General features: G+C 57.8%; 48 protein-coding genes and 1 pseudogene (2 of these 49 only partly in view). 31 read left to right on the top strand and 18 right to left on the bottom strand.

Going from position 1 to position 57,671, the window contains the following annotated elements:
* The 4 genes in view from HQN82_RS25490 to HQN82_RS25305 are tightly spaced (at most 58 nt apart) and all read left to right on the top strand, a layout consistent with a single transcriptional unit that may run on beyond the window.
* A protein-coding gene (locus HQN82_RS25490) for a BapA/Bap/LapF family large adhesin (protein ID WP_210259570.1) crosses the window boundary here: on the top strand, positions 1 to 1,595 show its 3' portion. The gene continues 1,711 nt to the left of window position 1, outside the view; the window shows 1,595 of its 3,306 coding nt (coding positions 1,712-3,306); the start codon falls outside the window, past its left edge; the stop codon is at positions 1,593 to 1,595.
* A gap of 58 nt (positions 1,596 to 1,653) precedes the next feature.
* Entirely contained in the window at positions 1,654 to 3,906 is a 2,253-nt protein-coding gene (locus tag HQN82_RS25315) for a type I secretion system permease/ATPase (protein ID WP_173616361.1), read from the top strand.
* The gene (locus HQN82_RS25310) at positions 3,907 to 5,109 is read left to right on the top strand and encodes a beta-barrel domain-containing protein (protein ID WP_173616360.1); all 1,203 of its coding nucleotides are present in this window, start codon (positions 3,907 to 3,909) and stop codon (positions 5,107 to 5,109) included.
* Positions 5,099 to 8,266, top strand: coding sequence for a Mur ligase family protein (locus HQN82_RS25305; protein WP_234904941.1), 3,168 nt, complete (start codon positions 5,099 to 5,101; stop codon positions 8,264 to 8,266). The genes HQN82_RS25310 and HQN82_RS25305 overlap by 11 nt, the downstream gene beginning before the upstream one ends.
* A gap of 23 nt (positions 8,267 to 8,289) precedes the next feature.
* Here the strand turns inward: HQN82_RS25305 and HQN82_RS25300 are convergent, their stop codons facing one another.
* The 3 genes from HQN82_RS25300 to HQN82_RS25290 form a co-directional block, all read right to left on the bottom strand.
* On the bottom strand, positions 8,290 to 9,336 hold the full coding sequence (locus HQN82_RS25300) for an alpha/beta hydrolase family protein (protein WP_173616359.1): 1,047 nt from the start codon (positions 9,334 to 9,336) through the stop codon (positions 8,290 to 8,292).
* A gap of 484 nt (positions 9,337 to 9,820) precedes the next feature.
* On the bottom strand, positions 9,821 to 10,189 hold the full coding sequence (locus HQN82_RS25295) for a hypothetical protein (protein WP_234904940.1): 369 nt from the start codon (positions 10,187 to 10,189) through the stop codon (positions 9,821 to 9,823).
* Between the two features lie 21 nt (positions 10,190 to 10,210).
* Positions 10,211 to 10,720: a ferritin-like domain-containing protein gene (locus HQN82_RS25290; protein ID WP_173616358.1), complete on the bottom strand. Its 510-nt coding sequence runs from the start codon at positions 10,718 to 10,720 to the stop codon at positions 10,211 to 10,213.
* A gap of 166 nt (positions 10,721 to 10,886) precedes the next feature.
* On the opposite strand from HQN82_RS25290, the gene HQN82_RS25285 reads away from it, so the two are divergent.
* Together HQN82_RS25285 and HQN82_RS25280 are read left to right on the top strand one after the other, a co-directional pair.
* On the top strand, positions 10,887 to 11,711 hold the full coding sequence (locus tag HQN82_RS25285) for a manganese catalase family protein (protein ID WP_173616357.1): 825 nt from the start codon (positions 10,887 to 10,889) through the stop codon (positions 11,709 to 11,711).
* Positions 11,708 to 11,992, top strand: a complete 285-nt coding sequence (locus HQN82_RS25280; protein ID WP_234904939.1) for a hypothetical protein — start codon at positions 11,708 to 11,710, stop codon at positions 11,990 to 11,992. The genes HQN82_RS25285 and HQN82_RS25280 overlap by 4 nt, the downstream gene beginning before the upstream one ends.
* Before the next feature lie 566 nt (positions 11,993 to 12,558).
* Here the strand turns inward: HQN82_RS25280 and HQN82_RS25275 are convergent.
* From HQN82_RS25275 to HQN82_RS25255, 5 genes are all read right to left on the bottom strand, one after another.
* The gene (locus tag HQN82_RS25275; protein WP_173616356.1) at positions 12,559 to 12,825 is read right to left on the bottom strand and encodes a SemiSWEET family sugar transporter; all 267 of its coding nucleotides are present in this window, start codon (positions 12,823 to 12,825) and stop codon (positions 12,559 to 12,561) included.
* A gap of 56 nt (positions 12,826 to 12,881) precedes the next feature.
* Positions 12,882 to 13,856, bottom strand: coding sequence for a TIGR03885 family FMN-dependent LLM class oxidoreductase (locus HQN82_RS25270; RefSeq protein ID WP_173616355.1), 975 nt, complete (start codon positions 13,854 to 13,856; stop codon positions 12,882 to 12,884).
* 17 nt (positions 13,857 to 13,873) lie between these two features.
* Positions 13,874 to 14,170: a hypothetical protein gene (locus HQN82_RS25265; RefSeq protein WP_173616354.1), complete on the bottom strand. Its 297-nt coding sequence runs from the start codon at positions 14,168 to 14,170 to the stop codon at positions 13,874 to 13,876.
* A gap of 190 nt (positions 14,171 to 14,360) precedes the next feature.
* Positions 14,361 to 14,723 (bottom strand): response regulator, encoded by a 363-nt coding sequence (locus HQN82_RS25260; RefSeq protein WP_173616353.1) that lies wholly within the window; start codon positions 14,721 to 14,723, stop codon positions 14,361 to 14,363.
* Entirely contained in the window at positions 14,723 to 17,281 is a 2,559-nt protein-coding gene (locus tag HQN82_RS25255; protein WP_173616352.1) for a PAS domain S-box protein, read from the bottom strand. Before HQN82_RS25255 ends, HQN82_RS25260 begins: the two co-directional genes overlap by 1 nt.
* 362 nt (positions 17,282 to 17,643) lie before the next feature.
* Here HQN82_RS25255 and HQN82_RS25250 point away from each other — a divergent pair, with 362 nt between their 5' ends.
* The 3 genes from HQN82_RS25250 to HQN82_RS25240 all read left to right on the top strand — a co-directional run bounded on the left by HQN82_RS25250 (position 17,644) and on the right by HQN82_RS25240 (position 25,016).
* A complete protein-coding gene (locus HQN82_RS25250; RefSeq protein ID WP_173616351.1) occupies positions 17,644 to 18,687 on the top strand; it encodes an AraC-like ligand-binding domain-containing protein in 1,044 nt (347 codons plus the stop codon).
* Between the two features lie 202 nt (positions 18,688 to 18,889).
* Positions 18,890 to 19,519, top strand: a complete 630-nt coding sequence (locus HQN82_RS25245; protein ID WP_173616350.1) for an outer membrane protein — start codon at positions 18,890 to 18,892, stop codon at positions 19,517 to 19,519.
* A 19-nt stretch (positions 19,520 to 19,538) separates the two neighbouring features.
* A complete protein-coding gene (locus tag HQN82_RS25240; RefSeq protein ID WP_173616349.1) occupies positions 19,539 to 25,016 on the top strand; it encodes an autotransporter domain-containing protein in 5,478 nt (1,825 codons plus the stop codon).
* Here the strand turns inward: HQN82_RS25240 and HQN82_RS25235 are convergent.
* A complete protein-coding gene (locus HQN82_RS25235) occupies positions 25,006 to 25,257 on the bottom strand; it encodes a hypothetical protein (RefSeq protein ID WP_173616348.1) in 252 nt (83 codons plus the stop codon). The genes HQN82_RS25240 and HQN82_RS25235 overlap by 11 nt on opposite strands.
* A 55-nt stretch (positions 25,258 to 25,312) precedes the next feature.
* Between HQN82_RS25235 and HQN82_RS25230 the strand changes: the two genes are divergently transcribed.
* Both HQN82_RS25230 and HQN82_RS25225 read left to right on the top strand, forming a co-directional pair.
* On the top strand, positions 25,313 to 25,618 hold the full coding sequence (locus tag HQN82_RS25230; protein WP_234904938.1) for a hypothetical protein: 306 nt from the start codon (positions 25,313 to 25,315) through the stop codon (positions 25,616 to 25,618).
* A gap of 514 nt (positions 25,619 to 26,132) precedes the next feature.
* The gene (locus HQN82_RS25225) at positions 26,133 to 26,504 is read left to right on the top strand and encodes an SDR family NAD(P)-dependent oxidoreductase (RefSeq protein ID WP_234904937.1); all 372 of its coding nucleotides are present in this window, start codon (positions 26,133 to 26,135) and stop codon (positions 26,502 to 26,504) included.
* Positions 26,505 to 26,948: 444 nt separating this feature from the next.
* Here the strand turns inward: HQN82_RS25225 and HQN82_RS25220 are convergent, their stop codons facing one another.
* The 5 genes and pseudogenes from HQN82_RS25220 to HQN82_RS25200 all read right to left on the bottom strand — a co-directional run bounded on the left by HQN82_RS25220 (position 26,949) and on the right by HQN82_RS25200 (position 32,856).
* Positions 26,949 to 27,734, bottom strand: coding sequence for an NADPH-dependent F420 reductase (locus HQN82_RS25220; RefSeq protein ID WP_173616347.1), 786 nt, complete (start codon positions 27,732 to 27,734; stop codon positions 26,949 to 26,951).
* Positions 27,735 to 27,849: 115 nt separating this feature from the next.
* Positions 27,850 to 29,381 (bottom strand): annotated as a pseudogene (locus HQN82_RS25215) (tannase/feruloyl esterase family alpha/beta hydrolase).
* Between the two features lie 337 nt (positions 29,382 to 29,718).
* Positions 29,719 to 30,468 carry an SDR family NAD(P)-dependent oxidoreductase gene (locus tag HQN82_RS25210; protein WP_173616346.1) on the bottom strand — a complete coding sequence of 250 codons (750 nt, stop codon included), beginning with the start codon at positions 30,466 to 30,468 and terminating at the stop codon, positions 29,719 to 29,721.
* 278 nt (positions 30,469 to 30,746) lie between these two features.
* The gene (locus HQN82_RS25205; RefSeq protein WP_173616345.1) at positions 30,747 to 31,607 is read right to left on the bottom strand and encodes an NADPH-dependent F420 reductase; all 861 of its coding nucleotides are present in this window, start codon (positions 31,605 to 31,607) and stop codon (positions 30,747 to 30,749) included.
* Entirely contained in the window at positions 31,534 to 32,856 is a 1,323-nt protein-coding gene (locus tag HQN82_RS25200; RefSeq protein WP_173616344.1) for an NtaA/DmoA family FMN-dependent monooxygenase, read from the bottom strand. The genes HQN82_RS25205 and HQN82_RS25200 overlap by 74 nt, the downstream gene beginning before the upstream one ends.
* A 234-nt stretch (positions 32,857 to 33,090) precedes the next feature.
* On the opposite strand from HQN82_RS25200, the gene HQN82_RS25195 reads away from it, so the two are divergent.
* Positions 33,091 to 33,558 carry a TetR/AcrR family transcriptional regulator gene (locus tag HQN82_RS25195; protein WP_245304910.1) on the top strand — a complete coding sequence of 156 codons (468 nt, stop codon included), beginning with the start codon at positions 33,091 to 33,093 and terminating at the stop codon, positions 33,556 to 33,558.
* 281 nt (positions 33,559 to 33,839) lie between these two features.
* Here the strand turns inward: HQN82_RS25195 and HQN82_RS25190 are convergent, their stop codons facing one another.
* The gene (locus HQN82_RS25190; protein ID WP_173616343.1) at positions 33,840 to 34,832 is read right to left on the bottom strand and encodes an amidohydrolase family protein; all 993 of its coding nucleotides are present in this window, start codon (positions 34,830 to 34,832) and stop codon (positions 33,840 to 33,842) included.
* A gap of 92 nt (positions 34,833 to 34,924) precedes the next feature.
* Here HQN82_RS25190 and HQN82_RS25185 point away from each other — a divergent pair, with 92 nt between their 5' ends.
* A complete protein-coding gene (locus tag HQN82_RS25185; RefSeq protein WP_234904935.1) occupies positions 34,925 to 35,761 on the top strand; it encodes an AraC family transcriptional regulator in 837 nt (278 codons plus the stop codon).
* A 218-nt stretch (positions 35,762 to 35,979) separates the two neighbouring features.
* Here the strand turns inward: HQN82_RS25185 and HQN82_RS25180 are convergent, their stop codons facing one another.
* Entirely contained in the window at positions 35,980 to 36,972 is a 993-nt protein-coding gene (locus HQN82_RS25180) for an alpha/beta hydrolase (RefSeq protein WP_234904973.1), read from the bottom strand.
* Positions 36,973 to 37,137: 165 nt separating this feature from the next.
* Positions 37,138 to 38,055 carry a LysR substrate-binding domain-containing protein gene (locus tag HQN82_RS25175; RefSeq protein WP_173616342.1) on the bottom strand — a complete coding sequence of 306 codons (918 nt, stop codon included), beginning with the start codon at positions 38,053 to 38,055 and terminating at the stop codon, positions 37,138 to 37,140.
* A 121-nt stretch (positions 38,056 to 38,176) separates the two neighbouring features.
* On the opposite strand from HQN82_RS25175, the gene HQN82_RS25170 reads away from it, so the two are divergent.
* The 8 genes from HQN82_RS25170 to HQN82_RS25135 all read left to right on the top strand — a co-directional run bounded on the left by HQN82_RS25170 (position 38,177) and on the right by HQN82_RS25135 (position 45,893).
* Positions 38,177 to 39,142, top strand: coding sequence for a tripartite tricarboxylate transporter substrate-binding protein (locus tag HQN82_RS25170; RefSeq protein WP_173616341.1), 966 nt, complete (start codon positions 38,177 to 38,179; stop codon positions 39,140 to 39,142).
* 51 nt (positions 39,143 to 39,193) lie between these two features.
* Complete coding sequence (locus tag HQN82_RS25165) at positions 39,194 to 39,646, top strand: tripartite tricarboxylate transporter TctB family protein (protein WP_173616340.1); 453 nt, start codon at positions 39,194 to 39,196, stop codon at positions 39,644 to 39,646.
* Positions 39,647 to 39,652: 6 nt separating this feature from the next.
* On the top strand, positions 39,653 to 41,158 hold the full coding sequence (locus HQN82_RS25160) for a tripartite tricarboxylate transporter permease (RefSeq protein WP_173616417.1): 1,506 nt from the start codon (positions 39,653 to 39,655) through the stop codon (positions 41,156 to 41,158).
* Positions 41,159 to 41,175: 17 nt separating this feature from the next.
* Entirely contained in the window at positions 41,176 to 42,258 is a 1,083-nt protein-coding gene (locus tag HQN82_RS25155) for a tartrate dehydrogenase (RefSeq protein ID WP_173616339.1), read from the top strand.
* A gap of 284 nt (positions 42,259 to 42,542) precedes the next feature.
* Positions 42,543 to 43,856, top strand: coding sequence for a C4-dicarboxylate transporter DctA (dctA, locus tag HQN82_RS25150; RefSeq protein WP_173616338.1), 1,314 nt, complete (start codon positions 42,543 to 42,545; stop codon positions 43,854 to 43,856).
* A gap of 40 nt (positions 43,857 to 43,896) precedes the next feature.
* A complete protein-coding gene (locus tag HQN82_RS25145) occupies positions 43,897 to 45,060 on the top strand; it encodes a mandelate racemase/muconate lactonizing enzyme family protein (protein WP_173616337.1) in 1,164 nt (387 codons plus the stop codon).
* Positions 45,061 to 45,117: 57 nt separating this feature from the next.
* On the top strand, positions 45,118 to 45,345 hold the full coding sequence (locus HQN82_RS25140) for a hypothetical protein (protein WP_173616336.1): 228 nt from the start codon (positions 45,118 to 45,120) through the stop codon (positions 45,343 to 45,345).
* 257 nt (positions 45,346 to 45,602) lie between these two features.
* On the top strand, positions 45,603 to 45,893 hold the full coding sequence (locus HQN82_RS25135; RefSeq protein ID WP_173616335.1) for a hypothetical protein: 291 nt from the start codon (positions 45,603 to 45,605) through the stop codon (positions 45,891 to 45,893).
* Here HQN82_RS25135 and HQN82_RS25130 read toward each other — a convergent pair.
* Positions 45,890 to 46,330 (bottom strand): RbsD/FucU family protein, encoded by a 441-nt coding sequence (locus HQN82_RS25130; protein ID WP_111820919.1) that lies wholly within the window; start codon positions 46,328 to 46,330, stop codon positions 45,890 to 45,892. The genes HQN82_RS25135 and HQN82_RS25130 overlap by 4 nt on opposite strands.
* Before the next feature lie 364 nt (positions 46,331 to 46,694).
* Here HQN82_RS25130 and HQN82_RS25125 point away from each other — a divergent pair, with 364 nt between their 5' ends.
* The 10 genes from HQN82_RS25125 to HQN82_RS25080 form a co-directional block, all read left to right on the top strand.
* Positions 46,695 to 47,756 (top strand): ABC transporter ATP-binding protein, encoded by a 1,062-nt coding sequence (locus tag HQN82_RS25125; protein WP_173616334.1) that lies wholly within the window; start codon positions 46,695 to 46,697, stop codon positions 47,754 to 47,756.
* 61 nt (positions 47,757 to 47,817) lie between these two features.
* Positions 47,818 to 49,479: an ABC transporter substrate-binding protein gene (locus tag HQN82_RS25120; protein ID WP_173616333.1), complete on the top strand. Its 1,662-nt coding sequence runs from the start codon at positions 47,818 to 47,820 to the stop codon at positions 49,477 to 49,479.
* A 102-nt stretch (positions 49,480 to 49,581) separates the two neighbouring features.
* The gene (locus HQN82_RS25115; protein ID WP_173616332.1) at positions 49,582 to 50,691 is read left to right on the top strand and encodes a carbohydrate ABC transporter permease; all 1,110 of its coding nucleotides are present in this window, start codon (positions 49,582 to 49,584) and stop codon (positions 50,689 to 50,691) included.
* A gap of 11 nt (positions 50,692 to 50,702) precedes the next feature.
* Positions 50,703 to 51,626: a carbohydrate ABC transporter permease gene (locus tag HQN82_RS25110; RefSeq protein WP_173616331.1), complete on the top strand. Its 924-nt coding sequence runs from the start codon at positions 50,703 to 50,705 to the stop codon at positions 51,624 to 51,626.
* A gap of 8 nt (positions 51,627 to 51,634) precedes the next feature.
* Positions 51,635 to 52,555: a ribokinase gene (rbsK, locus tag HQN82_RS25105; RefSeq protein WP_173616330.1), complete on the top strand. Its 921-nt coding sequence runs from the start codon at positions 51,635 to 51,637 to the stop codon at positions 52,553 to 52,555.
* A 230-nt stretch (positions 52,556 to 52,785) separates the two neighbouring features.
* Positions 52,786 to 53,757 (top strand): sugar phosphate isomerase/epimerase family protein, encoded by a 972-nt coding sequence (locus HQN82_RS25100; RefSeq protein ID WP_173616416.1) that lies wholly within the window; start codon positions 52,786 to 52,788, stop codon positions 53,755 to 53,757.
* An 89-nt stretch (positions 53,758 to 53,846) separates the two neighbouring features.
* Positions 53,847 to 54,911, top strand: coding sequence for a sugar ABC transporter substrate-binding protein (locus HQN82_RS25095; protein ID WP_173616329.1), 1,065 nt, complete (start codon positions 53,847 to 53,849; stop codon positions 54,909 to 54,911).
* A gap of 61 nt (positions 54,912 to 54,972) precedes the next feature.
* Positions 54,973 to 56,499: a sugar ABC transporter ATP-binding protein gene (locus HQN82_RS25090; protein WP_173616328.1), complete on the top strand. Its 1,527-nt coding sequence runs from the start codon at positions 54,973 to 54,975 to the stop codon at positions 56,497 to 56,499.
* Between the two features lie 16 nt (positions 56,500 to 56,515).
* The gene (locus HQN82_RS25085; RefSeq protein WP_173616327.1) at positions 56,516 to 57,493 is read left to right on the top strand and encodes an ABC transporter permease; all 978 of its coding nucleotides are present in this window, start codon (positions 56,516 to 56,518) and stop codon (positions 57,491 to 57,493) included.
* On the top strand, positions 57,490 to 57,671 hold the beginning of the coding sequence (locus tag HQN82_RS25080; RefSeq protein WP_173616326.1) for a MurR/RpiR family transcriptional regulator. The gene runs 694 nt beyond the window's last position; 182 of the gene's 876 nt are visible here — the first part of the coding sequence; it begins with the start codon at positions 57,490 to 57,492; the stop codon falls past the right edge of the window. Before HQN82_RS25085 ends, HQN82_RS25080 begins: the two co-directional genes overlap by 4 nt.

Genomic DNA, 57,671 nt, shown 5'->3' with positions numbered 1-57,671 from the left:
GGACGAGCATCGAGGGAGGAGGACCGGCCACAATCCTGTCCCTGTCACTCTTTGGCGGAACCAGTGGTACGGTGCCGGGCCTGGAGCCTGGAGAATACCGCGCATTCATGGGATTCAACGGGCTCATCGGTGTGGGGGTGGGCGGCACCCTGACCCTTGAAGGCACTGACTACAACTTTACCGAAATCGGCGGCTATGAACCTGTCGAGGCAAGCGGCAACGTCCTCGGAAATGACGATGTGCCGAGCGGCACCACGGTTCAGAGTGTCGACGGACAGACTGTGGAGCCGGATGGGACTGTCATCCAGGGCGATTTTGGTGAGCTCCTGATTCGCCCTGATGGTTCCTACACATATACGCCTTTTGCGAACGGAGCAGGGATCGGTAAGGTAGACCAGTTCGAATACGTCGTAGCAGACGCCAACGGCAATACCGGGACTGCAACCCTCTACGTCCAGATCGGCAGCGACAATGTGACGATGACCTGGAGCGACACGGATCCCGGTCTTCCTGCAGCACTCGAGTTCGCCGCGACGGGCGACAGCGCAGACGCTTCTGTCGTCTGGACCAATATATCGGATGATGACTTCTTCACAGCCAGCGGCTCCACAGTGCTTTCAGGTGGCCTGGGGCAGACGAGCACCTATACCAGTGGCAGCTTCGTCATCACCGACAATATGGATGTTTCCGGCAGCATCAGTGTATCGGTCTTGCTGGCGGCTTTGTCAAACGGCGTCGTTTATCTCGAAAGGGAAACAACACCCGGCAGCTGGCAGCAAGTGGCGAGCGATTCCTTCAATATCATCGTTGGCGGCCTCGGCACGGTAGCGTCGATCGACCTTGCCGGTCTCGATCTCGCTGCAGGCACATATCGGGTTCGGTCGACATTGAGCGGCACGCTGGTAAACGTGTCTGCGACGATAACCAGTGATATCGATGTTACCTACACGGACCAATATGAGATTGGCACCCTGACGGGGGACAGCGGAAAACTGCTTGCCAACGATGATCTAGGCTCTACGTTTACATCGTTCCAGATTTTTGACGGAACAACATTCTTGGATGTAACCGAAACCAGAACGATTGAGGGCGAATACGGTACGCTGACCATCAATCCCGACGGCAGTTACAGCTACACACCAAATTCGGATCTGACTCATTTTACCGAGCCACAGACCGATATGTTCGAATATCAGCTTACCCATCCAGGCGGGGCGGTGGAGCAGTCATCCCTCGTTGTCACCGTTGATCCGTCGGGTGCGGGCGTTCCGGATCAGGCTTCGATATTCGTTGCCGAGGACATTTCGGGTCTGGACGGAATCGATGTTGCGATGAGTGATGATCCGCTGGTCTCGGATCACGATAGCGACGCTGACCTGGCGGGGCTGCTTGAAGAGGACGTCGAGGAACTGACAGTGCCTCTGGACGGCCTGGCAGCGCTTGACGAGCCCGATGAGGGGGATGCCGATCTGTCTCCCACAGAGGAAGGTATCGAGGTGGTCGAATCGCCGGAACCGGTGGAACTACCTGTAGACCCCTTCGGGCATCTGGTGACGGAGGATGAACTGAACTCCACACCTTCGGCTGTAATCTGAATGACCCAAAGACGGCATGGCGGACTCAATTCCCCCGTGTCGTCACAGAGGAAAATCAATGCCCATTTCCGACATGACGACGGAACAATGGCCTGATCCTGATGCGGACGGCGAGAAATTTGATAGATGGAGCGAGGCCTTCCAGTATGTGGCACGTAATTATGGTGTGCCAATCTCACCGGGCGGGGTACGACAACTCGTACAGGCACTGAAGGCAATCGAGACCGACGATTGCCTTGGCCGGCTTGCCAACAAATTGGGGCTGCAGATAAAGCGTGCAGCTCCCGCACCAGGCCTACTCACCAGTTGGCGGTTACCGGCGATCGTGAGGCTCTCGGACGGTTCCGTTGGTGTGGTGACGGGGCTTTCAGCCAAAAACGACGCGTCCGTAGTCTTAAGCGGTGAAGGCGGCGTGGCTACGATCCTGCCGCTCGACGCGCTGCTGGTACAAACTGATTTTATCGTCTTGGCGCGCCCCCAACGTGCAACAGTTGACGAGCGCGTCGACAGCTATATTGCGCCATATCGGGAACATTGGTTCCGGGCAATCGCGTTTCGCGACATCGGGGCTTATGGCCACGTCATGCTCGCGTCCCTGGTCGCAAACCTCCTGGCGCTAGCGGGCGTGATGTTCTCGATGCAGGTTTATGACAGGGTGGTGCCGGCGAAATCGTTCAACACCCTCTATGTTTTGTTCATTGGTGTCGTCCTGGCGCTGGTCTTCGACTTTATCATGCGCCGCTTGCGTACCCGCATTATCGATATCGTGGGCAAACGCACCGACATGCGCATCTCCGACCTCGTTTTCGGACATGCACTGCGCGTAAAAAATCAGGAGCGCCCGACATCCACCGGCACGTTTATTGCCCAGTTGCGAGACCTGGAACAAGTGCGCGAGCTTTTGACCTCTACCACTGTGGCTGCCGTTGCTGACCTTCCCTTCTTCATTCTGTTCCTCGTCATCTTCTGGCTTGTCGGAGGGTCACTCGTGCTGATACCGGTTGCGGCGCTCCTGCTTCTGGTCCTGCCGGGTATTGTCGTACAGCGCAGCCTGAGGGCTGCCGCGAGTGAGGCAATGCGTGAAGCGTCATTGCGTAACGCAATGCTCGTGGAAGCCGTTCAGGGAATAGAAGATATCAAGACGCTTCAGGCCGAGGACCACTTCCAGCAGCGTTGGAACCATTACAACGCCGTTTCGGCGGACGGACAGCTTCGACTTCGTGCCATTACCAATGGTCTTGCGGCTTGGAGTCACACCGTGCAAACCGGAACCTTCGCGGTGGTCGTCTTCATTGGGGCACCGATCGTGATGGAAGGCGACATGACGACGGGCTCTCTTGTCGCCTGCTCCATCCTGGGCTCTCGCATGATGGCGCCAATGGCACAGTTGACGCAAATTCTCGGCCGGTTTCAACAGGCCAAGGTCGGGCTTAAAAGTATCGATGCCATTTTGCGCATGCCCTCCGATCACCCGGATGACGAGACGCGTGTCAGCGTTCCCACACTTCGCGGCGCGTACAAAATCAGGGGAGCAGCCTTTCACTATGGCGAAGGAGCAGGCAGGCCTGCGCTGGCGGTTGGCGAACTGTCCATTGCTGCAGGAGAAAAGATCGCAGTTCTGGGGAAGAACGGCGCTGGAAAGTCGACCCTTCTGCTCGCCATGGCAGGCATGGTCGAGCCGGTCGCCGGGGAACTTCTAATTGATGACCTTGCGCTATCACAGGTCGATCCAGCCGACCTGCGACGCAACGTTGGCCTGCTGACACAGGACTCACGACTCTTTCACGGCACAATCCGCGAAAACGTCACTCTGGGCGCGTTACACGCCCCTGAGCCATTACTGCTCGAAGCGCTCTCGATGACAGGAGCAGACGATTTCGTGCGCAAGCTTCCCCGCGGTCTCGATCACCCGATTCTCGAAGGCGGACGCGGTCTTTCAGGGGGGCAAAAGCAGGCTCTACTTTTGGCGCGCCTTCTTGTTCGTGACCCGGCTGTCGTCCTCCTTGATGAACCTACTGCGGCGATGGACGAGGCAACCGAACGTCAGTTTATCACGCGTTTCAAGTCCTGGGGCAAGGAGAGGACAATTGTCGTCGCAACACATCGCATGCGCGTCCTTGAATTGGTTGAGCGCATCATTGTTGTCGAGAGCGGGCAGATTGTTCTCGATGGTAGCAAGGAGGAGGTCCTCAACACCCTGCGTGGGGTGAAGAAGATCGTTCCGCCAAACGGGGTCCGTCGGAAACTGTCAGAAAAGAAAACCGTGGCGACAGTCGCGGGCTTTCCGTTCAAGACGACGCAGGAGGTATAAATGGCTGCATTCAGCGAACGTGATTTCTCCAGGCGTGGTGGCTGGGCCTTCGGCGATGATGACAGCCGAAACCTGACACGGTCTGCACGCGTTATACAACTGTTCGTCGCTCTTTTGCTTGCTGTGCTAGTCTGGTCATATTTTGCGACCCTTGATGAAGTCTCGACCGGTGACGGTCGTGTAATCCCAATCAGCCGAGAGCAGGTCATCCAGTCGCTCGAAGGCGGAATCGTGGCGACGCTTCACGTGCGCGAAGACCAGGTCGTAGAGCCGGGTCAGATTCTCGCGCAGCTTGACCCGACCAAAAGCGAATCCGACGTCGAGGAAAGCGCCGCTAAATACCGCGCGGCGTTGGCCGCAGCTGCGCGACTTGAAGCGGAAGTCAATGGTACACCCCTGACTTTTCCCGCGACCCTCGACACTTATCCGGTTCTCGTTGCATCGGAGACGGAGCTTTATACGGCGCGAAGGCGGGCGCTAGAAGAATCGCTGCGCTGGATCCAGGAATCACTCTCTCTCGTCAACAGCGAACTGAAACTCAATGAGGAACTGAGGTCGGTGGGAGCGGCGAGTAATGTCGAGGTCATCCGCCTTCGCAGGCAAATAGTGGAGCTCGAGCTCAAAAAGGTGGAAATCAAATCGGAATATGTTGTGAAGGCGCGCGAGGAACTGACCAAGGCGAATGCGGAGGTAAACTCTCTTTCGCCTGTCGTGACCGGACGAGCCGATAGTCTCGCCCGCCTCACTCACCGCTCCCCGGTCCGCGGTATCGTCAAAAACATCGAGGTGTCGACGATTGGCGGTGTGGTCCCGCCCAATGGCAAGCTCATGGACATCATCCCGCTCGGTGACGAGCTTCTGATAGAGGCGCGCATTTCACCCCGGGACATCGCCTATATCCACCCTGGTCAGCGCGCGAGCGTGAAGATCAGCGCCTATGATTACGCTGTCTATGGCAGTCTTGAAGGTAAAGTCACGACAATATCGCCTGACACCATTCAGGATGAGGTTGATCGGGAGATCTATTACTATCGGGTATTTATCAAGACCGACAAGGACGCGCTGGTCAATGCTGCCGGACGGGAGTTCCCGATCGTTCCCGGCATGGTCGCGAACGTCGATATCCATACAGGCGAGAAGACGGTGCTTGAATATCTCGTCAAGCCTTTCAACAAAGCACGGGAGGCACTGCGTGAACGTTGAGGCAAAAGTTGCACTGGCGAGCGAACTCCCGGGCATCAAAAAGCGGCTTTCGGATATACGTATCTTTTTGCGGGGCCGGGTCTGCCGTCTGACGGAGCCACTGCCGGAAGTCGTCCTTTTTTTTTCCGTTTCCGACGGTGACAGGCGCGCGCATGTCATCAATGCGACAGGTTCATCGCTCGAGTCGGCCTGGCAGAAGGGTGTAAGCAGGCTCCTCGCGGTCATGGCTGCGGAGCGTATCGAAGGACGCTGGATCCGCGTCGACTGGGTTGAGATCGCCGAGCAGACGACATGGGCGCGATTGCGCCTTTTGCTTGGCAAGGTCAAGCGGAATTATTTCCGGTTCGGCATCGCGCTCGATTCCACCTTCCGCCATGCCTTCACAGAGCAGGAGCTCAATGCGAATGCGATGCTTTACGGCGGCAATAGTCTTCCAAACTCGGTGCTCAATGAGAAAAATTTCAACCTCTATGCCCGCACACGCTACGACGACCTGCCGACTATCGATTTTTCCCATAATGAAGCGATCTTTCTGTTCTCGACAAAAGGCGTTTTCTGCGATGAGACTGGAGCACTTCACGTGCTTGGAGGTACGGGCCTCGACACCGGGCGCCGCACGATCGACAGGCTGGATGGCGGTGTGGCGTTGGCACTGGTACGCGCCGCGTCAGAGCATCTTGCCCGGCAGGTCAACGTCGACGGTTCGTTTGTCTACGGCTATCATGCCTGTTTCGACCGGCGTATAGAAACCTACAACACACTGCGGCACGCCAGCACAGTCTATGCTATGATCGAGGCATGGGAGGTCACCCGCGACAGGCAACTAAGACAGGCGATTGAACGCGCGCTCCTCTGTCTCGAGACCCAGTTGATCAAGCCCGTCGTCCTTCCTGATGGTCAGCAAGCCGCCTTCCTCGTTGAGGCGGACGGAGAAATCAAGCTTGGGGGGAACGCTGTCGCGATCCTGGCTTTGACAAAATATATGGGCGTCACCGGCACGACCGACCGGACAGGACTTGCGGAGCGGCTCGCTGCTGGGATTCGCCATATGCAGGATCCTCAGAGCGGAGCTTTCGTCCATGTTCTCCGGTTTCCTGATCTTTCGGTCAAGCAGAGATACCGCACCATATATTACGAGGGCGAGGCAGCCTTCGGGCTCATGCGCCTCTACGATCTTACCCGCGACGAGAGATGGCTAGAAACCGTGGAGAAGGCATTCGGCCATTTCATCAGGAAGGAATACTGGAAACACCACGACCACTGGCTAGGATATTGTGTCAACGAACTGACACGCCACAGACCGGAAGAACGGTACTTCCGTTTTGCCATCCGAAATGTCGCCGACTATCTCGATTTCGTCGAGAACCGGATCACCACTTTTCCGACATTGCTCGAACTAATGATGGCCGCCAGACAGACGATCTCGCGCATTGCTGCCGCGCCGACAATGCGCGCGCTTCTAGATAACATCGATCTGGCCCGTTTCGAGAGGGCGCTCGAGAAACGTGCCCACCATCTGCTCAACGGCTACTTTTGGCCAGAGATGGCGATGTATTATCGCAACCCCGACCGCATCGCTGGTTCATTTTTCATTCGCCACCATGCTTTTCGTGTACGGATCGACGACGTCGAACACTATCTGTCCGGTTTTGTTGCCTATCGCAACTATCTCAGGGAGCGTGCATCGTTTCGTGAACTCGTCCGACAACATACGGCATCTCTCACGTGCCGTAGCGGACCCAAGCCGGCGGTTTGTCCCGATGGCAAGGAATGGAATGCAACCCATATCGAAGCCGCCACTGGCGGCACCTGGCTTCGCCAGCCGCCGGATGGCTGGACCGCTCGAGGGCTTTGCACCTACGCCCCGGCGATGCAGCCCGGAGACATGGTCGTCCTACGCGGAAAGGGGGACCCAACCGGGGTGCCGGCCGATACCGTTTTAGATCATCAAAAAACGGCAGGCTTCGTGACCACTGATCCCGCACTGGTCGGTGCCCTCGATAAGCCGGTCCTGCAGGTGGCTGATGCCGTGCGGGCTGTTCTGGCAATGGGAGATTATGCGCGATCCCGGATGACGGGAAACGTCCTGGCTGTGACAGGGAGTGCGGGCAAGACGACGGTCGTTTCCATGCTCGCGCATGCACTGTCGCCGTGGGGAGATGTCGCCAAAAGCCGACATAATGCGAACCTCCCGGCGGGCGTGGCCTGGAACCTCGCCTCTATTCCCTGGGAGACGCCGCATGTGGTGCTGGAGCTGGCTGTCGGCAAAATGGCAGTCAGTGCGCGCATGGCTCGTCCGAAAGTCGCGGTGTTTACCAATGTATTGCCAGCCCACCTTGGCGAGAAGAGCACGGTGGCCGACATCGCGCGGACCAAAAGCGCGATATTCCTGGGCATGGCGCCTGGTTCCAAAGCTGTTCTCAACCGCGACATGCTGGAGTGGGATACGGTGCATGAGGCGGCTCAAAGGCAGAAACTTGACGTCATCAGCTACGGCACCTCGAAGGAATGCATATGTCAGCTCCTGCACTACGACCCCGCAAGCCGGCAGGCTCACGCGCGGATTGGTGAGCGAGAGATCAGCTTCCGGATCGGTGCGGCGGGGTGTCATATGGCGTTGAACGGGGTCGCGGTCCTTGCCGCCGTTACTGCGCTAGGCCACTCTCTTGAACCGGCGATCGCGCGACTGGAAAGTTTCGCAGCGCTACCGGGGCGCGGCGAGGAAATACATCTTGCACTCGGCGGACGGCAACTGACCGTGATCGATGATGCCTATAATGCCAATCCCGGTTCGATGCGGGCGGCGTTGCTCCGGCTGGGTGATCATCAAGGCGGGAAGCGGCGGATCGCAGTCCTCGGCGAAATGGCGGAGCTAGGCCCGGATGCGGCTGCTTATCACAACGAACTAGCCGGGGTGATCGGAGGCATTCCGATTGATAAAGTCTACGTTGCAGGAGAGCTTTATGCTGGCTTCTGGGCGTCGATTTCGCCGTCCTTGCACGGCCGCCACGTCGCGTCGCGGCAGGCGTTGAAGGAAATTCTCCGCGAAGATCTGTCGGACGGGGACGTCGTTCTTTTCAAAGGTTCGCACAGCACCGGCATGCACGAGCTGGTAACGTGGCTGAAGGAAAACGCAGACACAAGCGCGCCGGTGTGAGGTCCGTTGCGCATCGGAAACGTTTATCTGAACTGGTCGAGTTCCATTTCCCGGACCGCGCGACGGATTTCGACCGGCGACTGACCCTGAGCGATAAGTGCAGCAGCAAGCCGCCCGTGGTAAGCAAGAAGATGACGTTGGCGGTCGGCCGCCTGAACGTAGATATGGTGCGGCTCGAACCCGGCTGCACGCAGCCGCCTGACATAAAACAGCTGACTGAAAAACGGGACGGTGCGATCCTCCGGATCAGACAAGACGTAAATTTCCGGTCGGTGATCGGTGGAAATCCGGTCAATCTCGTCGATTGGATCGTAAAACTGCGCCGAGTTGTAGAGCAGCTTGCCGGGAAGCCGGCGACGCCGCTCCCAGAACGCCGACACCTGCTTTACCGAAACGAGACCGGACGTAATGACAGCCGCCGAAATGTCTCTTCGCCGGTTCATGAGACCGGCGACGATTTGCCCCCCTGCCGAATGACCGGTCAAGATAAAGGACGACACGTTGTGCTTGTCCTTGATCAGATCGAGCGTATGGTTCATTAGCTCGATCTCGCGGGGAAACCGACGTCGGTTGTGATCGCCGGAGGAGCCATAAATGCCGGGGCGCGCCATGAAAATCACGGGATGGCCCGCTTGCCGTGCCCAGGCGGCCATTTCTGAGGAGATTGTCGCGGGGGACTGACGGACGTAGGATTCAGTTATGAAACGGACACCTTTGGAGTTTCGCAGCATCACATCGCCGCCGAAATAAACCAGCACCGTTCGGTTCTCGCCATTGGTGAGCCCCTCGGGATAATAACGAATACAGTCGCCCTTGCCGTCGACCTCGACCCACAACGCGTAAGGAATTGTGGCGCAGGATGCCTTTGATGTGTAGGATCCGTTCAGCGCCTCATAGGGGCTGAACGTGTGATCACCGTCGAAGACGGTCAGCTCGCGGGGTTGCGGCAGTTCGAAAGGACCGAGCCGCGGTGCATCGGCAAGTGCCGATTGCGACGCACCGGGAATGGCAAGAGCAAGCAAAACCCACCGCGCGATCCACCAGGCGAGCCGCGGCTCCTCCTTGTTCATGGTGTCACTCCATTCGTAATCTAACCCTTTGACGAGGAACGCGAGCCAACTAACTTCCCCACCTGTCGTGGCTTATTGTGCCAAATACGAAAGGGTACGTCACCCATTAGTCTCGCCATCATCTTCCGTCATCTTGATTTTCCCGCTAGGTGCAAGGCGACCGAGACGCCCGTTTCTGCTCGCGCTGGTGGTATGCCCGATCAGCGAAATTGGCCCCGTCTGGAGTCGACACTGGACACTTAGCTCGTCGGCAGGACACGTTTCTTCAAGACGGAAGAGAACGCGGGTATAACGTCGAGAAAGTCGCCAACTGTCCAGCCACCGACTGCCAGGGACGGCGCCGGCAAGTTTTCAGAATTGCGCCCGAGGAAGCTTGCTATTTGTTGTTCAGATCGGCTGGCGGCCGCCCATGTGTCTCTCCGCGAGAAGGGTCGTAAGGCGAGCACGCCAACATCGCCGCTTTATCAACACGTGTTACTCGAGGTTACCCAGATCTTACATCCATCAGGAGAACCATGGCTTCGATTTGCTGCGTGGCCTCGCGCAGGAGCTCATCCATGTCGGCTTCCGACCTGTCGACTGAGCCCGGCGAGGTGCGGAACTTGCGCACTGCTTGCCGTTGCCTGACGGCGAGGCCCCCTTGCTGTCTGAAGGCCGGTTCGAGCAGATCAAGATAAGCCACCGCTTTTTCGGCAAGCCGGCGTTTTGTTTCGATCCGCCCGGAATGATGAGCCACACGGCGTACCTCCTCTACAAAAGGAAGAAAAACACAGCACAAGATGTCGCCTTTGTCGAAGTTGTCAGAATGCAACGTGCCCCTCCGCCGGATATCATGAAATTCCGCGTGACTCATCGATTGGTCCGAAGCGAAAGGTCAGACCTTGGCGGTCTGTCCCTGTTCACTGAGTGCCACAAATTCCAGGGTCACTTTTTCCAGATTGTCTTCCAGCCACCGCGCCATGTTCTCCTCCTCTTCGAGGTTGCTTCGGAGTGCAGAATAAGCTGCCTGATAGCCTCCATGGTCGCTGAGGGTCAGCAGAGACTTGTAGGCAGCAATTTCGTAATTTTCGAAGGCAAAATTCGCGAGGCTGTTCTTTATGATCTCATCTCCGGCAACTGTATGCCCGAGGCTTGCGAGAGAGCCTGTAATGGAAAGCGCCGTGTCCTTTATTGTCGAGGCCGATTCCGACAGTCCATTGAGGATTTCCTCAAGGCGGGCGATCTGTCCCTCCGTCTCTCGATAGTGAAGTTCCAGTCGGGCCTTCACCTCCGGATAATTCTCGATCCTTGAAATCTGCGGCTTCATGATCGACAGAGCCTGGTTTTCCATGGCGTGGGCATTACGCAGTCCGGTCACAAAAATTTCGCGCACGTCGGTTGTCATTCTTAATCCTCCTTGATGAGCGCCCCCAACCGTTGTTCGCCACGGAAGTTCCCGCCGATATCCGGGCACGCGCTGGCACGTTGCGTGTTGTGCTCGTTCTGCGTGATGGGCCGGAACAATCCCCGCGGCGCCCGGTTGGGCGGTCGATGAAACGAGGAGACATCAGATGTTTTATACCGACAACAAGCTGCAGTACCCAGTGAGAGTGGAGACACCAGACCCGCTGTTTGCAAGAGCGCTTCAGCAGGCAATTGGCGGCGTGGAAGGAGAAATCCGGGTCGCCATGCAATATTTTTTCCAGGCGTGCGGCGCGCGCGGGAATCCGAAATTTCGTGACCTTCTCATGAACACGGCCACGGAAGAACTCGGTCATATCGAAATGCTCGCCACCGCCGTTGCCCTCAATCTTGAAGGTGCGCCCCTTAAGCTGCGGGAGGAAATCTCTGGCGATGCGGTGGGAGGAGCCGTGCTGAACGGAGTCAATCTGAAGAACATGCTATCGTCCGGGCTCGCCGCTATGCCCGTCGATTCAGACGGCGTGCCTTTTGACATGTCGCATATTTATGCCAGCGGAAACATTGCTGCCGACATGACCGCCAATGTTGCCGCGGAATCGACAGGCCGGGTGCTTGCTGTGCGGCTGTACAACATGACCAACGACCCGGGCATGAAGGACATGCTGTCGTTCCTCATTGCCAGAGACACGATGCATCAAAACCAGTGGCTTGCCGCGCTGGAGGAGTTGGGCGGGGCAAAAAATGTCTTTCCCATTCCCAACAGCTTTCCGCAAGAGCTGGAACAGCAGGAGTTCAGCTACTCCTATCTGGGCTTCCAGTACGATGGGAGCGAGCCGGCGCAAGGTCGCTGGAGCACAGGACCCTCCATCGATGGGAAAGGGGAGCTTTCGACAAAGATCTCCGAGCCCTTAGGGCAGAAACCGGAGCTCGGTCCTGCCAAGCCGGGCGGCGGGGCGCAGAAGGAACAGATGTGAGCATTTTGCCACCCAAAAAACCCGCCTCCCAGGAGGCGGGTTTCGCGCAGAGGAAAAAGGTGATGGCAGTGGAAGCTTTATCGGGAACATGGGTGCTGGTAGGCGTCGCCGACTTGGTAATCTGGCTCTTCGGCGGTGTGTTGAACGCCGTCAGCTACAGTAGCCCGCCAAGGCCAAGCGGTGGTTATGCTACGGTTGTGATGTCTGCTCTGTTTGTGGCTGGTGGCGTACTCGAGCTCGTTATGATTGTAGGCATCCTGACGGAGTCCCTGTCGAACTAACGGTCCCCGAAACGTCGAAGTAAGGGAGAGGTTCGTTCCGCTTTCCAGAGCTTGACCAGTACAGCGCGAAGCAGATCGGGGATATCGCCTTCAGCCACCGCTTGAGAAGTCTGCGCGTTCCCAAACGCACTGCGTTTGGACGCCGGAGCTTGACATGGATCAGAAACGACTACCGGCGCGTAGTCACCCCCTTTCTGGTTGGCGACCAGACATCGCGCACCGGACGCAGCTCGAAGCAGGCTGGCCAGCCCGTTCAGCGAGCGTTGGCGGTCGTGTCAAATCCTTGACGGATCCGCTGGGCCAGCCGGGATGAATGATCGGCATACTCGGACACCCGTACATGCCTACTCATAGATGCACGCCGGTCGCCTCGCGTGATAATCCAGCATGGACTAGTCGCGCAGGTGCAACAGCTTGAAACAGCCGGCGCTGCTGGGACGACAGCTGTAACCGGGCAACGAGTATCAATGACACCGGAACCGAGCCGGACCTTTGCGGCAACCGAGGCTCCATTGGGCTTGCCTCAACAGGCGCCATTGCCACTGTTGCCCGTAAATCCGGCGCTCTCATTCAGACAAGCTGCGCGTCCGGAGTTTTTGGAAAAGGACTATACCGGACAGGCAAAAACAGAGGGAGTTGGTGACAATGATCGGCCATTCGCCTCGAAGAAGACCGAACGTCGTCCAAAGCGCAAATCCGGTTACAGTCAACATATACATCCGCACTGAAATCGCTTCCGTGTCGCCTGACCGCGTAACCTTCCAGACTTGAGGGATGAAGCTCGCCACGGAGCATATTGATGCGAGATAACCAACGAGCAGACCGCTGTCCATGAGCAACAGGTTTCCTTTTCCCAGTCCGTTCCAGATCCCTTGGATACAGGATGACGTTAACGGCGTTGCGGTAATTTCGGGAGCACCTCGCGCGCCATGAATCGAATGAAGCCAGCCTGATCGCGAGAGACGTTGTGAATGTAAACTTCGCCGACGCCGTAGGGACGGCACTCATCGAGGAGCCGAAGGATGTCGCCCGCAGTGCTGACAAGGGGGACGCACTCGTCCATCTCCTCCGGCGGGACCTCGCGGGTCAAGTTGTCAAAATCTGCCGGACTTGCAAGGTCCGCGAGGAGATCTGCCCGTGCGGCTGCCGTTCGCCACTGGTCCCAGGCGGCGATACGCGCTTCGTCCCGTGTGGCCCCCCAACTGAGCTGCAGCTGGAGCACGAGCGGCTTTTCAACGCCACCCTTCGCTCGATACCGGTCAAGAATGTCCGCCATCTCCCGAGCCGGCTTGCGTACCGTCAGGAGACCATCTGTCCAGCCCCCCATCCATGCAGCAGTGTCCGCTGACAGTGCAGCGCCGAACACGACCGGAGGCCGCCTGGGAAGCGACCAGAGCTTCGCATTGTCGACGGAAAACCATGGCAATGCACGGGACACTGTTTCACCGCTCAGAAGACCTCGCATGATGTCAGCCCCCGCCTGCAGACGTTGGTCGCGCTCCTGCTTGTCCGGCCAGCCCTTGCCAACGACATGTTCGTTTACAGCTTCGCCGCTTCCGACTGCGATCCAGCGAAGCCGGTCGGGAAACATTTCCGAGAGAGTGGCAATCAGGTGCGCAAGCGTAACCGGGTGATAGCGCAAGCCGACGGGAATGGCGAGGCTGCCAAAGGGCAGCGTCGTGACCGCCATGGCAGCTCCCAGCCAGGTCCAGTTGTTGCCTGAGTTGCCTTGGCGCTCACTCCACGGGGTAATATGGTCAGAGGTCATCACAGCATCGAAACCCGCTCGCTCGGCTTGTTTGACGAATGACAGCAACTCGGCGGGTGCGAATTGCTCGTGAGACGCGTGGTATCCAATGATCATGTCCTGGCTCCTGTCTGCTACAGTCTTTCAATGGATAATGCGCGTACGATGATTTCATCTTGGGAAAACAGCGTCTCAAGACTTTGGCGATACTGCGCCCACCAGTGGCGATCGAGTTCGTCGGTCATGACCTCGAGCAGAAGGATACGGTCCTGTTCAACCTTCCTGCCATCCTTCCATAAGCCGTCGGCCGGGATGGGATCATGAACCGTCACACCGCCGAAACGGTTGGTCAGTTCGACACGGACCGTTTCAAGCGCGCGGTCAGACACAGCGGGAGTGACAGGAAGCAGGATCTCAACAAGATAAGGCATGTGGTCGCTCCGGTTGAATGGGCCTCAGCGTCGCCATCATTTACTGGTCCCTCGCCGAAACGCGGGAACTATCGGTTTGTTTCCACACGCGGGGCACTACCGATCGGCATCGCGGCGACTGCACTGTGCCACTTGCATTGGATTTGTAGGAAGCCGGTGGCGCCACACCTGCTTGTCGTCTTACAGATTGCTAACGAATTAGCCCAGCTATCAGGCGCTCGACGTCCTCTGTGACGTAGGGCTTTGAAAGTGTCGGCACGTCGGCATATGAACGGTCCAGTCCCTTGGCACCATAGCCCGACGCGAACGCGAACGGGATGCGTTGTTCCCGCAAAATTTCCGCTATCGGATAACTCGTTTGTCCATCGAGATTGACATCGAGAATAGCGACATCAAAGTCTCCACTACGCGCGATTTCGCAACCCTGCTGCACGCGCGACGCTATAGTGCTCACCTCGTGGCCAAGATCCGTTACGATATCTTCCATCAACATCGCCACCAGTGCTTCATCCTCAACGATGAAAATGCGGAGCTTCCTTCCAGGGACAGTCATCAGTGTTTGTTCCGTTCGTCAGGATGTGAGGCGGGCAGGGGCGCGGTCAAACTGAAGTTTACGCCAGACTTGGGAAACGACAGGAGGACCTGCGCATTCAGTTCACGAGCCAGGGCCTGTTCAAGAAGACGGCTGCCAAATCCTCTTTTTTCGGGAGCCGTGACGCTTGGACCATGTAGCTCTCTCCATCTGAGATGAAGCCATTTGTCTTCCCCGTCTCCCTCAATATTCCAGTCAACGGCGACTTTGCCTGCATCAACCGACAGAGCCCCATGTTTCGTTGCGTTGGTGGCAAGTTCGTGAAAGGCCATCGACAGGGAGAGCGCGAGTTTGGGATTCAACCGGCAGGGCGGTCCCGATACCTCAAGCTGGCGCTCCCGATCGGGGCATACGGCCTGGAGCGCCCTGTTCAGAATCTCTAGCAGATCGGCACCCCGCCAGCTTTCTTGCGTGAGAAGGTCATGTGCTCGGGCAAGCGCAACAAGGCGGTTCTCAAATTGCCGGAAGGCGTGACTGTCCCGTTCGCCACGGAACGTCTGGGAAGCGAGGGACTGCACCGTTGCCAAGGTGTTTTTCACCCTGTGGTTCAGCTCGTTAATGAGCAACAGATGTCGCCGCTCCTCCTGGCGCTTCTCCGTTATGTCGCGGGCGATTTTCGATGCCCCGATGATCTGCCCTTTGGCATCTTTCAAGGGAGAAACCGTGAGCGAGACGTCGATCAGGCTTCCGTCTTTTTTCATGCGCACGGTTTCGTAATGCTCGATATGTTCGCCCCTGCAGATGCGTGCAAGGATTTCCGGCTCCTCGTCCTGCCTCTCGGGCGGGATGAGGATCGTAATCGGTTTTCCGATCACGTCCGCGGCCGCGTACCCGAAAAGCCGTTCGGCACCCTTGTTCCACGTCTGGATTATGCCCTGGGTGTCCTTGCTGACGATCGCGTCGTCCGAGAAGGTGACAATCGCGGCCAACCGCTCCGCAAACTCTTCGGCTTTCTTCCGGTCCGAAATGTCAACCAGCATGTTTATGGCGCCCGTCAGCCTACCCTCGCTGTCATGCAACGGAGTGGGGTAGGGGATGAACGGAACGCGCGTCCCATCCGGCCTTTCAGCAACCGCCTCTTCTCCGCGAATTGGTCGGTCCTCTTTAATGGCGACCGCCATCGGACACTGGTCGTGCGGCAGAAAGGTCCCGTCCGTTCGGAAGAGCCGCCAGGTGACGCACCACTCATCGCCCAACGCCGGAACGCGGCCGGCCATCTCTACCGCCGCACGGTTGAAGAACGTGATGCGACCGTCAGCATCGGTAGTGTAGACCGCGGCCGGTAACGCCTCGAGAAGGTCACGCAGGTTCCTCTCGTTCTCTCGTATTCGGTCTTCCATCCGTTTGGCTTTGGTGACGTCGATAAGGACGCGCACGCCATAACGAAACTCTCCTTTGGCGTCCCGTACCGACGAGCTATGAACGTCGAGATACACGGACGTGCCGTCCGGTTTGATCGCCTGCTTGCGCAATACGTAGCTGTCGATTTTACCCTCGACTTGCTGCGCATAGCGCTCTGCGTCTTGCTTTTTGTCTTCGGCGTGCGTGTAATCAAGAAACGTCATCGCGAGGAGTTCGTCTTCAGAACGTCCGAGCATTTGGCAAAGCGCGTCGTTTACCCGCAGAAGGCGTCCAGCTGAATCTGCCTCTGCGATACCGATCGTCGCAGCCTGATAGGTTGCCGCAAGACGTTCTTCGCTTTCGAAACGTGCAAGTTCTGCCTGATGTACATCAGTGACATCAGTGGTAAAGCAGCGCGTATTTATAAAACGTCCGTCCTCGAAGCGACTGTTCGAAGTGATCAACACATGCTTGATTTGCCCGTTCTTGGCGCGAAGTCTGGCTGGGTACCTATCGAGGTTTCTGCCGCAGCTCAGCTTGTCCAGTATATCGGCGATTGCCCGGGCGTCCGCATGAAAGGAGGCGATATGTTTGCCGACATATTCCTCCGCAGTGTAACCCAGCAACTCAAGCTCGGCCTTGTTTGCCCGCAGAATGATTCCTTCGTTGCTGACGATATGGAGCCCAACGGCAGCGTTTTCAAAAAAGTCCTCCAGGTCGGCGGCGTGTCGATTTGCTTGCCGTTCAAGAGCCTTCTGTGAAGAGATGTCCTGAAAACAATTTATGGCACCTTCAATACGTCCGTCCCGGTCAAGCAGTGCGCGTACATTTACCAATGCTTCAAAACGCGAGCCGTCGGGCCGCTCCATTACGACTTCGCCGTTACGCGTTTCCTCGCCTGAACGGACAGCTTCGGCAACCGGGCAACTGTCATGGGGAAGGTTTGACCCGTCAAGCAGATAAAGGTGGAGAGATCCGCAGAAACGGTCTCGTGGATCTCGTATTCGAGGATATCTACCCCAAAGCCGTGCGGCCTCAGCGTTGTATGAGACTAGGAGCCCGTTCCTGTCGCACACATACACCGCCGCGGGAACCGCATCCAGAAGAGCTCGGCCACCCGCGATGATAGCCTGGTATTCACTCAGCTGTAGATCTGAATCATTTTCGGCATTCGACATTGAAAATCCCATTCGCCGTTTCCCGCCTGACGCATTCCCGGACGAAAAGGCGGTTTACTAACGCTCCGGGCACCGCTTTGTTCCAGCGTCGCCCCACATTTTCGACCCGCCCCAGATTTTCCCTTCTGGCCCCTGACCCTGCAGTTGACTCAGTTTTGCCGATGCTCTCAAAATGCGCGGTGCTTTTGGACGCGAAACACAATTTGGCAAGCACCGCCAGCATCGATCCAAGTTCCCACGCAATCGGCGGCGACACGGTGTCTTAAACTCTTTCGTGGGCGAACCCCGACTCGAGTGTAGTCGTCTTGGGGCGATTAAATTGGGCAGTTAATTGCGCGCTACGACTAACTGGTGAATCTGGCATGAGCGAGAAACAGATAGATCAGATCAGGACTGGCGATCCGGACAATCTTGTGTTCAAAACGGATACCCGGGCACTGCCTTTGAAACAGGCGTTGGACTTCTGGCAGGAAACGGCCGGCTCGCTTTATGACGTCAACATCGCGCAGCCCAACACATTTTATACGAAGCACTGTACTTACCGGCTCGGCGAACTCCTGCTTACCTACTGCGTCAGCGTCGCACAAAAACTGAGCCGTTCCAGTTATCGCATCGGCGCAGATGGATACGATCATTTCGAGCTTCAATACTATCTTGCCGGCCGCTGGAGTCGCAAGGACGGACGGGGGGAAGCCGAGGCTGCGCCGGGAGACCTGGTCATTCACGATGCAGCACAGGCCCATGCGGGAGCGGCAAGCGATTTTGCCAACCTGACCCTGTTCGTTCCCCGGCCCCTGCTTGCGCCGTTGCTGGACAACCCCGACCAACACAATATGAGCGTTCTCGCCGCCGACGAACCTATGGCAGCATTACTGCGCCACCATTTGGACAATCTCTGGCGCACGCTTCCACTGCTCAGCGAGAACCAAGCTGCGGCGCTGGCTTCCCCAACCCTCGAGCTCGTCGCCGCCACGTTGAACCGAGCCAAGAGAGAAGATTTTTCGCAGGGAGTATCCGTCGCTCAACTTGGCGAAATCCGCCGATACATCGATGCACATGCGCTGGATCCCAATATCACCCCGGCCGCTATCGCCTCCGCGTTTGGTATTTCCCTGCGTAAACTCTCCTACCTTTTTTCCGGCGAAGGCGGAGTTGCAACCTATCTCCAGAAACGGCGCCTCGACCTTGCGCGCGCGGCGCTGCGCGATCCGGCGCAAGCTCACAAAACGATAGCGGATATCGGTCTCGAGCATGGCTTCGTCTACGCCCACAATTTCACGCGCGCCTTTCAACGCCGTCACGGTCTGACGCCGCGCGAAATCCGCGCCGTCGCTCAAAGCAACTGGCTAACGGGAGGCCACGAATCGCAAAGCTGGTTCGATCGCGCATCCCTGTGGGGAAAGTGACCAGCCTGTCTGCCTAGCCGGTGAAACCCCGTTGCGCGCTCGGAGTATTTTGCGGGGTTCAGTTTGCGCGCCGGGATAGATTCGCCTCGAACTGGTTATTGGTTCTTATGTTCAGTTGAAAGGTTTGCTTCTTTAGCCGCGAATTTGCGCAGCGGTTCGAGGCGTTCGTCCCGTTGACGCATCGCAACCGGGATATTTTACCATGAAGAGACTAGTCCTTTCCGCGTTCATCGCCCTTTGTGCGTCGACAGCACAGGCCGCCGACGTTGTCGCAGAGCAGTCGCCGTTGCCGGTCACATTCCAGGCGCCTGTCTTTAGCTGGTCGGGGGCCTATCTCGGCATTCAGGGCGGCGGTGCCTGGGCGACAGGAGAGTTCTCCGGTTTCGGCTTATCCAGTTCCGAAGATGCCAATGGCGGACTTTTCGGGGCGCTCGCGGGCTACAATTACCAGTTTGACAACAATCTCATGCTCGGCATCGAGGGCGATGTTGAACACAACTGGAACGAAAAGGAAATCCTCGGTGCAGAATTCGGGACAGACTGGGCCGGTTCGGTACGCGGCAGGGTTGGATATGCCTTCGATCATGCGCTCCTTTATGCCACGGCGGGCTGGGCTGCGACGCAGGGCTACGTGAGTGTTCCTGGCCTTGGCAAAGACGAGGCCACGTTCAGCGGCTACACAGTGGGCGCCGGCCTGGACTACGCTTTCACCAACAATGTCTTTGGCCGTGTCGAGTACCGCTACAACGATTTCGGCGACAAGGATCTTCAGGGTATCAACGTCGATGTAGACCAGCATACCGTCAAGGTCGGGCTGGGCGTCAAATTCTAGTTCCATCGGTGGCGGCTGGATGACCAATCAATATAAATTTTCGGCCAGACGATCCTTCCCGTTGCTGGCTACCACCGCGCTTGTTTCCTGCCTTGCCTGGGTGACAACCACCGTTTCCTCATTGGCACAGAGCGTTACGACGGTCGGCGACGTCAGTCCTTTGCCAGCGACTTCACCCGTCTGGAATGTGGGAGGCGTCCTCAATATTGGCGATTCCGGAGCGGGAACGCTGAGTGTGGAAGGCGGAGGCTTCGTAACTAGCACGTATGGCCAAATCGGCGTTCAGGCCGGAGGCGAAGGTACGGTGACTGTGGCGGGGTCCGGCTCGGGCTGGTTGAGCAACAGCAGCATATACGTCGGCATGTTCGGCACCGGCACGCTTGAAATCGTGGACGGTGGCACTGTCACCAATGCCCAAAGCGGATACATCGGCAATTACGCGGGCTCTGCCGGCACGGTGTCTGTCACCCGGGCTGGATCGACCTGGGCAAATACCAATTACCTCTCCGTAGGATATATGGGCAGCGGTGCACTCACCATTGCCGATGGCGGTAGGGTCACAAACAGTTATGGCTACATAGGCGCAAACCTGGGCTCCATCGGAACGGCGTCCATATCCGGTAGCGGTTCAAGTTGGGAAAATAGCGGCGATCTCATTGTTGGTCAGCTTGGGGAAGGCACGCTGGCCATCGAAACAGGTGCCATCGTCAGCAATGCGAGCGGTCATATTGGTTTCGGCCCGGGCGCGATCGGCAAGGTAACCGTGACGGGCGACGACTCGGGATGGACGAACGATAGCACCCTTGTTGTCGGCAATTACGGTACCGGCACACTGGACGTTGTGCAGGGCGGCACGGTCAGCAGTACGGATGGCGGCATCGGCGTCCAGGCCGGCTCCACTGGGACGGTGACAGTGAAGGACACCGGCTCGACCTGGACCATGGTCAACGATATCGTAATCGGTAGCGGCGGGGTGGGCACTCTGTCTGTCGGGGCAGGCGGCACAGTCAGTAACGGGTTCGGTTACATCGGTACCGGTTCGGGTGCCGAAGGTCATGTCAATGTCACTGGCACTGGTTCGCAATGGACCAACGCTCATAGTCTTTTCGTCGGGGATGCCGGAGGCAATGGCACGCTTCTGATCGAGGGCGGCGGCACAGTCACCAATGGCTACGGGGTTATCGGCGGTGGCACCGGCACCGGCACCAAAGGGGCAGTCATTGTCACCGGCAAAAGTTCCAGATGGTCCAATCTGGGCGACCTCAATCTTGGCAATTCCGGAACAGGTACGCTGACTGTCGAGAAGGGAGGATCGGTCATCACCGACAGGGGCGGTTATGTGGGCTATGGCGCCGATGCCTTCGGTGCGGTCACCGTTGTAGGAGAGGGATCATCATGGAGTTCCCTCGGTGTTTCCGTGGGCGTTTTTGGTAATGGTGAACTTTCGGTCCTGGCGGGCGGCGAGGTGTCCGGCTTCGGCGGGACTGTGGGCGATTATGCCGGTTCGGATGGTCTGGCCAGGATCAACGGAACGGGCTCATCCTGGATAAATACTGCCGACCTCATAATCGGTAACAACGGCGCGGGCACATTGTCTGTCGAAGACGGCGGCCAAGTTTCGAATACGTTCGGTTTTATCGGAAAAGAAGCTGGTTCAATAAGTGATGCGGCGGTCACCGGCAATGGTTCAGCCTGGACCAGCAGGGACACACTTTATGTTGGATTTTATGGCACAGGGTCGTTGCTGGTTGAGGATGGCGGCCATGTCTCCAATGCCACCGCTTTCGTCGGTCGCGCCAGCGGTGCCCAAGGCGTGGTCACGGTGGCGGGTGGCGGCTCTGCTTGGGACAATGACACTCTCTATATCGGTACAGACGGAAAGGGCTCGCTGTCGGTCACGAACGGAGGCGCGGTATCGAACGAGGCTGCCGGGTTTGTCGGATATTCATCTGGTGCCCAGGGAGATGTCTTGGTCACTGGCCGCGGTTCAAGTTGGACCAGCAAAGGCAATCTCAATATTGGATATGCGGGGACCGGTGTCCTCACGATCGCCGACGGCGCCACGGTGACGGCAGCGAGCGGGCTGGGCAGTACCGATATTGGCAGTATCGCTGGTTCAACCGGCACGATCAATATTGGTGCGGCAGCGGGCGAACGCGCGACGGCAGCTGGCACGCTCGAATCCCAAGTGTTGCTCTTTGGCCGCGGCGCGGGCTCGCTTGTCTTCAATCATACCGGTCTTCCGGACGGTTCCGCGCTGGATTTTACGCCCGAAATCGCCGGGCGCGGAACGATCCTTCACGAGAATGGCGATACGATCCTCACCGGCGACAATTCCCGCTTCACAGGTCAGACGATGATATCAGGGGGCGAGTTGACGGTATCGGACCGCCTCGGAGGCTCGGCAATGGTGCGCGGCGGCAGTTTGCAAGTGAACGGCCAGTTCGACGGCGATGTTGACGCCTCTGACGCCGGACGGGTTACGGGGGGCGGCACGATCGAGGGCAACCTCTCTCTTTCCAACGGCGGCATCCTGTCCGGGCGACAGGGGCAGTCACTGACGGTTACCGGTGATCTGAGGCTCGACGCGGGCAGCACCGTTGACGTCGCGCTGGGAGGCATCTCCTCGCCGGCGCTTTTCGACGTCGGTGGTTACCTCACACTCGACGGCACGCTTCGCGTCACCGATCAGGGCGGGTTCGGTGTCGGAGTTTACCGACTGTTCGACTACGCCGGAGGGTTGACTGACAATGGCCTTTCCATTGGCTCGACGCCGGCGGGCGTCACCGCGGATGATCTCTCCATTCAGACCGCGGCCGATGGCCAGGTCAATCTGGTCTCAACTGCCGGAGCGCAGCTCAGCTTCTGGGACGGTGGCGATACAGCACTGCACGACAACAATGTCGTGGATGGGGGCTCCGGTAAATGGACCGCGGACGGACGTCACTGGACTTCCCACGATGGTTCGGTTAACGGATCCTTCAAGCCGAATCCGACCTTTGCGATCTTTCAGGGAACGTCCGGAGCAGTCACGGTCGACGATACCGCGGGTGCGATCGGTGTCACCGGCATGCAGTTTGCCACCGATGGATATCGGATCTCAGGCGGTCCTATCGAGCTGCTTGGGCCGGATGGCGAAACCATCATCAGGGTTGGCGATGGCGGAACTTCAGACATTGGCATGGCGGCAGGGATATCCGCAACGCTCAGTGGCGCCTCCAGTCTGGTAAAGACCGGCGCCGGGTCTCTGGTACTGACCGGCAACAATTCCTACACTGGCGGTACCCGGATTGCCGCGGGGACCCTGTGGCTGTCGTCGGACGCCAGTCTCGGCGCGTCGTCGGGGGGAGTTACCTTCGATGGAGGAACGCTGGCGACGACGACCGGCTTCAGCTCCAGCCGTGCGATCGACCTAAATGATTTCGGCCGCGTCGATGTTTTCGGCGATCGTGAGCTTGCCTTGTCCGGCGCGATTTCAGGGCCAGGGGGTATCGAAAAGCTTGGCAACGGCACTCTGAAACTGACAGGAGAAAACTCCTATCTGGGTAACACCCTCGTGCGGGCGGGAACTCTGGTCGGAGATACCAATGCGATCCGCGGTTCAATCGCCAACGCCGGAACCATTATATTCGATCAAGTCGGGGACGGAAGCTTTGTCGGTGATATCACTGGTATGGGCGGCACCCGTGGCGAGATGGTGAAGCGTGGTGCAGGGACGCTCGCCCTTGGCGGGGTATCAACGCTCGACTGGACCGTCATGGAGGGCGGTATCGTTTCGGCGACGAACCACTTCGCAGGCGATCTCAATCTGGCATCGGCGGCGCGCTTCACGTTCAGCCAAGGATACAACGGAAACTATGGTGGAGCCATCTCTGGTTCGGGCACTCTTGCCTTCGATGGCGGAGGCCGGATCGCTCTCACGGGCGACAACTCCAGCTTTGCAGGCGTAAGCAAGGTTTCTGACACGACGCTTGTTGTTAACGAGGTGCTCGGCGGCTCCGCGTTGATTGGAAGTGGCGGGCGCCTGCAGGGCGCAGGCACGATTGGTTCAGGACCGGGCTCAACGGTGACCTTGTCTTCCGGTTCGACCGTTACACCCGGCAATTCGACTGGCACGCTGACAGTTGATGGCGACCTGACATTCGATACCGGCTCCCGCTACGAGGTCGAGGTTGCTCCGGGCGGCAAACAAAGCGACCTGATCAAGGTGACGGGGTCGGCTACCCTCAACGGTGGCACTGTTGCCCATATCGGCATGACCGGCAGATACGATCAGGCGGCCACCTACACGATCCTCTCTGCAGAACATGGCGTAAACGGTTCCTTTGATACCGTCACCTCCGACTTTGCCTTCCTCGATCCCACAATTGGCTATAACGGCAATGATATCACGCTCTCACTGACCCGAAACGATGTCGATTTCGCAGCGATCGCCGAGACGCACAACCAGATTGCCACGGCGCGAGCTTTGGAAGGCCTGCCCAATGGTAACGCGCTTTACGGCGCGGTCGTCCAACTCGACGGGGATACGGCGCTCGAAGCTTTTGACCAGCTTTCCGGTGAGATCCATGCATCGGTGACGACAGGGCTAATTGAGGATTCACGCCATATCCGGAATACGGTCAATAATCGGTTGCGTTCAGCCTTTGGCCTTGAAACTCCCGAGAGGGCCTCTGGCCTTGCTTTCTGGGGCGCGGGTTTCAGTTCGTGGGGGTCGACCGATACAGACGGCAATGCCGCCAGTCTCGATCGCTCGACCGGGGGCTTTATCGGCGGCGCCGACGCAATGGTCACCGATGACTGGCGCCTGGGCCTGCTGGCGGGCTATAGCCATTCATCCTTTGATGTAGATGATCGTGCCTCGTCAGCCTTGAGCGACAACTATCATGTCGGGCTCTATGCAGGGGCAGAATGGCAAGCCCTGTCGTTCCGGTCGGGTCTCGCCTATGGCTGGAGCAACATCAACACCAGCCGCTCTGTCGAGTTCACCGGCTTTGCAGACCGCCTGTCGGCAAGCTACGATGCCGGCACGTTGCAGGCCTTCAGCGAACTCGGCTACCGGATGGAAACGCCGGCCGGCCATTTCGAGCCCTTCGTCAGTCTCGCCCATGTTTCTGTGAAGACGGATGGCTTCGCGGAAAATGGCGGCGCTGCCGTTCTTGTCTCCTCCGGCGAAACGACAGATACGACCTTTACCACTGTCGGAGTTCGCGCCGAAAGCGATGTGAGGATCGGAAACATGCAGATGAACCTCGCCGGCATGCTGGGATGGAGGCACGCCTATGGAGACATGACGCCAGCCGACAGTCATGCATTCGCCGGCTCCGATTTCTTCACTGCGCTCTCCAATCCGCTTGCCAGGGATGCAGCCGTGTTGGAGGCCGGTGTCAATTTCGATATCGCACCAGACGCCACTCTCGCCATCGCCTATCAGGGTAAGTTTAGCGATGGCGCCCGGGACAGTGGCGTCAACGCCAGGCTCGATGTCAGGTTTTGAGGTATCCTGCGCTGTCTGCGCCCAACAGGAACAACGGTTTCGTTCCATGCGGATCGCTGCTGATTATTGATTGGCCTTGCGACTGCAATGTTGTCCAGCGCACCCGCTGGCAGCAATCCGCCGCTCCCGCGTCCGGCTTGGCCAGAAAGGTATTTCCCATGGCTCTTAGAATATCGGCATTCTCGGCGAATGCGCTGTGTCCGAAGACGTCCGGCTGGCTGGCATCAGAAGCATCGATCACAGTGATCCCGTTTGACAAGACTATCGAGGTTGAGACTTCTCCGACTGCGCGTCCCATGGTAGAAGAAAAGGCAGCCTTCCGAGAAGGCGAAGCCTCACAGGCGGAACCTGCGGAAAGGCAGTTGAACCGCCTCGATGAACTGACCAGGAAGGGTAAGATGAACGGAAAATGCCTGCTTCACATGTACCACGAGCAGACGTTGGCGGATGAGTTGGCGCGTGATCGCCATACTGAGGCGCCAGCGATTTTTATTGCGGTCGCGCTGTTCGTCGTGGTGTTTGTGGTGGGCGCAGCGCTCGATACCGCTTGGGTCCACCTACAGCAATGGCATCACGTCGCCGCCAGCTACTGGCCGTTCTGATGAGTAACGAAAGCCGGGTTAGCCCGGCTTTTTGATTTTGAACGCACGAGAGCCCTCGATTGCAGATGGACGACCCTCCTTCATACAGCTGTACCACGCAAGTCGTGATGCCTCGCGTGGGATCCACATTGATCACAACCGCTTACGTCATCGACGCCGAAGGCCTTTTGGTGACGCGGGCAGGATCCTCCCGTCTCATCCCGTGGACCTCTATTCGGTTCCTACACGTTCACGTAACGAGCGGGGTCGGCTCCACTGGATTTCCCGTCTACAGCGCGCGTTTGCGAATGCTCTTCTCATCGAGGGAGATATCCTCACTGCATTGGCAGGGAGAGACACGAACTGATCAATCAGCCGATTACGTTCGCTTCATGGAAGAACTTATTCTTTTTGCGATCGCTCGTAACCCGCATATTCGGCTCCGATACGGCGGCGACCCTATGCTGGAGGCGGCGATGTTTACTCCCTCAACCTTCGTAGCGTTTTTTACGCCACGCGTGCGCAAGTGCCGGCGATGTTGGACGCTGGCAAAGGGTCCATCGTCAATGTCGCATCGACAGCGGGTATTGCGGCTTTCCCAAACGGCGCCGACTATTGCTCCGCAAAAGGCGGTGTGATTTCAGCGACAAGGGCGGCGGCGCTTGACTATGCCAAGCTCGGTATTCGCGTGAACTCCGTACTACCGGGCGCAACCCGGACACCCATGATGCAAGGACAGATGGATGCATTCGATGGGCTTGAGGACATAATGATGGCGGCCAGCCCCATGGGTCGCCTCGCTGAGCCGGATGAAATTGCCTTCGCTGTTCGCTGGCTGCTATCCGACGAGGCGAGCTTCGTGACCGGCACCATGTTGATCGTCGACGGTGGTCTGACCGCAGGGTGATGAGCGAGTGGTCTAAGTAAAGCCACTTTCCGGATCTGATTTGGATCACCGCTCCGGCTTCCTTCGACGGGATTATCGACTTCAAGCGGGTTCGGGAGGCCGGGCCCGCAAAGACGAAGTACACAGTGAGAAGAGGGCCGTGGAGCGTAGCGCGAGTAAAGCCAGCAAGCGCTCGCGAGCAAACACCGGTTAATTCTCTCTCAGTTTCCGCGCGGAAGCGACGATACGCCCCATGTGTTGCACCTAGGCGACGGGCCGCCTTAAATCTTCACTTCTATTGTTGATGGTTCAAAGCTGGTGTGCGTCGATCCCGGGCGCAAACGTGCCCACGACCTCGATTAAATTTATCGCTGAGGAGTTTTTCAAAGCTTAAGACTGTGAATGGCGGCATAGTCCACGTCACATCTCGGCGGATTCGCCATTCACAGCTTCTCATCTTTTTTTTTAAATTTTCTGCAGCTCAAGCTTTCGATACATTTCAACAACGTCTTTGCTTGTATACCCGAGTGTGTATTCGCCCTTTCCGAGGGAGGCGAGAAATCCCTCGCCAAAGGACTCAAGACGCTTGAGTGAGAGATCCCGCAGTTTAGGTGATCTACTCTTGACAGCCCTGTCTAGCGCCGCCCTCAATTCTGGTGCCGTCAGTTCGGTACAGTAGGCAGGCGTCCCTGGCTGCTGCCGCCAGGATTCTGCCAAAGGACCAGCGTCAATCCCGTCGAAGCCAAGATCGTCGATCAAGCCGATGACCTTTGTTTTACCAATCGCATCGTCGCCGTAGACTGACATGGCGATGCGGCTGGGCGTGCCCGCCGGCTTTCCCTCATGCGCCTGGGTGTAAGCAAGCTGATTGTTAAACGCCTTGATGATAGGACGCCCGATCTGCTGCTCGACCCATTGACTCTCCACCATGCCTGCCTCGATGGCAGCGATGGTTCTGTCGCGTCCCGGGAAGTAATTCGAGGTATCGACCAAAATGACGTCGTTGGGCACGGTCTTGAAGAGGCCGCTGGGCAGCGAGGGTATGGCGTGAAGCGGGATCGTCGTGACGATCACCTCGACGTCCTTCACAGCGTCTGCGACTGGCACAGCCTGCGCACCGGTCTCGTGGGCGAGATCATCAAGCGCACTGGGATCGAAGTCGTTGGCCACACGAACAGAGTGACCCGCAGCCACCCATTTCCTTGCGAGATTTGCGCCGATCAGACCGGTTCCGATGATGCCGATTTTCATATGATTCTCCTTTGTTTCCAGGTCAGTAATATGAGAGGTACTCGCCACTAAAGGCTGCCTGGATTTGAAGGCAGCAGTCTTGGTGGTTACAGACATTTATAACTACCTGCTTCATTTACACTGCCTCCGACATGAGTGATTTTTGTCGGAAAGGCGCACATCGGCAGGCTTTTGGCGCTGGGCTTGTCGCTGAGCGACTTAAGGATGGTATTTCCGGGCTCAATTCTTTTCTCCACCAATCAGTCAACACGGTGTAAAGCTCCGCGTTGTGAGCCTTGGGTAGCGGCGGGTTTGCATCGAGATTGGCAGTCCCGTTTCTCGAACCGTGCGCCATGCCGGGGATTTGATAGAAGCGATAAAAGGTGTTGACGCCCGACAGTCCACCCATCGTTGCCAACACTTGCTCATAATAGTTGACGGACCCCAGATACGGCACCAGTTCATCGTTCATGGCCTGAACATGGATCAGCTTCCCACCGCGCGCTTTGAAACCGGTCAGGTCCGGATCGTCGGTATTGATGTCTCCAAATTGCGGTTGCAGCGCGATCCCTGCGTCGAATGCCTGAGCCAGCTTTTCGTAGCTCATCGACTTCCAACCGTCAGTTCCGTTCGCTTTCGCATTTTGGAAGGACGGCGTTGCCATCGTAGGGTCCTGGAGGACAAGTGCCAACATATCAACCGCAATGGTGAACGGGGCATCCCCTGCCAGAGCAAGCAGGCTCGTACCTCGTGGTGGTCCATACCATTTACGCTTATCGGTAAGCGCGCTGATCCCGTTGTCGACCGCAGGATCCGGAACGCTTCCGTCGGAGGTCATGCCATACCAAATTTTGTTTATCGCCAGCGCCTGCTTCCGCGTAAGGCATGCAGCGGTATGGTTACTGCCACCGTCGGCGGTGCAGAGAACAGTTTGGTCCTTCGTTGGGTCATAGCGGCAGGCGGCGTTGTCGAGGATGAAGCCGAGATGCTTGCCATCGACTAAATCGCAAGCCTCAATCGCGATATTGGAGACCAAGTTAAGCTGGTCGGGCGTCAAATGACGGCCGCCTAGATCGCGTTGAATCACGGTCTGCGGATAGACGTTGGCAATCAGGAACTTTGACCAGTTGATCCCGGCACAACGGCTAAGATGCCGTCGAAATCCTCCGGATAGCGTTGCGCCTGCTTCAGTGCCTGACGGCCACCTGTCGAAAGACCGTCCCAGTAAGTATATTTCGCTGCGGCGCCATAATATGCCTCGGCAAGCGCCTTCGCCATGACGACCTGCTGATGGATTGCGCGGGACGCGAAGTCATTCCACAGCGGTTTGTTGATCGTGCCGTCGGGGTTCATCGCAAAGGCGCCGTTCATGACGCCTCCAGTATGCCCCGCATCGGTGCTTGCGGTCACCGCGCCTTCCTTGCCGGCTATGAACGGTGCAGAGCTTAAGTCATTGGAGATTGTGTAAGAAGATATTTTCGTCGGGTCTGCTTCCTCGGTGCCTGCCCATCCGGAGCCGCCGACGGCATGGACGCGACCGTTCCAGATACCTTTTGCTGGCAGCCAGACTTCAATGCCGATACCGGCGGAGGTCGACGGAGCGTCCGCAGGACCTGGATTCCCCGGACCTACGAGCACCTTCACCAGGCAAAGGTCAGCGGTGGCCATCATCGGCGGTGCGGAGGGATCGAATCGGCTTTCCCGCGGCGGTTCCGGAAACGGATCACCTTTCTTGTACGCTTTGACAAGCAGCACCTTGGTTTCGGCATTAGGCTTGAAGTTCGCTACAATGGACCCGTCGCAGCTAAGAGGAAGGGAATTTTCGTCCGCGCCAGCATGCGCAGGCAATTCGGCCGCAACGTTTGCCAGAACTGCAAACGATGTAAGCAACAGGCCTTTTCTCATAATTTCTCTCCCAGTTTGGGTACTTTCATCGTTTGGGCGCAGCGGTCGGCTTGGGAGCATCTCGTCACGCACTGAAATGTACTTGTCATTGAACTGGCATTCAGACGGCCGTCTGACCTCCATCAACGGGAACGACTGCACCGGTCATGTAGGACGATGCACCCGAAGCGAGAAACAGCATGGCCTGTGCTATCTCTTCCGGCTTGCCGACTCGACCCGCTGGGATGAGGCTTACGGTCTTGCTTACTGACTCCGGATCTCTCGCAAGATGCTCCAGATAGATTGGGGTCTCGATCCCACCCGGGCAGATTACATTCGCGCGAACGCCCTTGCTCGCATATTCAGCGGCGATGACACGGGTCATGGCAATGATTGCCCCCTTTGTCGCAGAATAGACGGCAAGACCTGGCATTCCAACGAGCGCTGTGGTCGACGAGATGTTGACGATGGCTCCTCCATTCCCCGCGACGAGATGTGGAAGCGCGTACTTGGTGGTGAGGAGCAGGCCGCGGATGTTGACCGCAATTACGCGGTCGAAGTCTTCCTCGTGCGCGTCCTCCAACGATCCTTGTGGACCTGTGATCCCGGCGACATTGCACAAGATGTCCAGTTGCCCGAACTCCGTGATGGCCATGTCGATCATCGCCTGGACATCGTCACTCTTGCTCACGTCGGCCCGGCAATCCACTGCTCCCTCGCCAAGTTCGGCGGCAAGTTCCGCCTCTTTTCCACTGACATCGGCAAGCACAATTCGGGCGCCCTCTCTGTGGAACAGTCTTGCTGCAGCCGCAGCAATACCGGAGCCGGCGCCTGTGATCAGTGCGACTTTGCCTTCAAGAATGCCGTTCATTTGTCTTTTCCTCTTCTGTCGCGCGTTAGGTTGCGGCAACGTGGCCGCGGCGTCCATCGTATGTCCCGGGGCAAGTCAAACCGCGTAAAGAGGCCGCGAACGTTGACGATGAAGTCCCGGCCGGGGTTGTGACCGGCCTCGAAGTGTTCGAGGTAAACTTTAGAGGCCGCGTCGCCTTAGCTCCTACGTGGCCGGAGGTACCGATTTACTTGTCTGCTACCTTACTCTCGATTAATGATCGGGAGGGCGGAGGCGCTCGCGGCCTCCGGCGCAGGGGATCACTTTGGAGCAGTGACCTCACGATTGCGGGCAACAATTTGCCCGTGACTGAGTGGCGACGTCTCTTCCATAAAGCTCTTGATGAGCGCATCGCGGTTCTTCGGCGCGCTCGCCTTGTCGGCTTTGGACAGCGCGTCTATGAGTTCGGGCAACGTTAGTTCCGTGCAGTAGGCGGGCGTGCCTGGCTGCTGGCGCCAGGAGTGTGCGAGATCTCCGGCATCCAGCGCATCGAAGCCGGTTTCGTTCACCAGTTTACTCGCAATCGCTTTTCCACGTGCGTCATCGCCCGCGACAGGGATCGCGATGCGGTTGACTGTGCCCTCTTCGGCGCCACCATTGGTAAGCGTTTCAGCGAGAAGCGCGTTAAACGCCTTGATCACCGGCCGACCAAGCTGTTCGCTCGCCCAGATGCTTTCCGGCTTGCCCTCGTCGATCTCCGCAATGTTTCCGTCGCGGAAGGGATAGTAGTTACCGGTGTCGATCACGATGACATCCGCCGGTACTTGTGCAAACAGGCCAGCGACATTAGGGATCTGCGCGAACGGAATCGAGAGGATGATTGCCTCGACGTCCTTGACCGCATCCTGAGCGGCGACCGGTATAGTGCCGATCTCCTCAGCTTTCTCGCGGATGTCTTCAGGGCCCTTCGAGCCCGCCAGCTTGACCGTATGCCCGGCCGCTGCCAGTTTTTTCGCAATCGTAGCGCCGATGTTTCCAGCGCCGATGATGCCGATTTTCATGTCCATATCCTTTCGATTGATGTGTGCGTGTTGATAGTTATTGACGTCACTGCGTAACGCGCGGGTCGATCCCGTATTGTGCGGGAGTGCCAAGGTGCTCGCGCAGGGTAACGCCGTCATAGTCCCGGTGAAACAACCCACGATCCTGCAGGATCGGCACCACGCCGTCGACGAAAGCGTCTATCCCGTCCTCATAGATGTCCGGGGAAACCCAGAAGCCATCGACAGCCTCTGCTTCGAACCACTCCTGCATGTGGTCAGCGGCCTCTATGGCGGGTCCAACAATGACAGGATGGTAGTCGATAACCCCGTGCGCAAGAGCGTCGCGTATAGTCCAACCTTCACGTACAACCTTCAGCGCATGGGCCGAGCGTGGATCGCCAGGCGATGGACGCGCCTTGGCCAACTGATCGGGCGATAAGGGCTCGTCGAGCCGAGCAGGATCAAGGCGAAGGCCGAGCATATGACCGAGATACGCCGCCCGCTGAGGAAAGGTGCGTTCACTCAATGCAATCCGGCGATCGAGACCTTCCCGTCGATCGTAGGCGATCGTCGTCATCAGCCCGGCTAAGAACTTGAGCTCGTCCGGATCCCGCCCCGCGCGTTCGGCCGCTGCACGGAAAGCAGCGCGCTGCGTGTACGCGTCATCAACCGTGAACGCAGCGCCAATGACGCCATTTGCATAACGGCCGGCGAGCTCAATAGCGTTCGGACTGCCGCCGGCGTGGAAAATGACGGGTTGTCCCTGCTCGGAAGGGGGAATGTGCAAAGGTCCGCGCGCGGCGACGAACTCGCCCCCCAAGTTGATGGGAACCACCTGTTCGGCATTCGCGAACCGGCCAGTTGCCTTGTCGTGCACCCAGGCATCCTTGCCCCAGCTGCCCCAAAGCGCTTGTACCAGCTGGACAGTCTCATGCGCCCGTCCATAGCGATCCGAGCTGGACGGCAGGCTTCTTCCGTAATTTGCAGCAACATCTTCGCCGCTCGAAGTGACAGCATTCCAACCTGTCCGTCCGTGGCTCATAATATCCAGCGCTTTAAACTGGCGCGCCAGGTTGAACGGTTCGTTGAACGTTGTCGAGCCGGTGGCAATGAGACCAATCCGACTGGTTTCGCGCGCGACGGCCGCCAAGGTGAGCATCACATCGAGGTTGAAGTTCGGCGGCTCATTGGCGATATCCGCGACATGGGTTGGGCCGTCTGGAAGGAACAGGAACTGGAGCTTGCCCCGCTCGGCAGCCTGAGCGTGGCGTACCTTAGCGTCGAAACTTGTATAACTCTTGGGTTCCACTGAGGATGCGCGCCAGGCGCCGGGGAGGTTCCCGTAACCGTTGCCCAGATGCATCCCAATTATCATCTGCCTTGTCATTCCATCCTCGTTTGCGCCGAACAACCTGTTAAAAAGATCTGTGGTGCGCTATATGGAGAGCATCTCCGCTTTCATTCTCATATACGGAGAGTGTCTCCGATGTTCAAGTGTTAAAGGTTAAATATGGAAATGTTGCCGAAATCGTCTGCGCCTCGCAGAGACGCCCGACACAACCGGGCTCACATACTCGACGTGGCCAGGCAGGCGTTTCGAACAAACGGTGTTGACGTGTCGATGGATGCTGTCGCAAAGCTGGCCGAGGTGGGGCCGGGCACGCTCTACCGCCATTTTCCGAACAAGGACGCTCTACTCGCCGCGCTCCTGGTTGATCATTATGAAGCATTGGACCGTCGTCGCGTCGAGATAGAAGCGCAGGATTCGGATCCAGCTCGTGTGCTCGAGCGCTGGATTGACGCTTTGGGAGACTGGATGGTGGCTTATGAGGGATTGCCTGAGCCGTTACGCGCGGCGTGCCGTCAAGAGTCTCCGCTCACCCCTACCTGCCATGCCGTCACCGCCACGACCGAGCGCATCCTGAATGCTGCACAGCAAAGCGGGGTCGCACGTCGAACGGTGACCGGCCGGGATATTTTTTTGGGGGCACTGGCGATCGCGTGGGCAAGCGGAGCCTCGCTCGCAGAGGAAGATACGCGGGACGTGCTTAGCGACGTTCTGCGAAACGGCTGGCTGGAGCGAAAATAACAATCGGTCGTCCGCTAATCAATTTCCATCGAGAGGTGCTTCATGACGGATACCATGTGGACGGTCGATCGTATCCCGCGCGGCATTGGCGATCAGACTAGGTTGCTGGCACGTTAGCGTCCCATGCTGACCTCTGTGATATTCGTGTTTTAGGAGAGATCTGTCGACTTCCTTTGCTGGAGGTAGATACGCGAATCTCGTCTACTGTTGCACACAACGGCCCCCTTCGGGTCGTCATATTTGATCAAGGGCCGACCGGTTCGGCTCCTTGATCGAGGGTTTCATAGGCCGAGTAGAGAGTCGGCGTTTCCGTGGGCGATTCGTGCTCTGTCGGCCTTGGAGACAGGTAGGTTGTTCAGAAACGCCACGCCAGCGCCGTTCGTGGCGTAGGGATAATCGATTGAAAACAGGATGCGATCCGTGCCGAATGCGGTCAGCGCGGCAAGAAAAGCAGACGTGTCGAAGAAGCCACTGGTCGTAATCCACACCTGATCCAGAATAGTTTCAGATACGGTACGCTGCCGTCCTGTTTCCGCTACCGTTCCGAAAGTCTCGTCAACGCGTTTGAGCAGCATCGGCAGCAACTCGCCCATGTGACCAATGATCAGCTTCAGTCCTGGATTCCGGTCGAGTGCGCCGGACAGCACCAGGCGAAGAATTTGAATCGCTACTTCTGAATGCCAGCCAAAGCCGGCGTTCGACAGCAGATATGATGAGATTTCGCTTGGCAATCCACCATAATAAACGTCCCGCACTGCACGTGGAGGGGGGCCGGGATGAATATATAGCGGACAGGCGAGCGCCTCGGCCCGTGACAGGATCGGCGCGAACCGCGGGTCGTCCAGGAACAGACCATCCGTGGTCCCATTGATAGAGGCACCACGAAAACCGAGCTTTTCCACGCACCGCTCCAGTTCGTCCGCGGCAGCGGCTGGTTCTTTCATAGGCAAATGAGCGAATGCCGCAAAATGATCTGGATGCCTTTCAACCGCCGCGGCAAGTCGATCGTTGTAATCACGCGCGAAGCTTATGCCTTCTTCTCCGGCAAGCAATTCGGCACCCGGACCTATGACAGACAGCACTTGCAGGGTTACCCCTGCCTGGATCATGGCATCGATGCGCCCATTCTGTATATCGCCCAGTGCCTCGTTGAGAGGTCCAGGCCCCCAATCCCCACCCGATGGCACCCAGCCGGCCTCTACGGCAATCGAAGCTGGAATCCGTTGGGTCATCTCGGGGAGCATTACATGCTCCTCTAAAGCAACAATACGCATGATGTCATTCTCTCCATTCGATGGCGCTAAGGTTGAAGATACCCGCAGACATCGTTAGTACTGCTTCCATCGTTGGCGTGATATGCTCCAGAATGACTACTGATATCGAAAATATGCCAATAACACCTCTTCGGGCGCCGTCGGCAGCCGCATGGGATGTCGAGTTCGCAACACCCGCGATGGCGTTGCTTGTCGGGTACGATCAGGACTGGGCTGAGCTGCCGCTGCACGAGCACGCGAGTGGGCAACTCATCATAGCCCTGAGCGGTACGGTAATGTGCCACGTTCCCGGCTCGATATGGATAGTCCCCTCCGGATGCGCCGTATGGGTTCCGGCCGGTCTTCGGCATCGCAGCCCCGCATCTCCGCACTCGCGCTTATGCATCCTCTTTGTCAAGCAGGATGCCGCCTGTCTGCCCCTTGATTGTTGCACCTTAGAGATCACCCCATTGGTGAGAGAGCTAGTCCTGCGGCTCGTTGGCACGAGCGTTGGGAGCAACGCCGATGATCACGAACTTCTTGTTATGAAAGTATTGCTGAGAGAGCTTGAGGGAATGCCAACGGGCGGACTGAGGCTCCCCGTTTCGTCTCACCCCAAGATGGTAGCGATTCAAGAGGCGCTGATGGCGAACCCGGCCGACCGAACAACGCTTGCTAAGTGGTCATGTAAGATCGCCACCAGCGAGCGGACGCTGGCCCGCTTGGTATTCAAGGAGACGGGGATGACATTCGGTCGATGGCGACAGCAGCTCCATCTGCTTGTCGCGGTCTCTAAGCTGTCCGACGGCGTTCCCGTACAGCAAGTCTCCCATGCCCTCGGCTATGAATCGACAACCGCGTTCATAACAATGTTCCGTAAGGCCTTGGGGACAACGCCTTCGCGCTACTTTGACCGCGGTGTCGCCGATCCGCAAAGGCTTAAAAATTGAAGGCAGAAAGACGAATAGTTTGGTAAGTCGCTTAAAGGCAGGCCATCTTCGTTATTCCTTTGTGGGTGCACCTTGCGGCAAGGTCATCTGGGCGGCAATCTCCGGGACGATTTGGCGAGTGGCGGCGTAATGATCAGTGTGATCGAGAAGACTGGGCCGTCCGAAATAAAGTTGCTTCTGCCTCCAACGTAAATTGAGAGGCCACCATCGTTCTCGGTTCAAAGATTTCCGCCGCGAGAATCCTTCTCGTCAACCTTTCCCTTGATCGGTTCGCCCAAAGTGGACTTAAACCATTCTACGACCCGGTCGATGATGGGTGGCTGATACCAGGTAAGATCGCCATGACCGGCGCCCTGCACAAGAACGTATTCGACCTTGTCACCCTTCTTCTTGAGGGCGTCAAAAAGCTGCACGCTCTGCCTTGGTGAAACGAGAGTATCGGCGCTTCCATGCATGATCAGGAAGGGCGGCTTGCTGCCCTGGAGATGACCCATGGGACTTGCCTGCAAAGCCTTTTCGGGATCGCTGCCGATCGATGCACCGGGGAAATCAGCAAAAGCGGGGCCATTCACCAGCAGAGCCTCGGTCACCGCCGGCGATTCGTGCACTTTGGCGATCGCACCTGGAAAGCCTTCGCCGATCTCAAGCAGGTTGGAGATTCCATACATCGTTACGGCCGCCTGCACATTAGAGGACTTGTCAAGGAATTGTCCGGTGTCGAAGATTTGTTCGCCATTCGTCATGCCCATCATCTGCGACACGTATCCGCCAGCAGAGTCGCCAATTACGCCGATGCGGCTTGGGTCGATACCATACTCGGCGGCATGTTCGCGCAGATAGCGAATAGCTGCCTTGCCGTCCTCGACAAGTGCCGGATATTTGTTGGGAACAGTGCGATATTGCGCAGCTGCGACCACATAACCCGCCTTGGCAAGTGCCATCCGCAAATCGATGAATTTTTCATGGTCCGCCGAGATGAAGCCGCCGCCCGGGAAATAGACGATTGCGGGTTTCAGATCATTGTTCCGGGGCACCAGAAGCGACATTTCGAGTTGGGTAACGGCGCGAACTTGTTTGATTTGTGAGAAGACAACACCACCGATCGCATCGATCTGGCCTTGTGTTTTCTCGACGCGAACGACCTGCGCACCTTCGGTGTAGCCCGGCAAAGACGTCTTGTTGCTATCTTGGGCAAGAGTGTTAGTCACCATGGTTGCTCCAAAAAACAAAGTGCAAAGGACCACTCTATTCATAGTCATCATGTCGGTTTTTCCTTTGAGGGATGAGTTCAATCAGGGTTGTAAAAGCCTCTACAATTATTCTTAGTCCTTTGCGGATCAACATTTAGCTCGCCCCGCGGGCGCACATCGATCCCCTTAGCCCTGCTTTCGTTTCGATAAACTTTCGACGTTCTTCCAGAAATTTTCCGCCAGCTCCGTCATCCGTGATCGGGGTCGGATCAGCACAATCTTGACCGGTACCATCCACCTCTCGTCGCCGGCGATTGCAAGCTTCCCTTCTGGCTCCAGCTCGGAATTAGCAAGGCTGCGGGGTATCCAAGCGATACCCTTTCCCTCGAGTGCCAACGCTTTCAACACCATTGCAAGGTGAGATGTGAACACGCGTGCGAGATGCAGTTCGCTTCCGACATGAGGCAGGTTGGCGGCGAGGATCCGGCCCATTCCCGATTTCTCATCGAACGATATATGCGGTACAGGGTCTGTTGGCGTGCCGGGCAGTATATGGCTTGCCGATCCCTCTTTATTCTTCTGAGCCACTGGAAGAAGAACATCGCTGGCCAGTTCCACGTATCTGAAATCGGCTTCATGCAACCGAATTTCACTGTTCGGATGGAAGTGGCAAAGCAGAAACTGCGCTCTGCCTTCCGCCATCATCTTTTCGCACTCGTTCATATTGTCTGACAGGAGCCGGATCGGCACGGTGGCGACCGATGAGCCCAGACTTTGCACCCACCCCGGAAAAAACGTGAAGGACAGAGCGTGCGTTGCCGCAAATGTCAGGGTTGCGGTGGCGGATCGCTCCTGACGCAAGTCCTGTGTTGCCCTTTCAATCCTTTGAAGAATATCATTCGCGGCATCCAGCATGATTTCGCCCGCAGGCGTGATCCTGATGCGGTGCGTCGATCGGTCCACCAGAACGGATCCACTCCAGTCTTCGAAAGCCTTTATCCGGCGACCGAAAGCGGGCTGGGTAATGTTGCGCATCTCCGCAGCCCTCGAAAAATTAAGGGTGTCAGCGAGAGCTCGCAAATCCAAAAGCCAGGCGGTATCCATCTTCCCCCCTTAGTTGCGGCACCAATTGAAGCCGAAACGGCATTGGACCGTCAATCGCTTGTTCGCGAATGTTGCTTTGAGGAGTGCCGTTGTTGGAGACGACGGCAAATGGGAGGAAGACATGAAGCTACTTTCAACAATAGCTGCATTTACGCTAGCAGTCACCCCGGTTTTTGCGGCAGACTATCCGGAACGCAACATATTTATGGTCGTCCCCTATGCGGCGGGTGGGCCAACTGACACTATTGCCCGACTGACCGCAGACGCAATGTCCAAGTCGCTCGGTAAGCAAATCATCGTTGAAAACGTCGCAGGCGCCGGCGGAACAATCGGTGCCCGACGCGTCGCGGACGCAGATCCGGACGGCTATACGATCCTCGTACACCATATCGGAATGGCGACGGCCCCAGCACTGTACCGGCAATTGCCCTATAAACCCATGGAGGCGTTTGAACCGATCGGGCTCGTCAGCGACGCCGCGATGACGGTAATCGCGCGCAATGAGTTCCCGACGTCGACGTTTCAGGAACTCGTCGCCTACATCAAGCAGAACGGTAACAAGGTCACCTATGCTCATGCTGGCATTGGAGCCGCGTCCCATCTCTGCGGCACGTTGTTCATGTCAACCATCGGTACGCAGATGACGACCGTTCCCTACAAGGGGAATGGCCCGATCATGACGGATTTGCTTGGTGGCCAGATCGATATGACCTGTGACCAGGCCACAAATACCGTCGGCCCGATTACGCAAAAGCAAGTCAAGGCATACGCTATTACAAGTGAAACACGCGCTGCCACACTGCCTGACGTGCCGACGACCACCGAGGCTGAATTGCCTGAATTCAAAGTCGGTGTCTGGCATGGCGTATACGCGCCCAAGGGCACCCCGAAAGACGTCCTCGACAAGCTGACGTCGGCGCTCCAGGCTGCAATGGACGACGCTACCTTGAAGGAACGCTTCGCGCAGATCGCCACCATGCCCGCGACGAAAGAACAGGCGACGCAGGAGGCGCTTCGCACCAAACTCGATAGCGAAATCAAGCGGTGGGATCCCATCATCAAGGCTGCCGGCCAGTTTGCAGATTAACGGTGATGGTTCGGCTGCGGGGTAAAGCCCGTAGTCGAACGGGGGTCTTTCATGGATATTAAAAACATTGCTGCTTCCGGCACGTTGCTCGCTGTCGGTATCGGATTCGGCATTTCGTCCATATTTACAATGGACGTCGGATCGGCGCTCAAAATGGGCCCTGGGTATTTTCCCCTGATTCTGTCGATCGTCATTACGGTGATTGGCGCCGTTATTGGAACAAAGGCCCTCAGGGACACTGAAGTTTTTCGCCCGCAGATCGCGCCCTTGCGTGCTCTTGCCGCGATTATCGTTGCCCCGATCCTCTTCGGCCTGACCGTCCGTGGCCTGGGGTTCGTTCCTGCAGTGGCGCTCACCTCATTGTCTGCCGCAACCGCGGCGACCGGGCAAAGACCGCTCGTAGTTCTTGCCATTACGCTGGGCATCACAGTGTTCTGTCTGGGCGTGTTCTACTACGGTCTCGGGCTGCCCGTCCGTCTCATCGGCCCCTGGTTGGGAGTTTGAGCCATGATGGACCTCATCGGGAATCTAGGGATGGGCCTGAGCGCTGCTCTCACGCCTTACAACATTGTCTTCTGCTTCGTCGGCACGCTGCTCGGAACGCTCGTCGGCGTTCTCCCGGGGATTGGTCCGACAGCGACAATTGCCATGCTTTTGCCGATCACGCTTTCGCTCTCGCCCGAGACATCCCTGATCATGCTCGCCGGCATCTATTACGGTGCACAGTATGGCGGCTCGACGACGGCGATCCTCATCAATCTGCCGGGCGAGTCCTCATCAGCTGTGACGGCTCTGGACGGCTACCAGATGGCGCGGCAGGGCAGGGCGGGGCCAGCACTTGCAGCCGCCGCGCTTAGTTCCTTCTTTGCCGGAACCATCGCAACCGTGGTCGTCGCCGCCCTTGCGCCGCCCCTGACCTCAATCGCGTTGAAATTCGGCTCGCCTGAGTATTTTGGCCTAATGGTACTCGGACTTGCCGCGTCCATCGTCCTTGCGCGCGGATCTGTGCTGAAGACGATCGCCATGGTGTCGATGGGCCTCGTCTTCGGTCTTGTCGGAACGGATATCAATACCGGGGCGATGCGTTTCACGCTCGGTCGACCGGAACTGGCGGACGGTTTGAACTTCGTCGCCGTCGCTGTCGGTCTCTTCGGCATCGCTGAAATCCTGCGAAACCTCGAGACGACGATCGAGCGAACGGCCGTCGTCAGCCGTGTAGCGGGCCTCTGGCCAAGTCGCGCGGATTTCAAAGCGATGATTGCCCCGGCGTGTCGGGGCACTTTGCTTGGTTCCGCTCTGGGCGTTCTTCCAGGAGGCGGTGCGATCCTGGCGTCCTTCGCATCCTATGCGCTGGAGAAGAAGATCTCAAAGACGCCGGAACGCTTCGGCAATGGCGCGATCGAGGGTGTCGCCGGTCCGGAGGCTGCAAACAATGCCGGGGCGCAGACATCGTTCATCCCGATGCTGACCCTCGGCGTGCCCGCCAATCCCGTCATGGCACTCATGATCGGAGCGATGATTATTCAGGGCATCGTGCCCGGCCCGCAGGTCGCAACTGAGCAACCCACGTTGTTCTGGGGATTGATCGCCTCGATGTGGATCGGCAACCTGCTGCTCGTCATCCTGAACCTGCCGTTGATCGGCCTGTGGGTCAGACTTCTGACGGTTCCCTACACGGTGCTGTTTCCGGCCATCCTCGCCTTTGCGTCCATCGGCGTCTACAGCGTCAATTCCAACACCTTCGATCTCTATGTGATGGCGGCGTTCGGTATCTTCGGCTACGCCCTGTCGAAACTGGATTTCGAGCCGGCGCCCATGCTGCTGGGCTTCGTCCTCGGTCCCCTGCTGGAAGAGCATCTTCGCAGGGCTATGACGATTTCGCACGGTGACGTCTCTGTCTTCGTCACGCGGCCCATCAGCGCGGGACTTCTGGCGGTCGCCCTCATAGTGCTGGTAATCGCCTTTCTCCCCAACATCGCGAGACGTCGCAATCAGGTCTTCGTCGAGGAAGACTGATCGAATTGGAGCATACTTTGGAAAACAGAACCAACCGCATCTACAAGATCGCCTCCATCGCCGGTGACGGCATTGGCAAGGAGGTTGTGCCCGAAGGACTCCGGGTTCTGGAGGCAGCATCGAAAAAGTTCGGCTTCGAACTACAGGTTGACAGCTTCGACTTCGCTTCCTGCGATTACTACGTGAAGCACGGGCAAATGATGCCGGAAGACTGGAAGGCGCAGATCGGCAGCCATGACGCCATCTTCTTCGGTGCGGTCGGCTGGCCGGAGATCGTTCCCGATCATATCTCGCTCTGGGGCTCGCTGATCCAGTTCCGCCGCGAGTTCGACCAGTATGTCAGCTTGCGGCCCGTGCGGCTGATGCCCGGCGTGACCTCGCCGCTGGCAGGCAGAGGCCCCGGCGATATCGACTTCTACGTCGTCCGAGAGAATACAGAGGGCGAGTATTCCTCGGTCGGCGGCCGCATATTTCCGGGAACCGAGCGGGAAACGGTCCTGCAGGAAACGGTGATGACGCGGATCGGCGTCGACCGGATCCTGAAGTTCGCCTTCGATCTCGCCCAGACCCGGCCCCGGAAGCGGGTGACGTCAGCGACCAAGTCAAACGGCATTTCCATCTCGATGCCCTATTGGGACGAACGGGTCGAGGAGATGGCAAAGGCCTATCCGGATATCACGTGGGACAAATACCATATCGATATTCTGTGTGCGCATTTCGTACTGAATCCGGACCGCTTCGACGTGGTCGTCGCATCGAACCTGTTCGGCGACATCCTCTCTGATCTTGGGCCTGCCTGCACCGGTACAATCGGCATCGCCCCTTCAGGAAACATCAACCCTGAGCGGAAATTCCCCTCCCTGTTCGAGCCTGTCCATGGATCGGCCCCTGACATTGCCGGGCAGGGGATCGCGAACCCCATCGGCCAGATCTGGTCGGCAGCAATGATGCTGGATCATTTGGGTGAGCCTGATGCGAGCGCGGCCGTCATGTCCGGGATAGAGGCCGTTCTCACCGATCGGCGGCTTCGAACACGCGACTTGGACGGAGATGCGGACACCGTCACATGCGGAAAAGCCGTTGCAGATACCCTCGGGTGATGGACACCCCTTGCCTGCCCTCGAGGTCGACGTTCAAGCTCAATCGGCATTGCCTATCCTCATCCTTATGAGAGGCAGTATGCGTCACTTCCTCTCATTTCCCGCGAATTTAGCATAAGAGCATACAAAGTCGCTACGACCACAATCTCAACGCAATGCCGGAACGGCATCAATACAGATCGTTAAGGCATTGGAAGCGGCGACCTTGCTCGATTAAACCGGCAATAGTCGGTCTTGTCCGACCGCTGCGGAGGTGCAGCAGGGAATATCAGGAGGGGGTCAACATGGCACGTCGGTTGCTAGGACAGCTATACATCCAGGTCCTCATCGGGATCGCCATCGGCATCGTCGTGGGGCTCGTATTCCCGGCATTCGCTACGAAACTCCAGCCGTTCGCCGATGGCTTCATCAAGCTCATCAAGATGCTTCTAGCGCCTGTCATTTTTGCGACCGTCGTGCTCGGGATTGCCAAGATGGGCGACATCAAGGAAGTCGGCAAGACGGGTGCGAGGGCACTCATCTATTTCGAGGTCGTCTCGACCATCGCCCTCGTTCTCGGCCTCATCGTCGTCAACATTATGCAGCCCGGCGTAGGCATGAACATCGACGCCAGCACGCTCGATGCCGGTGCGATCTCGCAGTACCAGCAGACCGCGCAGTCGCAGGGTGGGTTTGTCGAGTTCGTGATGAATATCATTCCGACCACCATGGTCGAAGCCTTCGCCAAGGGAGCAAGGCTTCAGGTCATTCTACTGGCCGTCCTCGTCGGTATCGCCCTCTTGCAGATCGGCGAACGCGGCAAGCCTGTCTTCGATGTGCTCGATGCGTTTCTTTTGGCCCTGTTCCGCATCGTCGGCATGGTCATGCGGCTTGCTCCTATCGGCGCTGGGGCCGGCGTGGCCTACACCATCGGTAAGCACGGGATCGGCACACTTTGGTCGCTAGGCCACCTCATGCTGGCCGTCTACCTGACGTCTGCCCTGTTCGTCGTCTTTGTTCTCGGTACTGTCGCCCGATGGTCGGGCTTTCCGCTGCTGCACTTCTTCCGCTACTTCAAGGACGAAATCCTGATCGTTCTTGCCACCTGCTCGTCGGAAGCCGTTCTGCCGCGCATGATGGTCAAGCTCGAGCGTCTGGGCTGCAAGAAGTCAGTCGTCGGACTTGTTCTTCCCACCGGCTATACGTTCAACGCCGATGGAACCTGCATTTACCTCACGATGGCGGCCGTCTTCGTCGCGCAGGCCACCAACACGCCGCTCGGGCTCGAGGGGCAACTCCTGATCCTCGGCGTCCTTCTTCTGACGTCGAAGGGATCAGCAGGGGTTGCCGGTGCGGGCTTTGTGACGCTTGCCGCCACGCTATCGAGCTTCCACGCTATTCCGATTGCCGGCCTAGTGCTGCTGCTCGGCGTTGATCGCTTCATGAACGAGGCGCGAGCCGTCGTGAACCTCATTGGCAACGGTGTCGCAACAATCGCCATCGCCAAGTGGGAAGGCGCCCTCGACCGGGCAACCGTCGAGGCCGTCATCGCCGAGCAACGCGGCGACATTCCCCGCAACATAACGGCTCCAGGCCACGCCCTCGAAGTTCAACACTAATCAATCCATCAAACCAGCATAGTGAAAGTGGAGATTTAACATGCGCATCGTAGATGTCTGCGAAGTTACCAAACCCATCGCGTCACCCATCCGCAACGCCTATATCGACTTTTCGAAGATGACCGCCAGTCTGGTCGCGGTCGTGACCGATGTTGTCAGGGACGGCCGACGCGTCGTCGGCTACGGCTTCAACTCGAACGGCCGTTACGGTCAGGGAGGCCTGATCCGCGAGCGGTTCAAGGACCGTATTCTCGAAGCTGATCCGGCAGAACTGATCAACGACGCTGGCACCAATCTCGACCCGCACAAGATCTGGGCGAAGATGATGATGAACGAGAAGCCAGGCGGACACGGCGAGCGTTCTGTCGCCGTCGGCACCCTAGACATGGCGATCTGGGACGCCGTCGCCAAGATCGAGGGCAAGCCGCTCTTTCGCTATCTCGCGGATATGAAAGGCCGCGAAGCCAATCCACGGGTCTTCGTCTACGCGGCTGGCGGCTACTACTACCCCGGCAAGGACAACAGCGCACTGCGCAAGGAAATGCGCGGCTATCTCGACCGAGGCTACAATGTCGTGAAAATGAAGATCGGCGGCGCGTCCATCGACGAAGACCGCGGTCGCATCGAATCCGTGCTTGAGGAAATCGGTTCGGAGGCGAAGCTCGCTGTAGATGCAAACGGCCGCTTCGATCTCGAAACTGGCATCGCCTACGCCAAGATGCTGCGCGAATACCCGCTCTTCTGGTACGAAGAAATCGGCGATCCGCTTGACTATTCGCTGCAGGCAGCGATCTCCGAATTCTACGATGGCCCGATGGCCACCGGCGAGAACCTCTTCTCTCACCAGGATGCCCGCAACCTGCTGCGCCACGGCGGCATGCGCCCCGATCGGGACTTCCTGCAGTTCGACTGCGCGCTCTCCTACGGTCTCGTCGAGTACCTGCGCACGCTCGACGTGCTGCGCCAGTTCGGCTGGTCGCCGTCGCGCTGCATCCCGCACGGCGGTCACCAGATGTCGCTCAACATTGCCGCTGGCCTCGGCCTTGGGGGCAACGAGAGCTACCCGGATCTCTTCCAACCCTATGGCGGTTTCCCCGATGGCGTCAAAGTCATCGACGGCCACATCACGATGCCGGAACTGCCGGGCATCGGCTTCGAAGGCAAGTCCGACCTGATCAAGGTCATGCGCGAACTCGCCGAATAGCGTTGTTTCGTGGGGAGCGCTAATTCCGCTCCCCACCGTTTCTTGAAGAATTTCGGCATGATCGACGACGTCCGCCAATCCGCTCTCGACTATCATTGTCATCCGGAGCAGATCACGCTGACCGACATCAACAGCGTCGTTCATGCCGAGCGCAATAACCCGATGCTGCCCAACATGCGCCGGTTCGCCCATCGGACCGATGACCGTAAGCTGGCCGAAGTGATTGCAGGCGCTGATATCTTTCTGGGCCTATCCACCCCTGCTGTATTCAAGCCCGATGGCTGAAACTGCTGGCCAATCCGCTCATTCTGGCCATGGCCAATCCGGATCTGAAAATCATGCCGCACGTTGTGGAAGCCGCGCGGCCGATGCGATCATCGCCACTGACGCTGCGACCTCACCAATCAGGTCAACAATCTTCTCTGTTTCCCCTACATCTTGCGTGGCGCGCTCGACTGTCAGGCGACCGAAGTCAACGAAGATATGAAGGTGGCGGCAGTGTCGGCCGTTGCAGCGCTGGCACACGTCGAGCCTATGAAACCTTGGCCAATACCTATGGGGGAGAAGTGCTATCGTTCAGTACCGAGCACATCATTCCCAAGCCCTTCGATCCACGCTTGATCCCCGATATCGCCCCGGCCGTCGGCAAGTCGGCAGCCGACACGGGTGATGCGCTCAACGCGATTACTGATGTTCCTGCCTATCACAACTGGAGCGTCCGCTATGAGCTTGACCGGCTGTCTCTACGTGATTGGACGCCCTTCGGCGTCCACAAGGTGTCGTCAAGCCGCGGCGTGCCTCGCTGGATGTCATTTTTGTCGGACCGGACTTAAACGACGCCTTTGCTAAAAATGAAGCATCCATATGGCCCCATGTCGGACGTTCGGATAATCGCAAACGATTGTTTTGCGGCTTCGTAAAATGCAAAGCGCTCCAGTGCTTCTATGGGAACGCGCCTACCTTCGGCCCGATCGACCACAGCCTGCATGGTGTCGAAAATTGGCAAATGACCATCTGGGTCATCGACTATCTGCATACGCTTGACCGGTGCGGCGACGAATGTGTCGAGAGGAAACAGTTTCAAAACAGCTTCCGCTACACGTTCGAGGCCACATCCCGAAACGTCGATTAGGCGGCCGTAGCTCGTATGCCGAGCGATGGTGTGAGCCGGATGGTTGACGTCGCACAGAACCAGTTGATCGCCATGCCCCATCAGCATCAAGGCGTACAAAAGTTCAGCATTCAAAACCGGATCAACTCCCTTGAGCAATTTAACCTCCTCACAGTCGACAATACACCAATCTTTACAAAATATCGAACGCTTGTAATTTTTCAATCACAATGCAAGTCGAATTACGCGATTTTATCGGCACACATAATAATGCAGGGCGCATCATGGTGTAAGGTAGTGCATGATCCAATTCAGCGATCGCTGCTCAGAAAAAAGTAACAAACTGATCGGACGCGGACTTTACAACTTTCAATTCCTATGTGAAGTTTAATGCGTAGCAATATCCTCCCAAGGGTCTCAGCAGCGGCGGTAGTGAAGCGGGGTGCTTCCGCCGACGCTGCAGAGAGGGACAACGGGAGGAGCGTCGTGAGGAGTGCGCGACGCCGTGGGAGGAGAAGAGCTTTTGGCGTCGATGAGCATCGTCAATGTCGGAAAAGCCTATGGAAGCCTGACGGTAATCCATGGTGTTTCCGTTGAAATACCCGACGGCGAATTCGTCGTGCTGGTGGGGCCGTCCGGCTGCGGAAAATCGACCCTGCTGCGCATGGTCGCAGGGCTGGAGCCGATCACATTCGGAGATATCCAGATCGACGGCAAGGTGGTCAACGACCTGCCACCAAAAGACCGAGACATCGCGATGGTGTTTCAAAGCTACGCCCTTTATCCGCACAAGACCGTTGCCGAGAATATGGGTTTCGCACTCAAGATGCGTGGTGAGACCAAAGCCGATATCGATGCTCGTGTCCGCAGAGCAGCCGAGATCCTTGACCTTGTACCCTATCTGGCCCGCTACCCCCGCCAGCTTTCCGGCGGTCAGCGCCAGCGTGTGGCGATGGGCCGTGCGATTGTTCGCGATCCCAAAGTCTTCCTTTTCGATGAGCCGCTGTCCAACCTTGATGCCAAGCTGCGCGTGCAGATGCGGGCGGAAATCAAGGAATTGCAGCGTCGCCTTGCGACGACGATGATCTATGTGACGCATGATCAGATCGAGGCCATGACCATGGCAGACCGTATCGTCGTGCTGCGCGATGGGCGCGTGGAGCAGATCGGCTCGCCGCTGACGCTGTATGATAAGCCCGCCAATACCTTCGTTGCCGGTTTCATCGGTTCTCCATCCATGAACCTCATCAAAGGCCATATTCGCAGTGCTGCAGAACCCTATTTCGAGACGGATGATGGCATTCGCCTGCCTCTGGTACGCGTTCCTGCCGGTTCTGATGGCAGGTCTGCCTTTTACGGTATTCGACCGGAGCACTTCGCGCTAGGCGGTTCTGTCAGCGCGCAGGTGACGGTGGTGGAATCGACCGGCTCTGAAACGCAGGTCTTTGCCAAGCTCGGCCAGCAGAAGATCATCGGCGTGTTTCGCGACCGCGTGGAAGAGCCTGCGGGCGGCACGATTGCGATGACGCCGAATGTTGCGCTGGTTCATCTTTTCGATGGGGAAAGCGGACTGAGGCTGGAATGAAATCTTTTCGTCGCGGCGAGGAGAAACGCGACGATGTCTAAATCAACGGGAGGAGAACCGCATGAAAGTCAGTGATTTCGAGAGAATGATGGCGATCGGCTTAAGCCGCCGTGCCATCTTGAAGACAGGCGCAAGCCTGGGGGCCGTGGCCGCCGGGGGCAGTTTGCTGGGTCCGTTTGGAGCAGCTTATGCGCAGGACGCGTCCCTGCGCACGCAGATCTTGCAGGTGCCGGGCGTCGGCAAGGGCTCTCCAACCGATGCCGACTGGCAGAAAGTTGGCGAGATGTGCCTGGAAGCGACGAAGAAGAACGTCAAGCAGGGCGAGTTTGCCGGCGTCGAGCTGTCCTTCATGGGCCTAAATAACCAGAACCTCCATAACGTGCTGTTCCGCGGTTTTCTGAAGCCATGGGAAGAATATACCGGTGCCAAGATCACCTGGATCGATCTGGCGCAGGCGGATTACAATCCACGTCTGCAGCAGGCCATCGCCACCGGCACGGTCGATTTCGACATTCTGGAAATGGGCGCCCCTTTTGAGGGCGATGTCTGCGGCAAGGGGCTGGCTTCCGAGATGCCGGATTGGGTCAAGGCCCAGATCGATATGGACGACTATGTCGATTACCTGAAAGCGCCAGTTGGAACATGGGATGGCAAGACCTACCGCGTGTCCGTCGATGGTGACTGCCACAACTTCAATTATCGGACCGATTACTTCACCGATGCCGACCTTGCCAAAGCCTGGAAGGACGAGGGCCATGAGGGCGAGTGGGGCGTGCCAAAGACCTGGCAAAAGGTTCAGGAAGTTACCAAATTCCTCAAGGGCAAGACGGTCGCAGGCGGAGACGCCATCGGCTATCTCGATGCCCCGAAGGCCTGGGGCGGTTTCGGCTTCTACTTCCTCGGGAGCCGTGCAACGGCCTATGCCAAGCACCCGGACGACAAGGCCTGGCTGTTCGACGCTGACACGATGAAGCCGCGCATCAACAACCCTGCCTGGGTTCGCGCCATTCAGGACGTTATCGATGCCCTGCCATCGGAAGCAGGCGACCAGTTGAACGCCGACCCCGGCACCACGGCTTTCCAGCAGTTTCTGGCTGGAACAGGCTCGATGGTCTCCTGGTGGGGCGACGTGGGTGCCGCTGCACGCACCAGCGACACGTCGGTGATTGGCGACACCATCGGCTTCGATATTCTGCCCGGTTCTGACGATGTCTATAATGCCAAGACCGGCAAATGGGACAAGCTCGCCAGCGGCCCCAACTTTGCGCCCAACATGGCCTATCTCGGCTGGGGTGTCTACGTCATGGCGCGTGTCGATAGCGATGAGAAAAAGAAGAAGGCGGCCTGGAGTGCGGCGGCCCATCTGGGCGGCAAGGACATCGCGCTGTGGACTGCAGCCTACCCATCGGGTTTCCAGTGCTATCGCAAGAGCCAGTTCGACATCAAGGAATGGGTGACGGCGGGCTATGACGAGGCCTTCATCTCGAACTACCTCGCCTCGCAGTCCAACTCATACAACCACCCCAATGCTGCCATCGAGCCACGTATTCCCGGCATCTTCCAGTATTACAGCATCGCGGAAGATGAACTTGCCAAGGTGTTTGCCGGTCAGGCCAGCGCACAGGCCGGAGCAGACGCCATCGCTGCTTCGTGGGAAAAGCTGACGGATCAGCTTGGGCGCGACAAGCAGATTGCACTCTACAAGGCCTCGCTCGGGGCATGATGCCCGGTGCAGGCTCTTAGTTTGCAATAGTTCAGGCGGCGGGGTTTTCGCCGCCTGAGCCACGAAGTCTTCCATTCGGCTCACCAGCCCAGAGGTCTGCCCATGTCGCATACGATCACGCAAACCATCAGCCCCGTGGAACGGACCATCGTTCCGCCCAGCTCCGCGCGGCGCGGAAAGCTGCTGCTGGTGGCCGCGACGGTGCTGCTCTTTGGCGTTCTTCTCGCACAGATCACTGACGTCGCGGGCATCACCGCCTTTGGTTTCGTCAGCTGGCGACCGCTGCTTTTCGCCTACATCGTCTGGGCGGTGGCACTTTGTGCTGCGCAGGTGATGATCCGTGGGGAGGCGGGCCAGCGGGCGGCTTTCGTGCTTCCTGCTGTTCTCTTCACCGTTGCCATGGTGGTCTTTCCCACCGTCTTTGGCCTCTATATTGCCTTTACCGACTGGAACCTGAGTGCGGTGGCGGGCCGCCGTTTCAACGGGCTCGATAACCTGCGCACGCTGTTTGCCGATCGCTATTTCTGGAACGCGCTGCTGAACATGGTTTATTATGTTCTGTCGGTGCTGGTGCAATATGCCATTGCCTTCGGGCTGGCATTGTTGCTGAACGCGGAGATCAAGGCGCGCAAATTCTTCCGTGTCGCCTTTCTGCTGCCGCTGATGCTCAGCCCTGTGGCCGTCAGCTGGATGATCGGCAAATCGCTTATGGAGTATCGTTTCGGGCCAGCGGCGACGCTTGCGCGACATCTGGGCTGGGATAATCCGGCATTCTTTTCCACGCCATTGCTGGCGCGGACCTCGATCATGGCCATGGATGCCTGGGTCTCCATTCCCTTCATGATGATCCTGCTGCTGGCAGGCCTTCAGGCTTTGCCTTCCGAAATCAAGGAGGCGGCGAAGGCGGATGGTGCTTCCGGCTGGCAGAGTTTCAAGGAAATCACCTTTCCGCTGATGCTGCCGGTCAGCATCACCGTCATCATTCTGCGCATCATCTTCCAGCTGAAGCTGGCCGATATCGTCATCAACGTCACGGCAGGTGGGCCGGGTGGGGCGACCGACACCGTATCCAGCTTCATCTTCCGCGAATATCGTGACCGTTCCAATGTCGGCTATGGCACCATGCTGGCGGAATTCTATCTGGTCATCATCATTATCTTCGTCGCGCTCATCCTCAAAGGGGCGAGCCGGTGGATGCAACGCGACAATTGAGGCTGAAACCGATGGCAACACATGTTGAAACATCAACCCCACGACCAAGCCTCTGGTCCCGCCGCCCGCAGTTTCTGACCAGCAGTCTGCTGATCTATGCGGCGCTGGTGTTCTGGGCTTTCGTGTCGCTGTTCCCGATTTACTGGACCATCACCACATCCTTCAAAACTGCGGTGAATGTGACGCAGGGGCATCTCATTCCCTTTGTCGACTTCACGCCGGACTGGAAGGGTTGGCGCTCGCTGGGTCTCTCACCCGATACGATCTTTTCGCAATCGACGGTGCGCGATGAATTCATGCGCCGGTTTTTCAACAGCATTGTGGCCTCGGCTGGCGCATCGTTTCTGGCTGTGCTGATCGGCTCGCTGGCGGCCTACGGTCTCAGCCGCTTTTCCTACAAATTCCTCTGGATGAAGAACAAGGACATATCCTTCTTCTTCCTGTCGCAGCTCATTCTTCCTCCCGTCGTGTTGGCGATGCCGTTTCTGGTTCTCTACAAGCACCTGATGCTGCTCGACACCCTGGTTGGCCTTATCCTCGTCTATACGCTGATGGTTCTGCCGATCGTCATCTGGATCATGCGCGATCAGTTCGACACGATCCCCGTGGAGCTGGAGCAGGCAGCGCTTGTGGATGGTTGCTCGATCTGGGGTGCGTTTTTGCGCATCGTTTTGCCCATCGCCTTGCCCGGCATGGTCGCGGCCTTCATCCTTTCGGTCATTCTTTGCTGGAACGAATATTTCTTCGCGGCTCTTTTAACGAGTTCGAATGCCAAGACGCTACCGGTTATGGTGGCCAGCCAGACGGGGTCGCAGGGCATCAACTGGTGGTCGATGGCGGCGATTGCGACGGCGGCCATCATGCCGCTGGTTCTGGTCGGCATCTTCCTGGAACGTTACATCGTAAAGGGCCTCACTGCGGGGGCCGTAAAATGAGGCCTGGAATGAAAACTGGGGTTTCCATTCTTGGTATTTTTGTTGCCGATACAGCCTATCTCGCACCCCGCATGCCTGCTTTGGGCGAAACCATTACCGGTAGCGGTTTCTCGTTCGGTCCGGGCGGCAAGGGGTCCAACCAAGCCGTCGCCGCGGCGCGAGCCGGCGCGCAGGTGTCTTTCATTTCCAAGATTGGCCGCGACACATTCGGTGATTTGGCGCTGAAGACGTATGAAGAGGCCGGAGTGACGGCCAAGCTGACGGTCATGGACGATCAGCCGACCGGTGCCGCATTCATCTACGTCAATGACAGCACGGGCGACAACGCTATCATTGTCTATGCTGGAGCCGCAGGCACGATTGGCGCCGGCGATGTAGAGGCGGCACGCGATACCATTGCGCAATCCTCAGTTTTTGTTACCCAGCTAGAACAGCCGGTGGAGGCTGCGCGCTATGCGCTGGAAATCGCGCGCGGTGCAGGTGTCACGACGATTTTCAATCCCGCGCCGGCCGAAGCCTTCCCCGAAGATATTTACAGCCTTTGCGACTTCATCATTCCCAACGAAACAGAAGCCGCCGCGCTTGTCGGTTTTCCCATCGATACGATTGATCATGCCGAACGTGCTGGCGAGATTTTCCTGTCTCGCGGCGTTGGTGTGGCCATCATCACGCTTGGAGGGCGGGGCGTGTTGTTTCATGCGCCGGGGCAATCCGTGCATGTGCCCGCCGTCTCCTGCGGTCCGACCGCCGATACGACCGGCGCGGGGGACGCTTTCGTGGGTGGTTTTGCGGCTGCGCTTTCGCGCGGTGCGGGGCCGCTTCAGGCGGTGCGATTCGGTTGCACGACCGCCGGTATTGCCGTGACCCGGCGCGGCACGGCCCCTGCAATGCCGATGCTTTCTGAAATCGAGGCCGTGATGGCGCGCTGACGCCACCGGATTTCGCTGCGCAACTCGTGGCCTTCGTCATGCTCCGAATATCTATGGCTGCAGCGATCTCGACGGCTGGATTTCGCGCGTTTTGATAGCGCGGAAAAGTTCGAAAAACGGCGTCACCAAAACGAATTGATGCGATGCACAACACATATTGCTTTACAAAATAATTATAATCTGTGAAGTTGCATCAACAACGACCGAAGTGAGCAAGAGCAGTGACCCAATTGAAATTCGCCACCCGACTGAATTCCTTCGCCTCGAAGCCTGCTGCCGAGTGGCCTGATCTTTCCGGCAAGCCGACCATGCTGCAGATGGCAAAGCGCGCTGCAAAGGTTGATGGTCTGACGGATCTCGACCTCAATTATCCTGATCATGTGGCCGATGATCCGGCACTTCTTGCCCGCCAGATCGGCGATCTCGGCCTTGCAATCAATGGCTTCGCCATGCGCTACTACACCAATCCGGCTTTCAAGATCGGTGCTTTCACCAATCCTGATGCGGCTGTGCGGCGTGAAGCGATCGAGCTGACGAAGAAGGGCATTGATGCCGCGCGCGCCGCTGGCAGTAACCTGATGACGCTGTGGCTGGGGCAGGATGGTTTCGACTACGCCTTCCAGGCCGACTACCATACGCTGTGGCAACACGAGATTGATGGAATTCGTGAAGTTTGTGCGCATGACCCGGATTGTCAGATCAGCATCGAATACAAGCCGAACGAACCGCGTTCCTATAGTCTGATGCCCGATTGCGCGACGACGCTTCTGGCCATCAAGGATGTGGATATGCCCAACCTTGGCGTGACGCTTGATTTCGCCCATGTACTCTATGCGGATGAACAGCCCGCTTTTGCCGCAGCCTTGATCGCCCGCTACAGCCGCGTTCTTGGTGTTCACCTCAATGACGGTTACGCCAAGCGCGACGACGGCCTGATGGTTGGGGCGGTTCATACGCAACAGACGATCGAGCTTCTGCGCCAGATTCGCAAGGATGGTTATGATGGTGCGATCTATTTCGACACGTTTCCTGACATGACCGGCCTCGACCCTGTTCACGAATGCGAAGTGAATATCCAGACCGTCAAGCGTATGCTGAAAATCGTTGATCGGATTGAACAGGACAATCGCCTGTCTGGTGCGGTTGACCGTCAGGACGCGGTATCTGCGCAGGCGATCATTCAGGAGCTGATGCTCGGCTGACACTGAGCAGCGCTGACATTCACCAATTTTCAACCTTTCAACCAAAGGCACGCCGGAGGTGTGCCCAGAAACCATCCGGGAGGAAACCGATGAAGACCCTGTTGAAGACAACCATAGCTGCCGGGTTTGCTGTCAGCTTGCTGTTCAGCGCCGCTTTCGCGCAGGAACTTGCGCCGCTCAATTCCGACACCGAAAAGGACCGGCTGGACTGGTCGCAACTCGAAGCCAAGCTCGGGCCTTTCCCAAAATTGCCCGAGGGCACGAAGGCTGGAGCGGTTTCCAAGACGCTGACCAACGAATACTGGCGTTCTCTGGGCGAAGGTTATGAAGCCCTCGGCAAAAAGGTCGGTGTGCCGGTTGCCTATCAGGCAGCTCAGAGCGAAGGCGATCAGTTGGGCCAGTTAACAATTGCCGAAGGCATGATCACGCAGGGTTACAATGTTCTGCTCGTTTCGCCGCAGACGGATGCCAATCTTCAGCCGGTTATCGAGCAGGCCAAGGCCGCCAATGTCCCGGTCGTCAACGTTAATGATGCCGTGATCCCACAGGCTGAGCATTATGTCGGTAACGTTCAGCGCGATAATGGTGTGCGCGTTGCCAAGTGGTTTATCGAAAACCGTCCGAAGGGCGGCAAGGTTGCCATTGTTGAAGGTCAGGCTGGCGTTTACGCCGCCGTTCAGCGCACTGACGGCTTCAAGTCTACCATCACCCAGAACGACAAGTTCCAGGTCGTTGCCAGCGTTCCCGGCAACTGGGATCGTCAAACCTCTTACGATGCTGCAACCAACATCCTTAATCAGCATCCTGACCTAATTGGTTTCTACGCCAATAATGACGGCATGGCGCTGGGCATTGTCGAAGCGGTTAAGGCCGCCGGTCTCGCGGGCAAGGTCGCGGTGTTCGGTACCGATGGTATCTCTGACGCTTATGCCTCCATCAAGGCGGGCGAACTCACCGGCACCGTGGACAGCTTCCCGGTTCTGACGGGTGAAGTCGCTCTGGAAACCGCCTTGCGTCTTGTTGCCGGCCAGAAGTTGCCGCGCGTGGTCGCCACCCCGCAAGCGCTGATCACTTCCGATAATCTCAGCCGCTATCAGGGCGAGGGCGTCGATGTGCGCGCCGTGCTGATGGAAGACGCCAAGACTGTAAAGTAATCAACGCTCAAGGAGATGCCGACTTATCCTCGGCATCTTCATTAGCCTGAGAGATGGAACGATGACGCCACGACTGAGATTCGAGACGATTTCCAAGATTTTTCCCGGCGTAAACGCGCTGACGGACGTTTCGTTTGATTTGGCTCCCGGCGAAATCCATGGACTTCTCGGTGAAAACGGTGCCGGCAAATCGACGCTGTTGCGCATTCTGTCCGGCGTGTTTCGCCCCACATCCGGCACCGTCTTCGTGGATGGTGAGGCGGTTGCCTTCAAAAAGCCGATGGACGCTCGCGCCGCCGGTATCGCCATGATCCATCAGGAACTTCAGCAGGTGCCGCATTTGAGCGTCGCCCAGAACATGTTTCTCGGACATTCGCTGACCCATATGGGCGGCATCTTTGTGTCCCGCCGCGAGCAGGAAGCCCGAGCCGCCGAAGCGCTTGCTATGATTGACAAAACAATCGATCCCTCGGCGCCAATATCGTCGCTGAAGGTCGCGCAGCGCCAGATCGTTGAAATCGGTCGTGCTCTCCTCGACAAGGCGAAGGTCATCGCCATGGACGAGCCGACATCGAGCCTCACACCCAGCGAGTTTGACCGTTTGGCCGAGGTCATCGCCAGCCTGTCGCAAAGCGGCGTTTCCATTATCTATGTGTCGCACAAGATGGATGAGGTGTTTCGCATCTGCCAACGCTCCAGCATCATGCGCGATGGCAAGCTGGTGGACATTGTCGATCTTGCCAAGGTCTCGGAAACCGATGTGATCGCCAAGATGGTCGGTCGAGAATTGATGCAGGAAGAGCATAATTCCTTCGTCACCGACGCCGTCAAGCTCGAAGCCAAAAACCTGTCTTCGCTCACCAGAATTCGTGATGTGTCCTTCACTTTACATAAGGGTGAAGTTCTCGGCATCGCCGGGCTCGTCGGCTCTGGCCGCACGGAACTTTTACGTCTGCTGGCAGGTGTCGACCGATTGAGCGCCGGATCGATCAGCATCGACGGCAAGGAGCAGAGCTTCGCCAATCCCCGTGATGCCATTGCCGCCGGTATCGGGCTGGTGCCGGAAGAGCGCAAGCGTGAGGGCATCATTCCTTTGCGTCCCGTCGCGACCAATATGGCACTGGCCTCCCTCGCCAGTTTCTCGTCTGGGGGTATGATCAACAATTTCAAGCTGCGCGCCACTGCAAAGGATTTGTTGAAGCGCGTCAATCTGCGACCTTTCCAGCTGGATCGCCCTATCCGCCTGTTCAGCGGCGGCAACCAGCAAAAGGCGATTATCGCGCGCTGGTTGGCGGCGAAATCGCAAATATTGCTCTTTGATGAACCGACACGCGGCATCGATGTCGGAGCCAAGTCGGAAATCTATCACCTGATCGAAGACCTCGCCCGTGAGGGCCATTCCATCATTGTCGTCTCCTCCGAACTGCCGGAAGTCATCCGACTGTCTGACCGCGTGCTGGTCATGCGCGAAGGGCGGATTGCTGCGACCATTGAACGTGATCAACTGAGCGAAAGCGCGATTGTCGCGCATGCCATTCCAGGCGCGAATGCCGATGCGGATGACGCGCGCATTGCGCGACCCGTGTGAACCTACAGGACAACCCATGACCAGCACTTCCAATTCCCCCGCCACCTCCGCTCCGGCCTTCCGCCGCTTCTCGTTTTCACTACGCGATGCCGGAACGCTGATTGGTCTCATCGTCATCATGGCGGTGTTTGCCGCACTGGTTCCGGGCTTCATTTCGGAGAGAAACCTCGTCAACATTCTGCAGCAGTCCAGCATCAATGCCTGCCTGGCGCTTGGCATGACGCTGGTCATCATCTCCGGCGGCATCGATCTGTCGGTTGGCCCGACGGCTGCGATCTCTGCTGTCGTCACTGCCAGCCTGCTCGTCGCGGGGACACCGATACCGCTAGCGATTCTCGCGGGTCTGGGCATTGGTGTTCTCTGCGGCCTCATAAATGGCGGCCTTGTTGCCTATGTCGGTCTCCAACCCTTTATCGTGACACTCGGCACGCTCAGCACCTACCGCGCCATCGCGCTGATCTACACCGGCGGCAATCCTGTTCTCGGTATTCCCGCCGGGTTCCGTTCGCTGTTCAACGGCAATCTCCTCGGCATTCCGTCCCCTGTTTTGATCGTTGCTGTCGTCGCCATTGCCGCGTGGATATTACTCAAGAAGACGCCCATCGGCGAATATCTGATGGCAGTTGGTGGCAATGAAGAGGCGGCCTATGTCGCGGGCGTTCCGATCGCCCGCACCAAGATCACGGCTTATGTAATTTCCGGTGGTCTCGCGGCACTTGCCTCGCTCATCCTCATCGGTCGCCTTGGTGCAGCTGAGCCGATCCTCGGCAACCTTTGGGAACTGGATGCCATCGCGGCAGCGGCCATCGGCGGTGCATCTTTGATGGGCGGCAAGGGCAGCATACTCGGCACAATTCTGGGCGCCATCATTCTGGGTGCAATGCGCAATGGTTTGACGTTGATGAATGTTCAGGCCTTCTATCAACTGCTCGCCACCGGCCTTATAATCCTCGTTGCAATGATGATTGATCGCGCAACAAGGGGAAGAGAATGAATTCCGAAAGCTTCGACACGAAGGCCGTCGGCCCACGCATCCGCATGATGATGCCGCTGCTGACGCCTCTCGAAGCGAAGGTTGTCGATACCGTATTTGCCATGCGTGATTTCAGCGATGAGACATCGCTGAAACAGATCGCAGACGATGCAGGTGTCTCTGAAGCCATGGTGGTGAA

The organism is Agrobacterium pusense, assembly GCF_013285525.1.
GTDB classification, from domain to species: Bacteria; Pseudomonadota; Alphaproteobacteria; order Rhizobiales; family Rhizobiaceae; genus Agrobacterium; species Agrobacterium pusense.
Note: the sequence above shows the minus strand (reverse complement) of the source record. Positions and strands in the feature narration are given on the sequence as shown.

Coding starts and splice junctions, on each gene's coding strand:
- HQN82_RS25315 (WP_173616361.1), top strand. CDS start 1,654: ATGCCCATTTCCGACATGACGACGGAACAATGGCCTGATCCTGATGCG.
- HQN82_RS25310 (WP_173616360.1), top strand. CDS start 3,907: ATGGCTGCATTCAGCGAACGTGATTTCTCCAGGCGTGGTGGCTGGGCC.
- HQN82_RS25300 (WP_173616359.1), bottom strand. CDS start 9,336: ATGAACAAGGAGGAGCCGCGGCTCGCCTGGTGGATCGCGCGGTGGGTT.
- HQN82_RS25295 (WP_234904940.1), bottom strand. CDS start 10,189: ATGAGTCACGCGGAATTTCATGATATCCGGCGGAGGGGCACGTTGCAT.
- HQN82_RS25290 (WP_173616358.1), bottom strand. CDS start 10,720: ATGACAACCGACGTGCGCGAAATTTTTGTGACCGGACTGCGTAATGCC.
- HQN82_RS25285 (WP_173616357.1), top strand. CDS start 10,887: ATGTTTTATACCGACAACAAGCTGCAGTACCCAGTGAGAGTGGAGACA.
- HQN82_RS25275 (WP_173616356.1), bottom strand. CDS start 12,825: ATGGACAGCGGTCTGCTCGTTGGTTATCTCGCATCAATATGCTCCGTG.
- HQN82_RS25270 (WP_173616355.1), bottom strand. CDS start 13,856: ATGATCATTGGATACCACGCGTCTCACGAGCAATTCGCACCCGCCGAG.
- HQN82_RS25265 (WP_173616354.1), bottom strand. CDS start 14,170: ATGCCTTATCTTGTTGAGATCCTGCTTCCTGTCACTCCCGCTGTGTCT.
- HQN82_RS25260 (WP_173616353.1), bottom strand. CDS start 14,723: ATGACTGTCCCTGGAAGGAAGCTCCGCATTTTCATCGTTGAGGATGAA.
- HQN82_RS25255 (WP_173616352.1), bottom strand. CDS start 17,281: ATGTCGAATGCCGAAAATGATTCAGATCTACAGCTGAGTGAATACCAG.
- HQN82_RS25250 (WP_173616351.1), top strand. CDS start 17,644: ATGAGCGAGAAACAGATAGATCAGATCAGGACTGGCGATCCGGACAAT.
- HQN82_RS25245 (WP_173616350.1), top strand. CDS start 18,890: ATGAAGAGACTAGTCCTTTCCGCGTTCATCGCCCTTTGTGCGTCGACA.
- HQN82_RS25240 (WP_173616349.1), top strand. CDS start 19,539: ATGACCAATCAATATAAATTTTCGGCCAGACGATCCTTCCCGTTGCTG.
- HQN82_RS25230 (WP_234904938.1), top strand. CDS start 25,313: ATGGTAGAAGAAAAGGCAGCCTTCCGAGAAGGCGAAGCCTCACAGGCG.
- HQN82_RS25225 (WP_234904937.1), top strand. CDS start 26,133: ATGTTGGACGCTGGCAAAGGGTCCATCGTCAATGTCGCATCGACAGCG.
- HQN82_RS25220 (WP_173616347.1), bottom strand. CDS start 27,734: ATGAAAATCGGCATCATCGGAACCGGTCTGATCGGCGCAAATCTCGCA.
- HQN82_RS25210 (WP_173616346.1), bottom strand. CDS start 30,468: ATGAACGGCATTCTTGAAGGCAAAGTCGCACTGATCACAGGCGCCGGC.
- HQN82_RS25205 (WP_173616345.1), bottom strand. CDS start 31,607: ATGACGGCGTTACCCTGCGCGAGCACCTTGGCACTCCCGCACAATACG.
- HQN82_RS25200 (WP_173616344.1), bottom strand. CDS start 32,856: ATGACAAGGCAGATGATAATTGGGATGCATCTGGGCAACGGTTACGGG.
- HQN82_RS25195 (WP_245304910.1), top strand. CDS start 33,091: ATGGATGCTGTCGCAAAGCTGGCCGAGGTGGGGCCGGGCACGCTCTAC.
- HQN82_RS25190 (WP_173616343.1), bottom strand. CDS start 34,832: ATGCGTATTGTTGCTTTAGAGGAGCATGTAATGCTCCCCGAGATGACC.
- HQN82_RS25185 (WP_234904935.1), top strand. CDS start 34,925: ATGACTACTGATATCGAAAATATGCCAATAACACCTCTTCGGGCGCCG.
- HQN82_RS25180 (WP_234904973.1), bottom strand. CDS start 36,972: ATGGTGACTAACACTCTTGCCCAAGATAGCAACAAGACGTCTTTGCCG.
- HQN82_RS25175 (WP_173616342.1), bottom strand. CDS start 38,055: ATGGATACCGCCTGGCTTTTGGATTTGCGAGCTCTCGCTGACACCCTT.
- HQN82_RS25170 (WP_173616341.1), top strand. CDS start 38,177: ATGAAGCTACTTTCAACAATAGCTGCATTTACGCTAGCAGTCACCCCG.
- HQN82_RS25165 (WP_173616340.1), top strand. CDS start 39,194: ATGGATATTAAAAACATTGCTGCTTCCGGCACGTTGCTCGCTGTCGGT.
- HQN82_RS25160 (WP_173616417.1), top strand. CDS start 39,653: ATGGACCTCATCGGGAATCTAGGGATGGGCCTGAGCGCTGCTCTCACG.
- dctA (WP_173616338.1), top strand. CDS start 42,543: ATGGCACGTCGGTTGCTAGGACAGCTATACATCCAGGTCCTCATCGGG.
- HQN82_RS25145 (WP_173616337.1), top strand. CDS start 43,897: ATGCGCATCGTAGATGTCTGCGAAGTTACCAAACCCATCGCGTCACCC.
- HQN82_RS25140 (WP_173616336.1), top strand. CDS start 45,118: ATGATCGACGACGTCCGCCAATCCGCTCTCGACTATCATTGTCATCCG.
- HQN82_RS25120 (WP_173616333.1), top strand. CDS start 47,818: ATGAAAGTCAGTGATTTCGAGAGAATGATGGCGATCGGCTTAAGCCGC.
- HQN82_RS25115 (WP_173616332.1), top strand. CDS start 49,582: ATGTCGCATACGATCACGCAAACCATCAGCCCCGTGGAACGGACCATC.
- HQN82_RS25110 (WP_173616331.1), top strand. CDS start 50,703: ATGGCAACACATGTTGAAACATCAACCCCACGACCAAGCCTCTGGTCC.
- rbsK (WP_173616330.1), top strand. CDS start 51,635: ATGAAAACTGGGGTTTCCATTCTTGGTATTTTTGTTGCCGATACAGCC.
- HQN82_RS25095 (WP_173616329.1), top strand. CDS start 53,847: ATGAAGACCCTGTTGAAGACAACCATAGCTGCCGGGTTTGCTGTCAGC.
- HQN82_RS25090 (WP_173616328.1), top strand. CDS start 54,973: ATGACGCCACGACTGAGATTCGAGACGATTTCCAAGATTTTTCCCGGC.
- HQN82_RS25085 (WP_173616327.1), top strand. CDS start 56,516: ATGACCAGCACTTCCAATTCCCCCGCCACCTCCGCTCCGGCCTTCCGC.